This window comes from Secundilactobacillus pentosiphilus (genome assembly GCF_002217985.1).
Taxonomy (GTDB): domain Bacteria; phylum Bacillota; class Bacilli; order Lactobacillales; family Lactobacillaceae; genus Secundilactobacillus; species Secundilactobacillus pentosiphilus.
Genome location: NZ_BCMI01000011.1, coordinates 1 through 57,671 on the forward strand (window position 1 = coordinate 1; position 57,671 = coordinate 57,671).

A 57,671-nucleotide genomic window follows, 5' to 3' on the forward strand; every position below is an offset into this window, starting at 1 on the left:
TCATCAGATGAATTATTGTATTTCATCTGACAACCATAAAGGGATTATCGCACTCCGACAATGTTCGTCGGAACTGGCATCTTTTGCGTTACATGGCTAGAATCTAAATTTTGAGACATTGAACTAAAGTGCAATCCCTTTTTGTGCCCTCATTATTAACGGTTATTGCCCGGCAATCGCCTTGATCGCAGCTGCATAGATTTCCATGGCAGTGACCATTTTTTCGACTGCCCACTGCTCGTCAACCTGGTGCATGTAGTCTGGGACACCTGGCAGCATCGCTCCGAACGCCACGCACTGGTTCATCGTCCGCGCGTAGGTGCCGCCGCCAGAAACCTGCGGCCCGGTATCATCACCGGTAACTTCATGATAGACAGCCATTAATTTTTCCACTAACTCACTGTCTTTCGGTACGTATAGCGGTGCCAAATAATCAAAGTCCTCATAACGATAACCAAACGCCGCCACTTTCTCGGTCATTTTTTGAATCAGCTCGTCATGGTCCACGGTTACCGGGATTCGCATGTCCACCTGCATCCGGGTCTCCTTTTCGCTCACTTCAATGTTTGAAATATTAACGGTGAGCTGACCGGAGGCTTCATCCGATACCTCGCCGACTAAGTTCGTACCGGTCGCGTCTTCCTTAAAACAGCGTCCGATAATCCCAAGCGGGCCGTCCGGAAAGACTTTATCCAGTGCCATCGCCAGCCGCAACACCGCGTTAGTGCCCTGCGGCGCTAACATGGCATGGACGGATTTTCCGGTGACCGTAATGCCGTTCTCATCGGTGTCGTAGTCAAAGCCAAGATCAGCCAGTGCCGCTTTCACTTCCGCTAACTTGGGCCCATTGTACTGTGCTTTAGCCGGTACGGCATTGAACGCGTTTTGCATTGTCAGGGTAAATTCAGTACTGCCCGGCCCCACAAAGTAGGACTGCTGCAAGCCCTTTTCGGCGTACGTCACCGGGAACTCGGAATCTGGGGCGATACCGTGAGTGATCGGTTCTTCTTTTTGCTGATACACGGCAATTCCCCGCCAAAGGGTCTCTTCGTCAGTCCCAAAGATGAACTGAATCCGTTCTTTGAAGGTCACGCCAGCGTCCATCAGCGCCTTAACTGCGTATAATGCGGCCACTGACGGCCCTTTATCATCCTGAACACCCCGACCATACATCACACCGTTTTCCACGGTAAGGTCAAACGGGTCATGGTGCCAATCGGCTACATCACCAGCCGGAACAACGTCGACGTGTCCGAGGATGCCAAAGATTGCTTCGCCTTCGCCAACCTCAGCATAACCGTAATTGCCGTCCGGATCAGTGTAGGTTTTAAACCCCAATTCGGCGCAGATCCGCATCATTTCATCTAGGGCATCTCTGATGGGCTGGCCAAACGGCGCGCCTGGAACTGCTTCAGTGGTACTCGAAGGATGTTTTACCAGCCGTTTTAGCGCGTCAACGGCGGCTTGTTTGTGAGTTGGTTTGATGTAAGTTTGCATGTTTTGGGCCTCCTTTTTTTCTGTGTCGGGGGATAATTTTATATTGCTGAATCGAGCTGCACTAGGCAAAGAGCTGCATCTCACACCTTGCCTAATCGGGCTACAACAAGCAGAGAGCTGCATGTAAGGGACAGCCACCCAAAATCCAAGTTCGGGATTTTCGGCGCCCGCCCCTTACACTCCGCTCTCTAACCGCTTGTTTCCGCACCTTGCCTAATCGGGCTACTCCAGGCAGAGACTTGCACCTAAGCCAATACCGGTATAAATCCAAAACCGGGATTTTTACCGGCATCAGCTTAGGCTCCAGTCTCTAACCGCCTGTATCCGCACCTTGCACCTTACAATATCGCCAACACCCCCAAATACACACAACTAACAATGAACAGATAAATCATCAGTTTAGCAATCCACTTCCACCACACGCTAATGTTGATGTGCGCAATGGCCAAAGCCCCCATCACAACACCTGAGGTTGGGGTAATCAAGTTTACCCAGCCCGACGCTGCTTGGTACGCCGTAATCACAACACTGCCGTCCACGCCCGCAAATTTACCCATTGGGCCGATAATTCCCATCGTTGCCGACGCTAAGCCTGAAGTTGACGGGATCAGGAAGGACATTGGGATGTAGAAAATGTACGTGATGATAATGAAGACACTTTCTGAAAGGCCCTTAAGTCCCAGTTCACCCCAGTGCAGCACCGTGTCGGTAATCAAACCATCGTTCATCACCACTTGAATTCCACGGGCCACCCCAACGATAATTGCTACGCTCAGGAAGTCCGCCATTCCGCTAATAAAGGCGTTGATGAAATCTGCTTCCTTCATCTTGTAAACGAACATCACAACTACTGACATTAATAGGAACAGCATGGTAATTTCTGAGAAGTACCAGTCACCCATCGGTACCATGTCGCTACCTAATAAGTTGCCTAAGAACGGAATACCCGCTAACCACTTCGTTGCACTTTCAAAGAAAGTCCATTTGTCATTGATCGTACTCCAAGGGATCAAGCCGATAATCATCAGTAAGAAAGTCAGCCCGAATAACGTTAGGACACCCTTTTGCCGACCAGTCATCGTACCGGCATCATCCGCATCACTTACGGAGAAGCGGTCAAGGTCTTCTTGACGCTGTTCGAATATGGCAGACTTGCTAGGATCTTTTTCAACCTTTGACGCGTAGCGGTATACGTACCAGATACTCACGATCAGTGTGATCACCAGTAAAATTAACCGCGGGAAAATTCCCTGTCCCATGGAGAGGTCCAGTGTTTGACTGGCCACCCCCGTCGCAAACGGATTCACGGTAGACGCCAAACAGCCGATTTGTGACCCGACTAAAATAATTGCCACCGCGGTCAGTGAATCAAACCCGACACCAATCATGACGGGAATCAGCAGTGGGTAAAACGCAATGGTTTCTTCCGCCATCCCGTAAGTCGTTCCGCCTAACGCAAACAAAATCATTAAAATTGGAATCAAGCGTTTTTCTTTACCTTTATATCTGCGGACGACAGCACCGATACCGTCATCCAAGGCTTTCGTTTTATTAACGACGCCAAGAAAGCCCCCGATTACCAAAATAAATAACGAAATAGAAATTGCGCCTTCAGTATGGTCATTACCGATCATCCCGTAAACGGGTGCCATAAAGACATCCCAAATACCTTGCGGGTTGGCGGTCACGGATTTATACGTATGCGCAATAATATTGCCAGCTTTATCTGTGTTATAAGCCCCAGCTGGAATAATCCAGGTCAAAATGGCTACTAACGCAATGATCATGAACAGAATGGTATACGCTGACGGCATTTTAAACCGTCTTTTTTTGGGTTCCGTTTTCGGTGCTTGCATCGTCCTCATCTCCTTAATACGATTGTTTTTACAATTTTTAGTTTATCGGAGATAAGTAACCAAATTATGACCATTCTTTGAAAATTTCTAATTTTTTTACTGATTATTATCATTAATCTTTACTTATCTACTAACCTCTGTGTCATCTGATTAAAGCTTTCTCTAATTATTGGGCGTTAATCATCATGTCGTCTTGGCGGGCTTAGGGCTAATTTTAAAATTAGCCAATCAATATTGTGATGCTTGCGGGTATCAACTTCCATCGGACCTATGCTATAATCCCCTTGAAAATGTCATCACAGGAGGGATATTAATGATTGAAGATGGCTTCATGAACATTCAAGACGCAGATCCAGACATTATTGTCGACCTTAAGTACGCCACTACCGACAACTTTACCGGCCGCGTGATCTATGACTTTACGACCGCGATTGCTCGCACGGGAACCGCTAAAAAGCTTGGTAAAGCTGCTAAAGCACTGAAACAGCAAGGGTTCCGTATTAAAGTGTGGGATGCCTATCGACCCGTGGAGGCGCAGGAAAAGCTGTTCGAAGTGGTTTCGGACCCTACTTGGGTGGCCGAACCCAACCCGAATTACTCCCATCAAAAAGGGGTAACCTTCGATCTGACCCTCACTGATTTGAACGGTCAGGAAGTGGAAATGCAAACGGGCTTTGATGACTTTACTGGTAAAGCCGTCCGCGATTACCCCCGAACGGCCACTCAAGAAAAAAATTATCAAACCTTACTTGCTGCCATGACAGCTGCCGGCTTTGTCGGTTATGAAAACGAGTGGTGGGATTACCGTGACGCGGAGATGGATCAGTACGGTCCGCTGTCAGCCGATCCCAACGATTACGCTAAGCCCTAAAAATATGAGCCATATGTTAAACATTCGGCCCGAAACTGACTATACTATTACATGGTGATTACCACCTCCAAACGATCAGTTCAAGTACGTGGCTCCGTAGATATACGACCAGGCTTGACTATGGTGATTACCCCCAACCCCATCAGGATTGGACACGAGTTAACTCAAAAAGACACCGCCCTTTATGTGAAGGGCGGTGCTTTTCGTATTGCTGATTTTGTTTTACTGTTCGTTATTATCAGTCACTTGTTTAACAAAAGAGTGATCCGGCACCCGAATCAACGTAAAGCGGTTAGCTAAACGGCCCGCGTGCAGACCGATCCCGTTTAAGAAATTCTTCTTATAGGTCGTCTCAACCACGCCGACCCAAGCTTTTTGGTGCCGCTTTTCCATTTGATTAACCTTGGCCTTGTTCCACTTATACGATGAAGCTACTAGGTTAATGGGGTGTTTCCCTGACGAAACCGTGGCACTGTCACCGGGTACAATGTTTTTTTCACCCTGCGTATAGAACGTATAGTATTGTGCCGGTTTACGGCCATTACCCGTCTTAACGATCACGTAATCCGATTTGTCAGCCATACTGGTATCCAAAACCAACGGCTTATATTGGTAGGAAACCGTCACACGCTGAGGGTTAAGCTGACGTACATCCTGAAACAACGTGGTGTAGCCCATGCCCCATAAGCCAAGCAGAAAAATGACCAGTTCAAGACTTGATTGAGTGATGTTTTGCCACGACCAGGAGCGCTTCTCTTTCACTAAAAGCTTCAGCCGGCGCACCCGCATATCGTGCACCATCCAAATTAAGTAAATTAATAGCAGGAGCCACAGCCCCATGCCGACTAAATTCCATGCTGATTTCATTTTTATTCTCCCATTCTCATCCATGATTTAACGCTTTTATCGCTTTGTTCCATCTAGAGAAACGCTTAACTTCCCTCTAGATTATCGAAAGTGCGCCTTAAAAACAAGTCCTTAGGTAGAATTGTTTCACTAGCCTATAATAGCATTATACAACACAACTAGGGGGCTTTTGAAATGTGTACCAGTCTCACGTTAACAGCGGCAGATGGCACCCACCTGCTGGCTCGAACAATGGACTTTCCCAACGTTGATCCATGGCGGCCCACCGTTCTTAAAGCCGGCACGAAATGGCGGCCGATTTTAGGTGAACAACACCTCACCCAGTACCGCATCGTCGGTTCCGCGCGCCACTTGAACAAACACTACCTTTTTGGCGACGGTTTAAACAGTGCCGGGCTGAGCTGTGCCGAACTGTACTTTCCCAACCGGGTTCACTACTATGATGAACCGCAGGCCGATATGACGAACCTGACCCCTCAGGACCTGATCTTGTGGGTGCTTAGCCAGCACAGTACCGTAGCAGAAGTCGCTGCTGACCTGAAAAACGTGGCCCTGATAGGTAAAGTCTGGTACGCGGAAAATAAGGTCTACCCCTTCCACTGGCTGTTAGCTGACAGCACTGGCGCCGTCGCCGTACTGGAGCCAACTGCACACTCGCTGCGATTAATTGATGATCCCTTACACGTCCTGACCAACACGCCGGAATTAGCCGACCACCAGAAACGTGTTAACCGCTTTTTAACTACTGACTCTGCTCACTTGCCAAGCGCTGCTAGTCAGTGGTTAAGGGATAACAAGCCGTTGCCAGAAGGTCCGATTCCCACCAACCGCTTCATTAGAACAGCCATCAATCTTTGGGGCCAGCCCCAACCGGCAGCGGCAAAAACTGCCGTGTCACGAGCGAAAGCCATTCTTGATCAGGTCGTCATTCCAAAACAAACCGGCAAGCAGCCGACCAACCATAATTTTACCCACTACATTAGTATCATCGATATGTCCCATCTGCGCTATTTGCAATTACCAACTGATGGAACACCGCAATCGGAAATTAACCTGTAATCAACTGAAAAATAGTCCTCAAAACCGTGATTTTAAAACTAATTGCGGTTTTTTTGCTTTATTTTGATGAAAATTTCCCCAATTTTCCAGCGTTTGTTACAATTCTGAAATAAACAGCTAAGGCTTGTAGTACCAGCATTCAGTACGGCTCTAAAAATGGTATTTCAGCCAAAAATTACGTTTCTGTCGTATTCATTAATCTAATAGATAATTCACTGAAACATTACTGTAACCTACAATTGATACACTTAGTCTCGTTGAATTGATTAAGACAAATATGAATTTTAAAAAGTTGCACTACATAAAAAGGGGATATTTAAGAATTATGAAGAAATGGTTTATTAAACTTGCGTTAACAGCAATTGCAGTATTCGGTTTTACAGTTGCTTCCAATATGACTCACAGTACCACAGCAAAAGCCGACACACCTTCTTACTCAAAGATCTATAAAGTTGCTAGCCGTCAACTTGGCAAACCATACGGCTGGGGCTCAACTGGTCCTTCACGTTTTGACTGCTCAGGCTTGACGTCATACGTCTACAGAAAGGGTGCTTCAAAAGTCATCCCGCGTACTGCCCAAGCACAATACAACAATTCTAAGAAAGTTTCATACGCCCACGCTAAGAAGGGTGACTTGGTTTTCTTTGGTGGCAGTAAGCACAGTATCAGCCACGTTGGGATGTACATTGGCCACGGTAAAATGATTGATTCTCAAAACCGCGGTGTGATCATTGAATCCGTTAAGGCCCCTTGGTGGCACCATGTTGGTACCGCTCGAGTAACGCCCTTAGATTAATCATAACAAAAAATACCCCAGAACCTGATTATCAGTTGGATAATCAGGTTTTTTTGTATCATTTATGTTCTTTCTGCTAGTAATCAGCAGTTGGACCGCTTAAAAACGGCAGCTAACGCTCTGTTAGGCGTCGAAACGAAGCATCTACCACATCTGGTAGAAAAATGATAAAGTTATGCTATATCTTGTTGCTTTTTTCAAACAGATGTTCTACGATTAACATATCGAGAAAAAGGAGACTTAAGCCGTGAACAAACAAAAGCCGCAACAATCACACATTCAGATTACGGTTCGCTTTGTGGAAAAGAAAAACGGAAAAAAAGCGCTCTTTGACGCGCGGAAAATCCTTCGTAGCTTAAACCACTTAACGCACGATGACCGTCTGATCCGTCGTATCAACGCCCTTGTTCTTGCCCAAATTGCCGGCTACTCCCAGATTGACACGGCAACGATTCGCCAGTTGATCATTTCGACTCTGAACCTGCTTGAACATCCTGAATTAGCCAAGCGGTATTCGGAGTATCGTCCATCTGCCACTAAACAGGATCAGTTTAAACAACTGTCTTTCTTTAACTTTTAACTTACTATTTTTAATCAGCATCAGCTTGACGGTCAGTTTTTTAACCGTCAAGCTGTTTTTTTACTCTAGACAAAAAAGCAGCATCTCAAATTGAGATGCTGCTGTACGTTAATATTAAATTATGAACTCAGCTGTGATTCTAAGTCGCGTAACTCGGCTACACGAACTTCACGCGGTAAGAACCGGCGAATTTCTTCTTCGTTGTAACCAACTTCCAAACGCTTATCATCAAAGATAATTGGCCGCTTAATTAAATCAGGATACTTAACAACTAAGTTAACTAACTGACTTACCGCTAAATCATCTAAATTGATGTGTAATTTTTTAAAGACGTTTGATCGCGTAGAAATAATGTCCTCACTGCCGTTTTCGGTTAAACGCAGAATCTGCTTAACTTCATCGGCATTAAGTGGATTGGACTTAATGTTACGTTCCTTAAACGGAATGTGATGATCTTCTAACCATGCACGAGCTTTACGGCTTGAAGCACTGCTTGGTGCAACATATAAATTAATCATATCTAAGCACTTCCTTTATTTCGCTTTTCCTAGTAACAAATAAAAAACTAAAACAAAAGCAAAGGTGCATCTTAAATTCATTTATTACTAAGTCCCCAACACCTCATCACGAACAAGTTCATAATACCATCAAAATTAGAAAAATTCAATACTACTTTTATAGTTTTCCCCTTGTGAAAAGATATTTATATTTCCTGGTGAAAATCGTTGAAAATGTTATAACCACGCTTGTTATAACAAAATCATCTTGTGTACGTTTATAAAATTGATTTATCAATTTATGAATCCGTTATAACGTGCTGAAACCCCCGATTTACCTGGGGTTACTTACTCTTTGGAAGTTAAATTTGACACTCAATATTTGAGTTTAATCATTAGTGAATTTGTTATTGCACCGTAAGTGATGAGATTATAGTAATCAATAAAAACATGGGTTACAATTTATTTAACTTATTTGGGGGAGTGGTTTCATTGACTTCGTTCTTTACAATTTTGCTGCTAGTGGTTGCCGCGATTGCCGCCAACATTATCTACGCCATTTATCCGAAAATTCCGCTGGCCTTTTACGAAATTATTGCGGGAATACTGCTGTCGCTAGTACCGCTTTTCAATCATTTCCATTTGGAACCGGAAATCTTTATGCTGGTGATCATCGCGCCACTAATGTTTAATGACGGTCAAAATACCGACATGCACCGTTTACGCAAAAATATCAGCTCCACACTGTCCTTAGCCATTGTGCTGGCATTGGTCACCATCCTCGCCGGCGGTGCGCTCACTCATACTCTCTGGCACACCCTGCCGTTAGCGCTGTGCTTTGCATTAGCTGCGATCGTCACACCGACAGATGCCGTAGCCGTGACCTCAATTACGTCTGGTATTGAAGTCCCCGAACACGTCATGGGGGCGTTAGAAAATGAATCACTCTTCAATGATGCTTCCGGCATCGTGGCCATGGATCTGGCACTGACTGCTTTTAGTACCGGTGAATTTTCGCTGGCCCAAGGAACGGAACACTTTTTGGTCGTCTTCTTAGGCGGAATCGCAGTCGGCGCCGTTCTTGGAATGCTCATCGTCATGATCCGGGTGTTCTTTCAGCGTAAAACGCTGGACACCATCTCTGTCATCCTGCCGTTTAGCTTATTGACGCCGTTTATTGTTTACTTAACCGCCGAACACTTCGGCTTTTCCGGTATTTTAGCCGTGGTGGCTGCCGGCATCGTTCACGGTATCCAGGGTCAGCGGCTGCGGTTAACTTCAACTCAAACTCAAGTGGTCACCAAGACCACCTGGGAAACGGTGACCAACCTGCTTAACGGGTTCGTCTTCGTGTTACTGGGGGCTTCGATCCCAAGCGTTTGGAATGACCTTTCAACTACTGAAATGCGTGACTTACCACTTTTACTCATGACCGCGGTGGGCTTGTATCTGCTGATGACGCTGATGCGTTTCCTCTGGTGCATGTTTAACTTGGTTTCACTGCCGTTTAAGGAGACTCGTATCAAAGATAGTGTCGTGATGGCATTGAGCGGTGTTCATGGTACCATTACCCTGTCAATGGCCTTCTCGTTACCCCTAACTGTGGCTAACCACGTTTTCCCGTTTCGCAGCGCCATTATTTTGATTGCTGGCATCATCATTTTGCTTAGTATGATCGTCCCTACTTTATTGTTGCCGTTTCTCTTGCCAAATAAACAGGCACCCTACTCCGCTGATGAGTTTAGTGAACAACTGGTCAAAATGGTCAACTTCGCGATCGATCAGCTGCGCAGTTTAAACGATCAATCCGGCGCGTTACCCGGCGTCATTGAAATTTTAAACAGTCAAAAAAGCCAGTACCGAAAAAACGCAAATTCTAAACTGGTTCATCAGTTGCTGGAACAGACCGAGGAAGTGGAGCAGTCAACCACATTAGAAATGATCGACAAGGGTGAAGTTGACGCCGCCATTGGCTGGCAGTATATTCGTGCGGTACTCTTTCAATCACAGTTCGCTTTTCTCACACCTTGGGAAACAGCTAAAATGTGGGTCAAAATGCTCGGTTTTCGTTTATTCCCTAAAGCCTCTCGCAACCACTTCAATAAGGCCTTTGTGAAAACGCGTCAAGCGAAGATGAAATCGCTCCAAGGACACGGTCAGACCAAGGAATTTAATGAATTTCAAAAATTCTATCGCGACCATCAAAACGACAAACTCCCTACTACTGATAAACAAAAGAGCAGACAGCAAAAACAGCTGGCACAATCAACTACGCCAAAATTACTGCCTGCCGTCAAGCAAATCGACAATTTACCGCAGGCTCAGCAAACTAACCCTGCCGTGCGGCCAGCTCGCGGACACCGTCATGGGCGCCGACCACAAGGCCACGGCCGAAACGTGAGTCGGGAAGCACGGGCAGCGTTTGGTAAGTTAAGCGAAATCGGCTATAACCGGGTCATTGGCTACCTCGATTCCATTGAAACCGACGATAACCGCCAGGAAATCGACGTCCTTCGTCACTACTACAATCAGCGTCACACGCGGCGAACTAAGAGTGAAGAAACGAGCGAGAAAGAAAACGAACTGTTCTTAATGGCCTTTCAATTTGAATACAGCTACGTGCAGGGCGTCAGTCAGCACGAACATCTCTCAAGCGAATTGGTGGATGAACTTCATAAGAAAATCTCGATGGACCAGATGGTTTATATGCAGAACGGCAATTAAATGAGGGGCTTAACTATCGAAAAATAACCATTTGGTTACCAAACTGTTATGTTATCTTCACACTTTCTTCACATTTCGGCTTTATATTACTAATAACCTAATATTTAAGGATATTAAGTAAGCTTTTTCATTTTACTCCTCCAAAGTAAAATAAATTTCCGTGAACCCCATCACGAAAATGCCTACTCCTATGTTGGATCTACCCTCCCCCGGGTGGATCTTTTTTTGTAGGGTGCGAAGGCAAGCGCCTAGAGACTGGAGCCTAGTGGGGAAAAGGTGGAAATCCCGGTCTTGGATTTATGCCTTTTTCCTACTAGGTGCAAGTCTCTGCTTGCTGGAACCCGACTAAATCCAGGGTGCGAAAGCAAGCGCCTAGAGAGCGGAGTGTAAGGGGCGGACGACAAAAATCCCGGGTTTGGATTTTAGTTGGCTGTCACTTACATGCAGCTCTCTGCTTGCTGGAACCCGACTAAATCCAGGGTGCGAAAGCAAGCGCTTAGAGACTGGAGCCTAGTGGGGAAAAGGTGGAAATCCCGGGCTTGGATTTATGCCTTTTCTTCACTAGGTGCAAGTCTCTGCTTGCTGGAACCCGACTAAATTCAGGGTGCGGAAGCAAGCGCCTAGAGACTGGAGCCTAGTGGGGAAAAGGTGGAAATCCCGGGCTTGGATTTATGCCTTTTTCCTACTAGGTGCAAGTCTCTGCTTGCTGGAACCCGACTAAATCCAGGGTGCGAAAGCAAGCGCTTAGAGACTGGAGCCTAGTGGGGAAAAGGTGGAAATCCCGGTCTTGGATTTATGCCTTTTCTTCACTAGGTGCAAGTCTCTGCTTGCTGTAGCCCGACTAAGCTCAGTCGCCAGAACCCAGCCTGAATTTTAGTCACGCCCTTAATCACCCCAACTCCTCTACATAACACTGGTATTCACCGAGTTGCTATCCCGACAGAAAAAAACTATAATTTTCTATAACATTACTAACCGCATTGGAGGAAACGAAATGGTCACACTCACGATTCTTTCAACCAGCGATACGCACGGCTTTATTTTTCCAACTAATTACGTCAAGCCCAGAGCAAACATGCCGTTTGGACTCATTCGGGCCGCAACTGTGCTTGCTAAGGAACAGCAGTCAGCACCGGGGCCGGTAATCACCATTGATGATGGTGATTTTTTAGCTGGTTCACCTTTAGCCTACTATGTCGCTCAGGTGCAACCGCATTCAGACCCGCTGCCGCTAGCCAGGATCTACAATCAAATCCACTACGATGCCGAAATTTTAGGCAACCATGAGTTTGACTATGGGACTGACTACTTGGAGCGCGCGCTGGCTGCTAGTGACCGCCCAGTTGTCAACGCAAATATTCTGGATAGTGCTGGCCGGCCGCTTTTTGGTCAGCAGTACCGAATCATTGAACGTGCTGGCATCAAAATTGCTATTTTAGGATTAACGACCCGCGCCGTATTACAGTGGAAGAATCATGATAACGTCAACGAAGAAGTCCACTTCCACACTGCTGTTTCGGTTGCTAAGGAATTAGTACCTCGGCTGAAGAAAATCGCCGACGTTGTCATCGTATGTTATCATGGCGGTTTTGAACGTAATTTAAAGACGGGCAAAATCATTGAATCGCTGAGTAACGGCGAAAATGAAGCTTATCAGCTGCTCTCTGAAGTCAAAGGGATCGATGCCTTGATCACTGGGCATCAGCACCGTAAAATAGCGACCAAGGTCTTCAACGTGCCGGTGACGCAGCCTGGTTACCGCGGTGAAGCCGTCGGTAAAATCATTATTAATCTAGAACCGTCAAGGGATGGTGGGTACATCATCACTGACAGAGGCGCTCATTTAATTGAGACAAAAAACGCCGAGTTTGACCGAAACGTTGCCATTTATAGTCATCAGCTTGATAAAAAGGTGGATCACTGGCTAGCTGAGCCGTTGGCACAGATAGATGGTGATCTGACCTTCAAAAGTGCTCAGAAGGCCAGAATGAACGAAACTGCCTACACCGAATTTATTCAGCACGTACAAATGACCACGATGGGTGCTGATATTTCTGCAACCTCACTATTTAATAATGAAGGTCACGGATTTGAAAACCCCATCACCATGCGCAACATCATGACGAACTACGTCTATCCAGATGGTCTGGCCTTAGAACTCGTCACCGGCCAAGAACTAAAGGCGGCCCTTGAAAAAGCTGCGACTTATTTCACGCTTAATTTAAACGATCAAATCGTTGTTAATCCGGCATTTTATTCCCCGAAATTACGCCATTATAATTATGATATGTATGAAGGTATCAACTACCGGATCAACGTTGCTAAACCGGTCGGCCACCGTATTGATAAGCTGCTGTACAAGGGTAAGCCTGTCACCGACGAGCAAACCTTCAAACTTGTCTTGAACCGTTACCGTGCTGGTGGCGGCGGCCACTATGATATGTTCCGCGCAGATAAGATCATTGCGGAAAATAAAACTCCGATGAGTCAACTAATTGCCGATTACCTGAGGGCCCACTCGGTGATTAAAGCAACAGCCGATCACAATTTTGAAGTGGTAAACGAGCCGGAATAATAGGCTAAAAATGATACTACAGAATATTTCAGAAACCGCTATTACTTCTATATTTCATGTGCTATAATTTTCTTAATTTAAAATAATAGTGTCTTTACAAATCCTACTAACTGAGAGCAATTAAACTCGTGGCTATTTTAGTCATAGTATCCTGACAAATCCTACTCAGTTAAAGGGCCGGTCAGCATCTTCCGATGCAGACCGGCCTTTTTTTAAACTTCATTCAATCGAGTCGCGTGTTTGATCAACCGCCTTTCACCAATGTATTGCAGCTGGTAGCGTTGCAGCAGATCTAAGCTCGACAGCGTCACCTCCTGAATCGTGTAACTGCTATCGTGTGCTCTAAACGTCAGACTGTTGGTTGCAATGTTGATCTTGGAAAAATAACAATCTAAACTCGTACAACTGGTTATTTGATCATCAGACCGTTTAAGCCGAATGGGCCGCTTACGTTCAATATGAATGGCATCATTTGGATAAAGTGAGCAAATAAAGCGATCCTGCTTTTGCAGTACTTGCCAGTCACAATAAGCTTTTCGTGGTGTAATCACCCGGCTAGGCAACGCGTCACTGCCTAAATCAGTTGGATAAATTGGTACACCAACGTATCCGCGATTACCACGAAAAATATCTACTCGGACTAGATGCGACTGTCCGCAGACCCCTTTTCCTTGTCTAACTGGGGTTACCAATGTGGCTTTCTTGGCCACTTTAACTTTGGTAATGGTCATTGTACCTTTGCGTGTAGCTATTGTCAGCCGATTATCAGTAAATGCCTGGCGACCGCTGCCACCAGCCAGGATCAACGCTTTTTTAATTGCCTCATAAACAGCTTTGTTGCCCCCGTCTTCGGCTAATTGATAGACGCCTTTGTTCCCCGTAATTTTACTTTGATCCTGAGATAGTTTCAGAGTGTTGATTGGCACTCGCTGCAAAATCAGGCCAGTTTGGGCTAACTGCTTTTTAGAGTATACCGTCTCTTTATGTAACTCCCCCATGATTTTGCGTCGGGTAAGCCGCACAACAAATAAGGGTCGTAACTGCTTAATTTCTTGTGGCTGGTAATGTTGCCAATGCTGCCGCGCCATGACCTTCGCTGGATCAGTCGAAAGCCGGCCATTTAACTCAGCTTTAAACTCTGACCACGGCAGCGGTATTTGATTACTAACCTGTATGTAATTATCTTGCAGATCATTAATTTTATGATCAAATCTTTGAAATACTGACCCGAGTGCACTATGATGACTGATTTCTCGTGCCTCACTGTAGCGGGCAAGCGTCCGCAAATATGGCGGCACCAGGCAACCAGTCATCACCGCAACAGCAGCGTGTTTTAAATCCGTCTCTTGACTCAATTTGGTGATACTAAACCGGCGTAACAGCTGCCTTGTCATCCGCGCATTGATCGACGTTACTGGTACTCGATATTGAGATGTGAATTTAACGTTTTGACAAAAATACTGTTCCAGTAACTGGTTAACGTAGCAACCATCACCGGTATTATGATGATACCATCCTTCCTGATCGCTTAAAGTCGCACCGGCTTTTAATAAGCGTTGCCGTTTATAAAACGAACTGATGATTTGTTCTACTCGCTCGCGATAACCTGACTGCTTTTCAACCGCCAAATACGCTAACGGGAGCTGATTTCCCTTATTCTGATTATTAGCGGTACTTGTCACCACTTTGTTTAAGTAACTATCATCGTAGCTCAGCGAGTAGGGCACGATGTGATCGATCTGGTAATCTGCGTTGCAGAATAGCTGCTCAGCATTAATGGTCTTACCGCTATAAAGATCAATGCCCTGCTGTTCGGTGTACAGCAGCTGCTTTAAAATGTTTTCGCCGTTAACAGGTACCCCGATCTCCGCTAGCTGTTCAGCAAGCTTCGCGTTGCTTTTTTGATGTTTTTGGCGACGCTTTTCATCGTCGATCCGTTCTTGAAACGACCGGGTAAGCTCAGTTGCTGTTTCAAGGCGAATCGCATCTGGCCGCCCGTATTTTTGAACGATCTGCTTCACTACCTTAAGTGCCGTCATCACAGCTCTTTTAATTACCGGACTAGTCAGGTTACGCTGCAAATACTCACGGTCAATTTGCTGATTGGCTAGTGCATACCCCGCCGTTTCAACGGCAACTTCAAAACTGCGTCCCCGCCAAAGATACGGCCAAAGCTGCCGCATCGTTTTAAGTGAATATAGACTATGAGAAGTATAATTCAGCTTCAATAAACGCTCAATTTCAACAGCCGATAACACCGTCAATTCAGCTAAAGCCTGCCGTTTAGATTCACCACTTGAATAATTGGTTAAAATTGTGCCGATTTGATCGATCAGGTCACTGTTATCCGCGTAAAGACTGTCTTGCAAGGCCTTTTTTATATTATTGACTGGTTTAAAGTCGATAATTCGATGGCGTTTTTCGGTTTTTTTAAAGTCTTTATCCGTAGCGTAATTAACCAAATTAAAGCGTTCTTGATCCGTTAAATCGAGCACGCGTCTGGCCTGGGAAAAATCCAAGCGTTGCTTTTGATGGGCGAAAGCAAGCAGTGAATGCCGCTGGACCGCCGTCAATAAAGTACCGTTGCGATCATCCTCACTGATGAGCCGAATTTCATTCACTGTTTTTAATAGTTGAAACTCGCAGTAACTGCGGGTCGCTTTGGCCGCTCGCATTTCATTTGGATCTAAAATATCGTTTCCCACCATTTTTTCAATCAGGTTGCCACCGTATCTACTGGGAGCTCCCGGCCCCTGATCAAAATTGCGTTGACTCGTTAAAATTGCTATGTAGGTTTGCTGAAAAGCAGCCGTTATGTTGGTGTTAAATCGTCTTTGGCTGTTAATAATGAGTCGCGCTTCTGACTCGATCCATTCACGTAGGGGCTGAACCAATGGATCTTCTAAATAATCCTTATTATGTTTAAATGCTTGAAAATGGTCATCATTAACCATCATCTCGCCCAAAGTGCGGTACTGCCCGCTTTGAAAAATTTGCTTGGTTACTTGAATTGAATGTAACAATCGCCCTAATTCAAAATCGTTTTTGGAAGCCGGCCCTGTAAGCTCGGCTTGACTATTAGACTTGAAGCCGCGATGACCGGCTAAATAATATAACACTTCAAATAATTCCAGGTTAGTCAGTTGTTCATCAAGACCACGGACCCGTAACTGCCAAATGTCTTGATGGGCACGTTTTTGACTAAAAAAAGCGGTTAACTCCACTTGTGTTAATAAACCCATCCGCTTAAACAGCCGTGCGACCCGTTTCTTTCTAAATCGTGCTCGGCGGTATCGCCGACGGGCAATTCGGTGCTGACGTGTTTCCAATGCTAATGAGGCACCATCTTTGACCTGCTCCGCTTTTGGAAACATGACACTGTTCAGTGTAAGGATCTTGTTTGGCCGTCCCTGACCATCCGTCTGTAAAACGGCATAGCCAACGGATGAAACACCAATATCCAAGCCAATCAAATAACTCATCTGGTCACCTTCTTCAATGAAATTGACGCTATGAAAAAGATCGCCCCCACCTCAGTCTGAGATAGGGGCGAGAGCTTTACGGCAGTTCCGTAGAACGCCTTATCATAGTATCCTTACAAATCCTACTAAGTAAGAATGCAACTCAAACTCAAGTTGTCTATATATGATGCTATTATAGCGATTTTAAATTAAAATGTCACCCGTTTCCTCTAATTTTTTAATCATTTATTAATCTTAACCATTTTAATACTAGCTTTGGAAAATTAAGTTTATCAGCTAATGTCTTAATGAATCCCCAGTTCCAAGCGCGTCTGTCGCGACATTTTTTTCACCGACCACGCTGGTTCCCAAACCAGCGTGATCTCAACTTGCTCAACTTCAGTCAGGTTCATTAGTTCCGCCTTAATTGCATGGTCCAGATAACCTGTCATTGGGCAACCTGCGATGGTTAATGTCATTGATACATGACAGATACCACTCATTATTAAATCAACATCGTAAATCAAGCCTAAATTAACAATATCCACCCCTAGCTCTGGATCGATCACGTTTCTTAAAGCCGCTAGTGCCTGACTCTTAAACAAACTATTGTTTTGCATTTGAGATCCCCCATCTACTTAACGGTAATTCAGTATCTAAATTTAATTAAATAACACATGAGCAGGTCTGCCCATGCGTTATTTACTAGCTATCATGCAATTAAAAATACTACTGCTCTTCTGCCGTTACAACTGATTCCGCCACTTGATTAGCCTTCTTTTCAGCTTTCCCGCGCCAATATGACGAGAGGATCGACCCGGAAATATTGTGCCAGATACTAAAGATGGTTGATGGAATAGCAGCTGCCGGAGAAAAGTATTTCATCGCTAACGTTGCCCCTAAACTTGAATCTTGCATCCCAACTTCAAACGTAATTGCTTTTCGTTGTGGATCCTTCAAACGAATCAGTTTAGAAAACAGGTACCCTAATCCATAACCTGACAAGTTATGCAACATCACTACCGGAATAACCAAGGCAGTTGCCGCCGTAAACAATTCCGCGTGATTAGCCGAGATAACTGCACCAATGATCAGTAAAATAGCCGTTTGAGATACCAGTGGCAATGCCCGCGTAACGGTCTCAATTTTCTTACCGAAAATGGAGTGAATCACGACCCCTAAAATAATGGGTACGAGGACTATCTGGATAGTGCTCAAAAACAAGGATTGCGTTGGAATAGCAACGAATCGTCCAGCATAAAGCAATAATAATCCAGGTAAGGCAATGGGAGCCAACAACGTTGATAACGTTTCAATTGAAACGTCCAGTGCAACATCCCCACCAGCAAGATAAGCCATCACACTTGAAGATGTACCGCTTGGGCAAGAGCCCACCATAATAACCCCCGCAGCAGTCGCACCGCTCAAGTGAAAAATCAAGCACAAAATCCATGCCACAAAAGGCATAATCATGTAATGTGCGACCGTTCCTAAGATAACTGGTACCGGTTTTTTAACGATGCGAGCAAAGTCTTCACCTTTTAATGTGAGCCCCATTCCAAATAGGATAATTCCTAATAAGTACGATGTATTTGGCACCACCCAGACACTGGTTTGCGGCAACAAATAATTCACAGCTGCCCAAACAACCACCAGGAGTGTGAACCAATGACCCATCCACCTACCAAAATTTTCAATCTTATTCATAAGCAAATCCCCCGTTTATTATGTATTACGAAGCGCGGTTTTCCGCTTCGCTGACAAGTAAATTCAAACTATCAATGATTATTGATGATAACCCAAAGCCACGCGAGCAAACCGACTCATTTTAGCAGGCGACCAAGCCGGTTCCCATACCAAGTCAATGGCAACATCGTCCACTTCTGGTAAGCGTTTAAGCGCGGTTTCAATCATCTGTGTTAACACTTGGGTGATCGGGCAGCCCATGGTGGTTAACGTCATCGTGACCGTTGCGACACCATCCGTTAGACTAAGGCCATATATTAAACCCAAATTAACTAAATCAATTCGCAGTTCTGGGTCGATCACCGTTTCCAATTCCTTGATCATGCGATCTTGCAATTCTGAAACGGTATCAGTTGTTGCTATCACCTTTTCAGTCATGAGCAGCACCACCTTCTTTACTTTTCTGATTCAACTTGTACATCGGCTGATTGAGCCGCCTGTTCCGGCTCCTCTTTACCAAATAATTCGTCAGCACCCAGCATGACACCACCCGTATTAGCGGAAGTGACTAACGCTTGGTAACGAGCCAGATATCCAAAACGAACTTTTGGTTTAAACGGTTTTAAGGATTTTCGCCGTTCTGCAAATTCAGCTTCAGAAACCGCTGCGTTCACTGTTCGATTCGTCAAATCAATGGTGATCTCGTCGCCATCATGAATCAAAGCAATTTCACCACCAGCAGCCGCTTCAGGAGAAATGTGACCCGCACAGATCCCGTGCGTGGCACCAGAGAATCGGCCGTCCGTGATCAAGGCGACGGTTTTACCTAATCCGCGCCCAATAATATCTGAGGTCGGGTTTAGCATTTCCGGCATACCAGGTCCGCCTTTAGGTCCTTCATAGCGAATGACAACCACATCACCAGCTTTAACCGTTCCGTTATCAATGCCCTCAACTGCATCGTCGTGGGAGTCAAAGCAAACCGCTTTGCCAACAAATTTATGAATGTCGGGATCAACACCGGCTACCTTAATAACAGCACCCTGCTTTGCGATATTGCCGTATAGGACTGACAGGCCGCCTTCTTCTGAATAAGGATTATCTAACGGACGAATGATTTCAGGATTTAGCGTATGCGCACCCTTAACATTTTCACGAATCGTTTTACCCGTTACTGTCATCCGATCCGGATGGAAGACACCCTTTTCAATTAATTCGTTCATAATGGCCGGAATCCCACCAGCCGCGTGCACGTCTTCCATATTCCATGAAGATGAAGGCGCAATTTTGGCTAAATGAGGTGTTCGTTTGGCGATGACGTTAATATCTTCCTCGCTGTACTTTATGCCGGCTTCATGAGCTATTGCGAGGCCATGCAAAACGGTATTAGTGGAGCCCCCCATTGCCATATCGAGAGCAAACGCATCATCCAAGGCATCTTTAGTGATAATCTCGCGTGGCCGCAGATCAGCTTTAACGTTGGCCATGACCCGTCGTGCTGCTTGACGCACTAAGTCGCGCCGCTGATCCGAAATAGCTAGCGCTGTTCCGTTATACGGTAAAGCAACTCCCAGCGCTTCCATCAATGAATTCATGGAATTAGCGGTATACATACCCGCACAAGAGCCGCAAGTAGGACAGGCATGACGTTCGAGTTCCATAAAATCTTCCTTGGTCATTTTGCCGTCTTTAAACGCTCCAACCGCTTCAAAGACGGAAGAAAGATTGGCAGCTTTACCGTTTGGATCGACCCCGGCTTTCATTGGGCCGCCGGAAACAAATGCGCAAGGAACGTTGGTCCGCAGCGATGCCATTAACATCCCTGGCGTAATTTTGTCACAATTGGGCATGTAAAGCACACCATCAAACCAGTGGGCATTGATGACCGTTTCTGCTGAATCCGCAATGATTTCCCGACTTGGTAAGGAGTACCGCATTCCGATATGGCCCATGGCGATCCCATCGTCAACACCGATCGTATTAAATTCAAAGGGGATGCCACCCGCTTTGCGGATCTCTTCTTTAGCAACATCCGCTAACTCTCTTAAATGAACGTGTCCTGGAACAATTTCTATGTATGAGTTGCAAATTGCTATAAATGGCTTTTTCATATCTTCTGGGTTTTTAACCATCCCAGTTGCGTATAGTAAGCTACGACCTGGTGCGCGATCAACACCAACTTTGATTTCATCGCTTCGCTTCTGCATGTCGTCACCACTAACGCTAAAATTTAGCGTATTACTCATATATTTGACCTCCGTTAGTTGAATTATTTGATCACAAGAAAAATAATGGATCAAATTATCAAAAAGCTTATCATTAAATTTTAATATGTCAACCTAATTTTCTAATTGTTTCGACGATTTACATTTAAATCTTTTTAAGCGTCATGTAAATTGACCATTGGTTAACACGTTACCTTATTTAAGCTATGAAAGTCTGCTCTATCAACTGTTGATAAATTATTTTCAACTTTTTCTTTTTGTTTCTAAGCATTATTAAATCACGTGATTAGATCAGCACTAACGAGCCTAATGTTTTTTATCACACAGTTTTCTCATTTAAATTTCATTTTATAATCCCCCGTAAAATAGTGAAGTCGTATTTTAAAGGAAATTATCGACGTTTTCTCCTTCATTCATCTTCAATAACGAATCGCTCTCAGACTCATTTTACTTTGGATAGACTGCTAACCGATTTCCCCGTACTGCAACCGTTTTAATGGGACGTTGATAGAAATCAGATAGGTTGTCTTCCGTTAGCATCGCTTGACGTTCACCGGATCGGATCGCTTGACCTTGTCTAAGTAACAAGACGTTTTGAAAGCATGGCAACAGCTCTTCCGTATAGTGAGAGACCATCAGTAACGCTGGATGGTGGGGCATCTCCGCAATCTTAGCAACTCGGTCCAGCAGTTCTTCACGCGCGAATAAATCTAAGCCATTGCACGGCTCATCTAAGATCAGTAATTGGGGATGGGCCATCATCGCCCTTGCAATTAAAACCAGCTGCCGTTCGCCTTGTGACAAAACAGCGTAGGGCTTTCCCAACAGGCTGCTGCCGCCCAAATGATTTAAAATTTGACGGACCTCCGTCAGATCGCTCTGATCAACTGCCTGATAAACACCAATACTCGCAAACTTCCCTGATAAGACGATACTATCAACTGGATCACCGGCATGTAACTGGTCCTGCAACGCCGTGCTGACCCAGCCAATCTTAGTTTTAAGTTCTGGAATACTCATGTGCCCAAACACGCCGCCCAGTACTTCTAACCGACCGGATGTCGGCCACAGGTCACCCTGAATCATTTTGAGCATGGTGGTCTTACCCGCCCCGTTAAGCCCCAAGATTGCCCAGTTTTCACCTTGATTGACCTGCCAATCAATGTGCTTGAGAATCTGTTTATGGCCGCGTGTAACCGAGACATCCTCAAATTTTAGAATTCGTGTCATATTTTACCTGCTTTCTATAGCGTTAAAAGAGCTGAACCGACCTCTCGGGATCGAAATTCAGCTCTTTTACGTACTGTTTAACTTGTTAAATGCTGACTAAATTAAGCTTCTGTTTCTTCTGGTGTACTGTACTTGTCTGCTTCTTTAACGAATGGCATGTGCGCACGTAGTTCTGCCCCCACCTCTGACAGCTGTGAGTGAGCTGAGCGTTCACGCAACCTGTAAAGGTCCTTGAAGCCATTACGGTAATCGGCCATGAACTCTTTAGCAAAACTGCCATCTTGGATCCGTTTTAATGAATCCTTCATTGCCTGCTTAGATTCTTTGCCGACAACCTTAGGACCAACAACGTATGATCCATATTCGGAAGTGTTTGAGCAGTCAACGTACATCTTATTAAAGCCGCCTTCATAGATCAAATCGCAGATCAGCTTCATTTCATGTTCAACTTCAAAGTAGGCTAATTGTGGTGAATAGCCGGCTTCAGTTAAGACTTCAAAACCGGTTTCAATCAAGGAAGTTACCCCGCCCATTAAGACGTTTTGTTCACCGAAGAGATCTTCTTCAGTTTCTTCACGGAAGCTGGTCTTTAGTAAACCGGCACGAGCGGCACCATTACCCTTAGCAAATTCCTTTGAGAGGTCTTCAGCGTGGCCTGAGTAATCTTGTTCTACACCGTAGAGGGCTGGAACACCGAAACCTTCTTTATACGTCCGGCGACAAAGATTACCTGGTCCTTTAGGCGCCATCATGACAACGTCAACGTCTTTAGGCGCTACAATTTCTTTGTAGTAAACGTTGAAACCGTGTGAGAAGCCTAAAACGTTGCCTGCTTCTAGGTTAGGTTCAACTGATTCCTTATAAACATCTGACATCACTTCATCAGGTGTCAGCATTTGAACCCAATCAGCTCGTCGGGCAGCTTCTGCAGGTGAGTATACATCAAAGCCATCCGTTTTGGCGGCATCGAAGGACTTTCCTGGACGTACCCCAACCACGACATCGAAGCCTGAGTCCCGTAAATTATTTGCTTGGGCATGGCCTTGAGAACCATAACCGATAAACGCAATCGTTTTACCTTGAAGATAATTAGTTTGAACATCCTTTTCGTATAACATTTCTACACTCATGTGAATTCCTCCAATATAATATATGTTTTTATTCTGGTTCATTATATGTATGACTCCTTTAAGATCATGATGCCTTTATAAGCCCCACCTCCTTAACTGGCTCAAAGAGAAAATCAAGCTACACGCCAAACATATCATTATTAGCGTGGCCTGGTGCAACCATTGGATAAACCTGTTCATCCGTTGGAATCGTCACTTCAATTAACGTTGTCTGTTGATCGGCAAAAATGGCTTGCAGTTGCTGATCAAGGTCGCCATCGGGTGCTAATTTTTGATAGTTTAACCCGTAAGCACGCATTAAAGTTGAAAAATCCGGCTGATGTTCGAACAGTGATTTATAGCGATGCTGATCATAAAACTGATCTTGCCATTGACGAATCATGCCCAATGCATGGTTGTTCATCAAGAAGATCTTAATATTCAAATTTTCAGCTGCAATGACTTCGAGTTCCTCACTGGTCATCTGAAAGCCGCCATCACCGACAAATAATACAGTTTCACGCTCCGGATGGGCAAACTTCGCCCCAATCGCAGCCGGTAGACCATAACCCATTGTCCCGAGTCCGCCAGACGTCACTAATTGCTTAGAGTGGGTGAACGGATAAGCCTGTGCCACCCACATCTGGTGCTGCCCAACATCTGTTACCACCGTAGCGCGGCCCCTAGTTATTTTCCCAACTGAGCGAATAACCGTTAGCGGATCAAAACCCTGTTTAGTCTGTGTTTTTTTAACGCTTTCGGGTTTAGTCTGCGCCCACATCCGCGTGGTTTGTTTCCAAGCAGCCGTGTCTGGCTTAACCGTAACGACCTTATTCATAGCGGTTAAAGCAACTTTAGCATCCGCATTAATTGCGAATTCAGTCACTAACGTTTTATTCAATTCCTTAGGATCAATATCAATATGTAAAATAGTTTTGTCATCGGTATAATGATCAGGTTTAGGAATCAGCCGATCATCAAACCGTGACCCAATATTGACGATAAAATCAGTGTTGGCTAATGCCATATTGGCAGCATAAGTCCCATGCATACCGCCCATTCCTAGAAATAAGGGATCCTGGTTGCTGACGGTTCCAAGTCCTAATAAAGTGGAGACCACTGGTAGCTGCCAATTATGTATAAACTCGTTGAATTCTTTAGTGGCTAAAGCCGCTGAAACACCGGCACCAACTAGTGCTATCGGTCGTTTAGCCTGGCTAAGCGCCTGCATCGCTGCTTCAAGCACTTTCGTGGGAAAGTTAGCTTGCTTTGGCACTGCTTGTTTAGGGGCCTCGGCTTCAAACGAAGTGGTTTCATCTAGAATGTCCTTCGGTACATCAATTAAAACGGGCCCTTTTCGACCGGCTTGTGCGAGTGCGAACGCCTCTGCAATTGTTGCTTGCAGCCTATTAACGTCTTGAATTTGAAAATTGGCTTTCACGATTGGTTTCGTGACGCCAATAGTATTCAGTTCCTGAAACGCTTCGCTGCCGATTACCCGTCTGCCGACCTGGCCAGTAAAAACGACCATCGGTACCGAATCCATCATGGCATCCGCAATACCAGTTACGGCATTACTTGCGCCAGGGCCACTGGTAACACACAGAACACCCGTTTTACCAGTTACTTTAGCGTATCCTTCAGCAGCATGCGCAGCCCCCTGTTCATGTCTAACTAAAATACAGTTAAACTGTTGATCATACATCGCATCGAATAACGATAGGACCGAACCTCCCGGGTAACCGAACAAGTGAGTGACACCTTGTTGTTTTAAACTACTCACTAAGACGTTACCGCCTGTCATTTCCTGGGTTAGTGTTTTTTCTGCATCCAATTTCACATCACATCCTTTCAAACGGTCATGACACAAACGACTGAAAAATTAAAATTGCTCGTTCGTGATGGTTAATACATTAGCATACGAATTTTAATTGTCAACCAAGAATCTCATAGTTTTTTAATAAAAATGGCTTTAAAAAATGATGCGTACTACTTATTACCCAAGCATTAATATTTTTTATAATTGCTGTCCTTGAGGTATTTATAGCATAAGGTCTGTATATTTAAGTCACCATATCCCCCCTAAAATAGCCACTAGTTTGAAATGATTTTCCAGTTCTTCTCATTTTATTTTAACCTTAAGGTATTTCGCGTTGTTTGGCCTGCGATCAAGTGAAACCGAAAAAGGGCGTGAGGCTCAGCTGATTACTGAGTCTCACGCCCTTTTCTCTCGATTCTCTAGGACAAACCTTTCTTATCCTAGCGACATCATTTATGCTCTTTTTTTCTTCTTTTTACCCGGTTTATCACCAACGTACTCGACGGCTCGTAATTCGCGAATCGTTGTGACCTTGATTTTACCTGGGTAGGTCAGTTCGTCTTCAATCTGATTCTTCACGTTTTCCGTCAATTCAGCACTAGCCTTATCGTCCAGAACCTTTGGCTGAACCACGATTCGAATCTCACGACCAGCTTGAATGGCGTAACTTTCTTGAACACCCTTTTGATCGTTAGCGATCTTTTCCAAACTGTGAAGGCGATTGATATATTCTTCAACCGACTCGCTTCTGGCACCAGGACGCGACCCTGATACGGCATCCGCAATAGCCACCAGTGACGAAATTGGTGAGGTCACTTCAACGTCCCCGTGGTGAGAAGCAATTGCGTTAATCACAACCGGATCTTCACCGTAGGCCTTAGCCAAAGCTACCCCAATCTCCACGTGGGTGCCTTCGATTTCATGGTCAATGGCTTTCCCCACATCGTGCAGCAGGCCAGCTCGTTTCGCTAAACGAACGTCCAGCCCTAATTCGGCAGCCATAACACCCGCCATCTGAGCCACTTCAATGGAATGGTTCAAAACGTTTTGACCATATGACGTTCTAAACTTCAAACGACCGATAATCTTCATGAAGTTTGGATGCATGAAACCAACTTTTAACATGCTGACCGTTCGTTCACCAGTCTGGCGAAGGTCTTTCAGCACATCGTACTGGGCAGTTTGCACTTGTTTTTCAATTGCAGCGGCCGTAATTTTACGGGAAGCCAACAAGCTCTCAATTGCGATACGCGTCGTCTCACGCCGAATCGGGTCATGGGTGCTGATCAATAACAGGTTCGGTTGATCAGGATCAAAGACTAAATCGGTACCCGTGAGTGACTCTAATAAGCGAATATGCTGACCGTCTCGGCCAATCAATTTACTCTTAGTCTCATTAGTCGGTACCAAAACCGTGTGTTCTGCGTGTTCGCGAGGCCAGTCAACCGGCCCGCGCTGAATCGATTCAATAATCAGATTACGCGCATCTTTATCGGCGGATGCCTCAGCACTTTCAGTTAACTCGCGAACCGTGACGTCTTCTTCCTGTTCGAGATTACGAGCGGTTTCCAGCCGGATGTGATCCTTTGCCTGGCTGGTAGTTAACTCAGCACGCTTGGCCACTTCGTCTTGTCGATCAACGAACAGTTGTCGCGCCTGATTCTTAGTCTCATTCAGATGAGTCTGATCATCATTCAGCGCGGCCTGTGTGTCTTCAATGGCCGCTTGACGCTGGTTTAACCGTTCTTCCATCTGCTTCAAAGTTACCTGACGCTGTTCGGTCCGCTTTTGACGGCTTTCAGTCTCCGCCTGCTGATCGACCAGCTCGGCTTCCGTTGAGCGCCGATCTGCTTGAATCTTTGCTTTCGCTTCAGTGAGATATTTTGCTGCTTGCTGTTCCGCGTCTTTACGCGCGGACTCCCGAAGTGCCGCTGCTTGTCGGGTTGCTTCGGCCACTTCGCGCTGGTGCTTCTGCCGTCGGACAATGAATCCCGCCAGCAGTCCAATCACGAGGGTCGCAACCACAATGATCGTATTAATCATGTCGGCACTTCCTCAATTTATAGTTTCGATATACGTTTGTTATTATACGCTATTACGCGTTATTTCTAAAGCGACTGGTCAGGTAAATAACCAGTAAACCAGCTGCGTTGATACCCAGAACTGCCCATAAGACCAAATTCGAGCTGATTTTTATGCAAACCATCGCTGATAGGCCAGCGCCCGCAACAAACATTGCCATGGTTGCAGCCAGCCATAGAAACTTGGAACGATCAGCACGATCATGATCAATTAGCCAGTGATACAGTGCCACCATCATATTCTTAGTGTTCCCCGTCATGATACCATTATTGACCGTGGTATCCTTTACTTCGCGAAAACTGGTCAGTTCATACCCTGCAAGCCAGCCCAAAATAAAAATCATTACCAGTTCACCGAACCATTCCTGTCCCAGTGTAACCACTAACAAAGTGAACACCACGATTCCCATCAGCCGTAGATAGCGCTGCCTTAAATTGGGTTTATGATTTAACCAGCTTAAAGCAGCCTGTGCCACAAAACAGCCCAGTGCAAACCCTATCCAGATCGGCAGACATACCCAGGCCTCACTAAAACCGCCATGGGCAAACTTCACCGCAAAAACGATCAGGTTACCAGTCTGTGCGCTGGCAAAGGTTTCATTATGAGCGATATACGTGTACGCATCAACAGCCCCCATAGAGAAGGTGGCTAGAAATGTAAGCCAGCTAAACGATAGACGATTGGTAGTCATCGTACCATCCCCTTGAAAAGGTTTCTAGCTAGATTATATCATCAACTAATGAAAATACCGATCTAGAAACGCTTTAACGGCATTCCGGTACAGTGCTGGTGCGTGCTCATATGATTGGGCGTGCTTCGCACCGTTGACTAATAGCAGCCGTTTAGGCCCCTTGTCAGCTTTATAGAGCGGATAAACCATCCGGGTCGGCACGAACGTATCATTAGTCCCGTGAATAAACAGCATCGGCTTATGATTTTGGGCAACCTGTTTCAGCGCGCTAGCCTGCTTAAAGGTATAGCCGTTTTTGAAGTAATTGATGCCGCTAACCACAGGTACTAACGGATATTCCGGAATATTATACATCGATTTAGCCTGGTATTTAATTTCATCGTAAACGCTGGTATAGCCGCAGTCTTCAATGTAGGCCTTCACTTGTTTAGGCGTCTTTTCACCGCTGACCATCATGGTAGTCGCACCGCCCATGCTGGTTCCAAACATTACAATTTGCGACTGCGGGCCGTTTCTGTGAATAACCTGCTTGATCCACTTCAGGTAGTCCAACCGGTCAGGCCAGCCGTAGCCGATGTAGTTGCCCTGGCTCTTGCCCGCACCACGATCATCTGGTAACAGTACGTTGTAACCCAACTCATGAAATAACCCTGCGTATTCCCCCATTTTGTCACTGTTACCGCCAAACCCGTGAGCAATCACGATGGTTTTCTTAGTCTGCTTGCTGGCTGGGACGTAACTTGCTACTAGTTTAAGGTGTCTAGTCGCGGAAGTCTCGTGCCAAACTAGTTTTTTGGTCCCCTGATACCAGCTTTTTTCATGAGCTAGCGGATCATTCTTCTTTATCGCGTTGCTATTATTAATAAACGTCTTCTTACCACGAGCCACCGCCATATTATAGAAGTAAAAGCCCGCTGAGCCGATGCCAATACAGATTACACCAACGACGATCAAAAGTCCGATCAGCCAGTGTTTCAAACGTTTATTCACTTTCCTGCACCCCATTCTTCAAAAGTATACGGGGTATATCATACCATAGGAAATGTGACACTTAAATTAACTATCGCCACTCACACGAAATGTGAATCAGCACCCACAAAACGCTCCGTTAGGTATACAATAGTAATTAGAGGTGATGTGCATGTTTTCCGAACGACTCCGGGCGCTGCGCCGTGGTCAGAATTTAACGCTGGGCCAGTTGGCGACCGCTTTAAATCAATTATTTAAACCAGACAAAGAACATCGAAATACTGCGGCTCAAATTGGTAATTGGGAACGCGGTATTCGTGTTCCTTCCTATATGGAAGTTCGCAAGTTAGCGGAATTTTTTGACGTAACAATGGACTATCTCGCCGGTAAATCCGAACGCGATGAATACGATTTGGACCGGTTGTTTTTATCCGGCAAGGAGCTGAAATTTGGCGATAAAGCATTGTCATCTGACGATCGTTATGCCATTTACCAGTTGATGAACGGCTACATCCATGGCCGCTCACGTAGGTTAGATACAGACGACGAAAATACGCCCATTACCCATCAAGAATCACTTGAGCTTGGACTCGATAACGATAAACAAAATTAAAACAAAACGCGCCATTCGGTTTTCTGGTCGAATGACGCGTTTGTGTCTGGAGGTCTCCCTTTGAAACCAAAACAAAAAAAGAAATTGCTCAAACGCGCGCGTAGCCAGCATGCGGCTAAACCGTCGGGCTACATTGCCACTATGGAACGATACAACGGTCTGTTTGCTAAATTTCCAACCATTAAGCTGCTGATTAATAACGTTCTGCAAGCTGACCGGCTGCTTAAGCAAGGCCTTTTACCGCAAACCTTACCGAAACTTTTGCTGCCTGATGATACTCAAGACGTCATTTTCAAACAACTCAACGAGACATTCCCAGTTGGTGATCCTGAAGGCGATAAACTCTGGAACCAATTATCCGACGCTCTGCCTGATCTGGACAAGAAGTTACGCAGTTTCCGCGATTACTTAGAAGACACCTATGGCATGTGGGCCTATATTTCGGCGCCGGTTGCCAAAGATTTGGCTGACTTTGTTAACGGCCGACCGGCACTGGAAGTGATGGCTGGTAACGGCTACGTCTCAAAAGGCCTACGCGATAATGGCCAAACTGTGATCACTACCGATTCCAAGGACTGGACCAAGGAAAACGAAACCGGCAAACACCCCGTAACTGAAGTCGAACAGCTGACCGCCAGTGAAGCTTTTACCAAATACCAGAACCAAGTCGATGTTATCATCATGGTTTGGTCGCCAGATGGGCTGGAAATCGACTGGAAACTGCTGCAGCAGATTCGGGCTGCCGACAAAGATTACGACTTTATCGTCATTGGCGAAAAGGATGGCGCAACTGACTCAAAGGCCTTCTGGCAGAACGCTAAACTGCTAGATACGCCTGAGGTTAAGGCACTGAATAAGCACTTCAATCAGTTTGACTTGATTCATGATCAAATTTATCTAGTGAAATAAAAGAAGCTGAGAGATTAATTCTCAGCTTCTTTATTCGTTCGTATGAGTAAATTCAAATTAAGCTTTCAGTTCAACCTGCTTACCCGCTAAATCAAGGGTAATTGGGTCACCTGACAAGAGCGTTAACTTTGTCCCATTTTGATCGACTCGAACTCGGATTGAACGGCCCCGGAACTGGATCCGGAACTGATAACTGTTCCACTTCTTAGGGAGGAAGGGTGCGAAGTGTAATTGATCATTGCGGACCCGCATACCAGCAAACCCTTGAACGATAGCTAACCAGCCACCGGTCATGGAGGTAATATGCAACCCATCGACCGTGTCGTTATTGTAGTTATCCAGATCCAAACGAGCAGTCCGTTCATACATTTCAACGGCTTTATCTTCATAGTGAAGATCCGAAGCTAAAATAGAATGAATTGCGGCAGACAAACTTGATTCGTGAACCGTTAATGGTTCATAGAAATCAAAGTTAGCCTTCTTTTGTTCCGGCGTAAAGTCATCGATAAAGTCCCAGACACCTTGCAAAACATCGCCTTGCTTGATATAAGGTGAGCGCAGAATCTTATCCCATGACCAGTGCTGGTTAATTGGTAACTGATCAGCTGGAATGGAAGAAACCGGCTTAATGTCTTTGTCCAAAAAGCCATCATGCTGGACGAAGATGCCAAGCTTCTTATCCTCTGGCAGATAGAAGCGGTCAACAATGTCTTGCCAGTGCTTCTTTTCATCATCAGTAACGGCTAACTTTTTAGCAACTTCTGGTGAAACTTCCTGCAAGATTTCCAAGGTATACTTCAGCGTCCACTTAGCCAAGTAGTTCGTGTACCAGTTGTTATCAACGTTGTTTTCGTACTCGTCAGGACCAGTAACACCGTGGATCATGTACTTTTGATTACGTTCGCTAAAGTGAACCCGATCAGCCCAGAACCGAGAAATTTCGGTGAGGACCTTGCTGCCTTCGTTTAAGACATAGCTCTTATCGCCCGTGTAGCGAGTGTAGTTATAAATAGCAAACGCAATATCACCATTCCGGTGAATTTCTTCAAACGTGATTTCCCACTCGTTGTGGCATTCGATCCCGTTGAAGGTCACCATTGGGAATAAGGCACCTTTAAGACCCTGTTCCTTAGCGTTAACATAGGCACCATCTAATTGCTGGTAACGGTACATCAGCAAACTGCGTGTCACTTTTGGATCCGTAATTCCCAGGTAAACGGGAACGGCAAATGCTTCGGTATCCCAGTATGTGGCACCACCGTACTTTTCACCGGTAAAGCCTTTAGGCCCGATATTCAGGCGGCTATCTTCACCGTAGTAAGTGGAGAATAGCTGGAACAGATTGAAGCGAATCCCCTGCTGCGATTCAGTATCGCCATCGATTTCAACGTCCGACTTTTCCCAGCGGGCAGCCCAGATCTTAGCATGGGCAGCAAACAAATCATCGTAAGAAGTGGCCGTTACCTTTGCACTAAGATCATTCATCGCTGCTTCTAGTTGAGCTTGCGTATCGTAGTCGCGAGAAGTCACAACGGTGATACGCTTAATGATCGTGGTACTTTGGTTGGGTTTTAGTTCACCGCTAAATTGGTTAACAACTTCTTTGTCGTTTGGCTGATCAACTTTTTCCGCTGCTAAGCCGGTTTCGTTGGTCATCTTAACACCAACGGTAAACCGCGGCGTGCCAAATGGATTTTCTTTGGTAATGGCAACGATTGCGCCATCGGTTGTATTCTGTTCCGTTTTAAGAACGTCCCAGAACCGTTCGTCATAGTTAGCGTCCTCGTTTTGAACGTCCGCATCCATCGCTGACTTAAAGGTAATCTTGACGGCATCGCTACTCTTGTTGGTAGCAGTGACGCGAATACCAACTAATTCCTTGTTAGCGACGCTAATAAACCGTTCAAAGTTTAACGCAATGGCGTGGCCGTTCTTCGTTACTGTGAAGGAGCGGGTCAGCTTAGACTGCTTCATATCGAGGTTTAATTCGAAGTCCGAAACTTTATCCTTTGCTAAATCGATGGGCTCGCCATCAATCAAAACGTTTAGTTTAATAAAATTGATGGCGTTAATAACTTTACCAAAATACTTAGGGTAGCCGTTCTTCCACCAGCCCACCCGGGTCTTATCTGGGAACCAGACACCGCCAAGGTAGATTCCCTTTAATGTGTCTCCTGAGTAGTCTTCTTCAAAAAAGCCGCGCATTCCCATGTATTCGTTACCTAAACTAGTCATGGATTCTTGAAGACGCTTGTCTTCAGGATCTAATTGATGAGTAACAATATTCCAGGGGGTGACTTCAAATGTTCGTTTCATATTAGTCCTCCTTGATTACTTGCGTATTGAGTGTGATAAAATTTCTTCAAATTAGTCTTCGGCATCTGCTGGTTCTTCTTCAGCATCAGACTTGCGAGCCCAAACTTCCTTCACAATGCCAACGCTTAAAGCACCGAGAATCATGAAGATTCCTGAGAGCAGTAACATCGTTGGCATGTGTGAACCTAACAATGGGAACAGGGCGAAACTAGCAATCGAAGCAACGATTTGCGGCAAGCAAATACTGCTGTTGAACAGGCCCAAGTAAGTCCCCATATTTTCTGAATCTTCGATGGCATTGGTCAAGAAAGTGAATGGGAAGGCGTTCATAGCAGCCCAGGCACATCCAATCAGGATAAATGAAATGACCAACGTATATTTATCATGAATAAAGAACATCGAACCGAAACCAATACCACCCATGATTAAACTCAGTGAGTAGTACAGCTTGTGGTGGTTGTTGCCAACCCGTGAAAGAACCAGTGCCCAGATAACGGCAGCAATCGCTTGAATGGCTGACATCACACCGTACCAGTTACCAGCAGCTTGATAGCCTGCTGAAGCAACATTGGCTGTGTGCCAGACATTGTCGGCAATGGCACCAGTTGAGTAGGTCCAAAGGTATTGGAAGCCCATCCAGCAGAAGAATTGAACCACGGAAACGGTCCAGAAAATCTTTGGCGCGGTCTTTAATGCTTCAAAGATACCCTTCTTTTTGCTGTCATCAGCAATACCATGATACTTAGCATAGGTAACTGGATCGTATTCCTTAACCCGGAAAACCGTCAGCAAGCAGCAAAGTAACAGAATAATGGCACCGGCATAAAATGACCAAACAACTGAGTTAGGAACGGTCCCCTTCTTAGCCACGTTAGCAATCCCCAACGCGGTCAAAGCGTATGGAAAGATACTTGCTAATAAGGCACCGGCGTTTGATGCGAAACTTTGAATCGAGTAACCAAAACCCTTTTGCTTTTCGTTAACCATGTCACCAATCATCATCTTAAATGGCTGCATCGCAACGTTAGATGAAAGGTCCATGAACAGCAACGTAATGGCACCAAACCAAAGTGCGGCCAGCGATCCATAACCGAAGCCAAGACTACCAGCATTTGGCAGCAGGAACATGACGATCATGGCAACAACGGCACCAATCAATAAATAAGGAATCCGACGACCTAGTTTAGGCATCCAAGTCCGGTCTGAGAAATAGCCGACTAACGGCTGAACAATCATCCCAGCCAGCGGTGGCAGAATGAAGAAGAAACCTAAATTATTAGGGTCGGCACCAATGGTTTGGAAGATCCGCCCCATGTTAGTGCTTTGAAGTTGAAACGCCATTTGCACGCCCAGAAACCCGAAGTTGATCAGGAAGATAGTGCTCGTGGGTAATGATGGCAATAAGTCTTTTTTGGGTGCAGCCGCTTTGGCCGTCCCATTTGTGACATCAGATGCTGATTGTGCCATATTGAATTCCTCCTCAAAATAGATTAAATAATTGCAAACGCTTTCTACAAAAACAATTATGCAACCGTTTCCACTTTAATGCAACCGGTTGCATTAAACTTTTAAAGAAAAGCGAAATCAGAAATTCCGCCCTAGCCTATTCTGGTGGGCTTCAATCCAATTTCACTTTTTTTCAAAAAAATTGACGTTTAATGTGCTTTTCACTGCTAACTACACAAACACGCTTAACCCCGCTGCATTAGTTGTTTCAGGCAACTTACCGCTCAATCGTAAAGGGAATTATTTCTGATTTTTTATCTGGATCCATAAGCACACGAACAGCTGCTGCCCCCATACTTTGGGGATAGAGTTCAACAAAGCGAACCGAAGGCCCCATCAGCAAATTATTGGTTCGATTCCGGTTAAAGCAAATCAAGGGAACACTCCGATCAAGATGCCGCCACAGTAGTTGATAAATCATTTGGCCCAACGTATCATCGGTGGTCACGATACCATCGATGGTCTGTCTGGTCATCAAGAATTGTGCCACGGCATCATCCAGCTTCATTTGACCCTTTTCGGATATTTTTAGCACTTCAGAAGGAATATTTGCCGCTGCCATCGCTTGCTGGAAGCCTAATCGCCGCTTACGCTCGAAACCTTGCTCTGGTTCAGATTCTACAAACAGCGTCCGACTGGCGTTAAACTTTTTCAGCATATATTCACCGGCCTTTTGCCCCGCTAATTGATTATTGTTATTAACAAATTTCTCGTCGTCAGCATTGGGATCCCCAATGACTACGTAGGCCACTTTTTGGGCTCTTAATAGCTTAATGATTGGGTCGTTTTTCTTGGAATATAGCAACACGAAGTAACGGATCAGCCCCTGAGTGATCAGTGCTGAAACGTTGGCAGCTAATTCTGCCATCGTATTGGCAATCGCCACTGACAGCACACCGTTTCTCGGCCGTAATTCTCGGTTGATGCCCATTAAGATATCAACGTAGAACGGATTAGCAGCTGAACTCATTTCACCAGGCGGAAACACAACCCCAATCGCGTTAGAGACACCATTGGTTAAATTCTTAGCGTTGTAGTTGGGCAAGTAGCCCATTTCATCAGCAATTGCTTTGATTTTATCCCTGGTCTTCTGACTGATCTTGGGATGGTTATTCAACGCACGGGACGCTGTCGAAACCGACACACCCGCATGTTTGGCAATATCTCGAATTGTAACCATGGCGACCCCTCCCTTCACTTTTCTCCATTGTATCAGAAAACTAACGATTCGTATTGAAAGTACCAGGGATACAAAAAATTCTGAGGCGTTCATTCCCCAGAATTTTTTTAAACTATTTCAAATTTTCACAAAATGTCCTTCACGCTGTAACAACGCCTTCCCAAACATTGTTACCACGCGTTATCGATGACTAATCAGCCACTGATAAATGTAAAAATGATGCAATTTCACTACTTGGAATCGACTTGATCTTAGGTTGTCCGACGGCCGTCAGATAAACTAAATTCAAGTGACCATGCCGGTTTTTCTTATCGTTTTTGACCTTGTCTAATACAAGCGGCGAGGTCAATAACTCATCCGTTACCGGCAAACCAACAGCCGCAAAGCGATCGCGTAATTTCGCGGTGATACCCTTTTCTGCTAAACCAGCGTTTTCAAACACCCGCATAATTGCCACGGTCCCAATGCTGACTGCTTCGCCATGACGCAGGCCACCATCAGCCAACGCTTCAACCGCGTGGCCAATCGTGTGCCCAAAGTTCAATAACTGACGAGTACCGCTTTCCGTTTCGTCAGCCATCACCACCGACGCCTTATAGTGAATCGAACGTGCGCTCAATTCTGGCGAGTGGGTAATCAAATCAGCTGGACTGTTAATGGTCTCAATGAGTTGCCAAAAGTCACCACCTTCCAGTGCGGCCGTTTTCACAATTTCGCCATAGCCTTCAACTAAGTCACGCTGTTTCATGGTGGCTAAAGTATCCGGGTCAACTATCACTAAATCTGGTTCGTAAAAGGCGCCAATAATATTCTTAATGTTATCCAGATCAACAGCGGTTTTACCGCCTACTGAACTGTCTACCTGCGCCAGCAGTGATGTCGGTATTTGGATAAAGGACAGCCCGCGCATGTATGACGCAGCCAATAAGCCCGCTAAATCACCTGTAACGCCACCGCCTAACGCGATAACACTGTCATCACGGTTGAAAGCATCACCAGCCATTTGACGCGCTAAATCCGCCAAAACTATCAGCGACTTTGAGGCTTCGCCTGCCGGAAAAACGTAGCGGTGAACGTCGAAGCCAGCCGCAGTTAATGACTTGGCAACTTGCTCTTGATATAACGGTGCGACGTTGTCATCACTGATCAGCGCAATTTTCCGTGCGGACCACTGCTTACCTACCAATTCGCCGACCTGTTTCAACAGACCGCGCTCAATTAAAACATCGTATTTTGTCTCTGGTAACGTCACAGAAACAGTCGTCATTCTAGCGCCCCGCTTCCGCTTGCTCTTGTGGCATTTCCGTTAGTAATTCACGAATGGCAAATGCTTTGTCGGACAATTCTTTGAATTCGTTTGGCTTCAAAGCTTGCGGTCCATCAGAAAGGGCGTGAGCTGGATCATCGTGAATTTCAACAACCAATCCTGAGGCACCAGCCGCAACACCGGCTAAGGCTAGTGGAGTGACGAATTCAGTGTGGCCTGAAGCATGGCTTGGGTCGATGATTACTGGGTAATGCGTTAACTTCTGAAGTACCGGTACCACACCAACATCCATGGTGTTTCGGGTGTATTTGTTATCGAAGGTCCGGATCCCGCGTTCAGCGATCATGATATTGTGATTGCCACCAGCAGCAATGTATTCTGAAGCGTTTAGAATATCATCAACGGTTGCCGACATCCCGCGCTTCAACATCACTGGAATGTTGGTTTTACCAACCGCTTTCAGCAAGGAGAAGTTTTGCATGTTACGGGCACCGATTTGGAAGATATCCGTGTACTTAGCAACCAGTTTCACGTGCTCGTCATCCATGACTTCAGTCAGCACATCCATGTTGTACTGATCAGCGGCCCGGCGTAAGAATTTCAAACCGTCTTCGCCTAATCCTTGGAATGAGTATGGTGAGGTCCGCGGCTTGTATGCACCGCCACGAAGAATCGTTGAACCATTAGCTTTAGCAACCGCCGCCATCTTCATCACGTGTTCCTCTGACTCAACGGAACATGGACCAGCCATCATAGTGAAGTTATCGCCGCCGATAATACTGTGCTTGGTTTTGATGACAGTGTCTTCTGGGTGAAATTCACGACTGCCCTGAACTGCCTTTGGCACGTTATTGATCAGTTCAGTAGCTGCTGCCCGTTCAGTGTCTGATAAGTCAGCTTCTGTAATGCCTTGAACTGCTACCCGGTTACGATGGACAAAAATTTCATGGGTATTACCGAAATGCTGCTGAAGTTCTGCAATGGTGGTTTGGTCGTTATTCTTTAATACAATAATCATAATTATCATCCTCACTTTTTGGTGTGTTCTAGTTGTTGTGTAATTGCGTCTTTAACTTTATCAACTGGCATTTCCTGATGTGTCCAGCGGTTAAATGAACCCGCTGCCTGCTGCACCAGCATATTAATACCGTTCATCGTTTGGCAGCCTCGCTGTTTAGCCTGGGCAAGAAATGGTGTTTCAAGCGGTGCATAGATTGCATCGGCAACCATCTGCCCTGAATGGAGACCCTGCATGACTAGCGGTGAAACTGGGCTGCGTGTATCATCCGCCATACCGAGGTTCGTGGTGTTGACGACGACATCAGCTTGCTGAAGCACTTCTGCCATTTGACCTTCATCTTCGTATGGTAAAACGCAGATGTGATCTGACCAGCTGGTAAGCCGGTCCTGCAACGCGTTAAACGTGCTGTTCTGCCGTTTAAAGACGGTAACTTCTGCGCCTTGATCAGCTGCTGCTAAGATAATTGCCCTGCCGGCACCGCCAGCCCCTAACACCGCTACTCGCTTACCCTTAACGCTAACTTGCTCATCCTGTAATGCGCGAATGAAGCCTTCACCGTCAGTACTGTCACCAACCAAATGACCTGCTTGGTTAATCACGGTGTTGACCGCCTCCAGTTGTTTAGCCACCGGAGTCAGCTCATCAAGAAATTCAATAATTTGCTGCTTATAGGGCATCGAAACGTTAATACCGCGAATCGGCAGCGCTCGCATCGATTGAACCGCACTTTCAAACTGTGCTGGTTCAACGTCGAATGCGAGATAAACGCTGTTGAGGCCTAGAGCTTGAAAACTCGTGTTATGAATCAGCGGCGACAAACTGTGCCGCGCGGGTTTAGCGATAAAGCCGTATAAACTTGTGTGTGCATCAACCAATTTGTCACCTCCTTAAAATTAATTCAAAATAAAAACGTCCCGCACTGCTTTGCTTTCACAAAACACTGCGAGACGATTAGACGTCGAATTTATAACAACGGAACTTATCCGTGTCACACAGTGTTTTGAAACCTTTCTGTGTGACCGGCAAATGATGCTGAAAAACTATTGGCCGCACAGATTGCAGTGATGCGTGTCTGCAACCTGTACGGTGTAGACACTACATTGACCAATAGTAACTAAATCGATTTAATTGTCGGTTTAATGCTTGCGTATTCAGTATCATCATTTGGAACTCCCTTACTGTTTTGATTTGTTGTATAAGACAATAAACTATTAGAATTAGTCTGTCAAGCATTAATCTATTTTTAATCTATTTTAATTTTTAAGCATCACTCACAAACTGCATATTAACGGTCTTTCTTAATCAATAATTAATTTTAACTATTTTGACTGTTTTATTTTCAAATCTCATCAAGCGTCTGATTGCCTAGAGTATGGCGTTTATAGGAGTCCGGTATTTTATAACGTCAATTGATCCGGTTAAAACGACCATTGAACAAATTTGAATATGCATCAGAGTTTTCAAGCTACATCCAAGTTTTATGATAAAAGTGCTGTTTCTTCATTAATGATTATGAGAATTATATCAACCAATCGTCTTGCGACTTGACAAAATTTAAATTATTGCGTATTGTAAGTGCCAATTAAACACCGTCCATACAAACCAATGACGTGGAGATCAAGATTACCGTGCACGTAAAGAGAGCCGCCGTAGCTGAGAGTGCGACCGAACGCAGGTAGTTAAATGGACCACGGAGGGTTCCCTTGAAAGATCAGAGTGTGGAAGCTGGCGTTTAAAGACCGGCGTATAAGCAACTCAGACAAAAATCCTGGTTTTGGATTTATGGCTGAGTTGCTTATACATAGGTCTTTGCCAGCTGGAACACGTTTCGGCATAGAAGCCGGCAAGTACGGGGAAACGTACAGACATACGTCAGTTGTCGGAAATGTGATCACGCATTTCGCTAAGGGTGATGCGAGGGAGAAGTCCCTGCATCAAATTAAGGTGGCACCGCGGAATTTAAACTCCGTCCTTAACTTAAACGCTAGTAATAGCGTTTAATGTTATGGGCGGAGTTTTTTTGTTGCAGAGCGTGAGAGAAAACGTCTTGAGACCGGAGTGTAAGGGACTTAAAATAAAAATCCCGGTCTTGGATTTATGTTTTAAGTCCCTTACATGCAGGTCTCAGTTTTCTCGAACGCGTTTCAGCAATATAACTGTAAAGGAGTGCTTAATAATGACAAACCTAAACCATCAAAAGCGATGGCAAACTCCAAAATTAAATGTACCCGAACATCGTAAACATTAAAATTTGGAGGAATTTTACCATGACATTAAACGAACTGCTCACCGCCGCCAAGGGTTATCCAGCTGTACCCGTAACATTAGACTTTCAGCTGCAAAACTTTGAGGCCGTCACCTTATTTAACGCTTTAAAAGAAGCCCAGGAACCCGGTTTCCTGTTAACTGGGAAACCCAAAAAGACCGAAGACGGCTACACCTTCATTGGTTTAGCTCCTAAGCAAACCTTCACCTATCGTGATGGCGTGCTGACGACCACGGTTGATGGTGGTGAAGCCACCACCGAAAAAGCGGATTTAAAACCCATTTTGGAAAACATTTTAAAGCAGCATCAGACACCCCTTATCCCTGGCTTACCACCATTTACCGGTGGTTTGATTGGCTACTTCAGTTACGATTATGCCAAATACGCTACTACGGCGCTTAAACAAAAAGTTGCCGACCCAATGGGATTGGACGACGCTGACCTACTCCTAGTTGACCGAGTGATTGCCTACAACCATCGCCAGCAAAAAGTCACCATCAGCCAGATCATTCCGACTGATGAACTCGCTGAACGTTATGATGACGTCATGGCTGATTTAAAACGGCTGCAGCAGTTGATCCTCAAGGCTCAACCAAAACCATTACCGCGGTTTGCGCTGACTCAGCCCTTTCATTTTCAGTTCAGCCTTGAAGAATTTTCTGAGAAAGTGGCGGTTGCCCAAAATCACATCGTGGACGGCGACATCTTCCAACTGATCTTCTCCAATCCGCAACAAGCTGCCATGAGCGGCTCATTACTGGGCGTTGCCCCAACCTTATTTAAGGATAGTCCCAGCCCTTACCAGTTCTACTTCCACCATCGCGACTTTGAAACGCTGGGTGCCTCACCCGAAACGCTGATCACCAAGCGTGGCAACACCCTTTTCACCTACCCGCTGGCTGGTACCCGTCGCCGGGGAAAGACGCAGGCAGAAGACGATAAGTTTGCCCACGAACTACAGACTTCCGAAAAGGAAAAGTCCGAACATAACATGCTGATTGACCTCGGCCGCAACGATTTAGGCGTCGTGAGCCAGTTTGGTTCCGTCAAGGTCACTAAGACCCGCAACCTGCTGAAATTTGCTAACGTGATGCATCTCGGCTCAACCGTAGAAAGCAAAGCTAACCCTAAAGCATCCGCTATGGATATCGTTAACGCGGTGCTGCCCGCGGGAACCCTTTCCGGCGCACCGAAAATCTCAGCCATGCAGATCATTGCTAAGTTAGAAAACCGCAAACGCGGCGTTTACGGCGGCTGCCTGGGTTACCTAGATTTCAGCGGTGACTTGGACCTTTGCATTGGCATTCGGCTCACCTACCGCAAGGGGGATCAAATCGTGGTTCATTCCGGTGCCGGTATCGTGGCTGACAGTATTGCTAAGTATGAATATCAGGAATTTAACAACAAGGCCAGCGCGGTCGTGAACGCAATCAACACCGCAGATCAAGGAGGCGTCGCCCATGCTTTATCTAATTGATAATTACGATAGTTTCACCTATAACTTGTATCAGCTCATTGGCACACTCAGTGAGGAACCCATCACCGTGATTAAAAATGACGAACTCACCGCTGATGACATGATCGCTAAACACCCAACCGGCATCATTGTTTCACCAGGTCCTGGCCGGCCAGAAGATGCTGGTAACATGATGCAGATTCTCCGTGTCTTTATTGGCCGGGTACCGATTCTTGGCGTTTGCCTCGGCCATCAAGCAATCGGTGAAGCTTACGGTGCTCAGGTGGTTCACGCACCGAAACTGATGCACGGCAAGCCGTCACTCATGACACAACAGGGTCACGCTGAGATGTTTGAGGCTTGTCCCGTTCAGTTTGAGGCTGCCAGATACCACTCACTCGTCATTGACCCTTCAACCATGCCGGAAGATTTGACCGTCACAGCAACGGCCGATGACGGCACGATTCAAGCTGTGGCTGATGAAGCTAACCAGGTTTACGGTGTTCAGTTCCATCCTGAATCCATTATGACCGATCCCGAAGTTGGCAAAACAATTATAAAAAATTATTTAGCCCAGATTCGCGTTGCAATGGCTTTAGGAAAGCTTGCATAAAATTAAATTTAAGAAAAAGTGTTGACATTATTTTCATAAAGTTTTAATCTATTGTCAATCAAATAAATTCGCTCATACAAACCAATGATGTGGAGATCAAGATTATCGTGCACGTAAAGAGAGCCGCCGTAGCTGAGAGTGCGACCGAACGCAGGTAGTTAAATGGACCACAGAGGGGCGCCTCGAAAGATGAGAGTGTGGAAGCTGGCGATTAAAGACCGGCGTATAAGCGACTTAGACGAAAATCCTGGTTTTGGATTTATGGCTAAGTTGCTTATACATAGGTCTTTGCCAGCTGGAACACGTTTAGGCTATGATGCCTATCTTGCAAGTACGGGAGCACGTACAGACATACGTCAGTTGTCGGAAATGTGATTACGCATTTCGCTAAGGGTGATGCGAGGGAGAAGTCCCTGCATCAAATTAAGGTGGCACCGCGGAAATAATATCCGTCCTTAATGTAAACGCTAGTAATAGCGTCTATGTTATGGGCGGATTTTTTGTTGCAGAGCGTGAGGAGAAACGCTTTGAGACCGGAGTGTAAGGCGCTTCGGTCAAAAATCCCGAACTTGGATTTTAGACTGAAGCGCCTTACATGCAGGTCTCAGTTTCTCCGAACGCGTTTCAGCAATATAACCGCAAAGGAGATCTTAATCATGACAAATTTAAATCAGAAACGATGGCAAAGCCTTTCAGCTGAATCAACTCAATTGATGAACACGAACTGACAATAAACTGGAGGAATTGACCATGACAATGACTATTGAAAACGCAATTACTAAAGTAGCAAACCGCAACGATTTAACCTTTAACGAAATGAATGACGTGATGAACGAAATTATGGATGGTAAAGCTAACGACATTCAAATTTCAAGCTTACTCACCGCTTTAACGGTCAAGCACGAAACGGTTCAAGAAATTGCTGGTGCTGCCAATTCAATGAGAGATCACGCCCTAACGTTTAAGGCTGGCGAACCGGTCCTTGAAATCGTGGGTACTGGTGGTGATCACGCCAACTCATTCAACATTTCCACCACTTCATCCTTAGTTGCCGCAGCTGCTGGGACACCAGTTGCTAAGCACGGTAACCGGGCCGCTACTTCTAAGAGCGGTGCTGCCGATGTTCTTGAAGCCTTAGGCGTTAACATCAACGTCACGCCAGAAGCTAGCGAAGATATCTTAAATCAAATCGGTATCTGCTTCTTGTTCGCTCAGGAATATCACAAGGCAATGCGCTTCGTGGCTCCCGTTCGAAAGACACTTGGTATTCGGACCCTGTTCAACGTCCTTGGCCCGCTAGCAAACCCAGCCCACGCCGGCATGCAGTTATTCGGCGTTTTCGATGACGCACTGGTAGAACCAATGGCACACGTGCTCCATGAACTAGGCGTTGAAAATGCCTTAGTGATTTATGGTACCGATGGCTTAGATGAAGCCTCCATCTCCGCACCAACCCACGTGGTTGAGGTTCGTGGCGATGACTTCAAATCCTACACCATCACACCAGAACAGTTTGGTTTGAAGCGGGCTAAGAAACAAGATATTGTCGGCGGCACCCCTGCTGATAACGCTCAAATCACCCGCAACATTCTGGCTGGTAAGAAGGGGCCACAACGTGACATCGTTCTCTTGAATGCCGGTTTAGCCCTCTACACCGCTCATCCAGAACTCACCATGGAAGGTGCCGTTAAGAAAGCCGCTGAAGTGATCGACAGCGGTGCTGCACAAGCTAAATTGAACGAATTCATCAATTTAACGAAGGGAGCCCAAGTAGCATGATCCTAGACGACCTTGTGGCAGCTACCAAAAGCCGCCTCCAACGTGAAAAAGAAATTGTTTCAGTTGATGAAATGAAAGCTAAAGCCGCCGCAGCGCCGACTAAGGATCCGCAAGCGGTTTACGACCGCTTCAATGCGCCTGGCATTCATTTGATCGGCGAAGTTAAGAAAGCTTCCCCTTCAAAGGGCCTGATTGCAAAGCAGTTCCCCTACTTAGAAATTGCCAAGGACTATGACCGCCACGGTGTCAGTGCCATTTCCGTACTGACCGAACCCGATTATTTCAAAGGCGACATTCACTACTTGCAAGAAATCGCCGCTAACGTCAGTGTCCCCGTCTTGCGAAAAGACTTCGTCGTTGATCCTTACATGCTTTATCAAGCTAAAGCAGCCGGCGCCAGTATCGTGTTATTAATAGTAGCAATCCTCAGTGATCAGCAGCTGAAAGACTACTTTAAGCTGGCACATGACCTGGGTTTAGCAGCCTTAGTTGAAGCCCATGACGAACAAGAACTTCAGCGGGCACAAAGCGTTGGCGCCAAGTTGATCGGGGTCAACAACCGCGATCTCCGAACCTTCGATGTTTCACTGAATAACAGCATCAAGCTGCGTAAACTGGTTCCGAATAATATTGCCTTCGTTGCCGAAAGCGGAATTCATACCAGAGATGACGTCAAGGTAATGGAAGAAAACCATATGAACGGTATCTTGATTGGTGAAGCCCTCATGACCGCACCGAACAAAGCTGATAAGATTACCCAACTGTTAGGAGTGTGATGACATGACGCAAATCAAAATCTGTGGGTTAATGCGAGAACAAGATACGCAAGTGGTTAATGAAGTGCACCCGGATTTCGCTGGTTTTGTATTTGCGAACAGTCGTCGTCAGATCTCATTAGCCACTGCCTTAAAGTTCCGGCAACTGCTTGATCCGTCAATTCCAACCGCTGGTGTGTTCGTCAACGAACCACTAGAAAAGATGTTAAACATCTACCGCAGCGGTGCGATTCAGATCGTCCAACTGCACGGTAACGAATCTGAAGAGACTGTTAAAGCACTAAAAGAAGCGGGAGCTACCGTTTTTCAAGTCTTTAAACCAAATGCCGAAATTACCCCGACCGCAGCTGATTACGTGATGCTGGATAGCGGCAATGGTTCAGGAATCGCACTGGATTGGTCACGGGTACCCCAAGCACCACACCCCTTTATCCTGGCTGGCGGGTTGACTCCCGATAACGTGACCACCGCGATTGCCGCTGTTCATCCAGACGTGGTCGACGTCTCCAGCGGGGTTGAAACCAACGGTCAAAAAGATGCTGATAAAATTCGTGCAATCGTTGCAACTGCACACGCTAACTAAAGAAAGGAAAATCATTAATGACAGAACTTAATTTGAAACTTAACAAAAACACTTCCGGTCGCTACGGCGAATACGGTGGTCAATATATTCCTGAAACACTGATGAACGAACTGGATCGGATGGCCAAAGCTTACGAGCATTACAAGAATGATCCAGAATTTAAAACCGAACTCCATGATCTGTTAGTGGATTACGCTAACCGCCCGTCATTGTTATACTACGCAGAACGCATGACTAAGGATCTTGGCGGCGCGCAAATTTATTTAAAGCGTGAAGACCTTAACCATACCGGTGCTCATAAAATCAACAACGTGATCGGCCAAGCTCTACTGGCAAAACACATGGGTAAAACCCGTTTGATCGCTGAAACCGGTGCCGGCCAACACGGTGTGGCTACTGCTACCATCGCTGCTTACTTCGGTATGGAATGCGAGATTTTCATGGGTAAAAAGGATACCGACCGGCAAAAGTTGAACGTTTACCGGATGGAATTACTGGGTGCTAAGGTACACCCCGTTACCAGCGGTTCAATGGTCTTGAAAGACGCCATCAACGCGGCGCTGCAAGACTGGACTAAACGGGTCGATGATACCTTCTATCTGATGGGTTCAGCTACTGGTCCACATCCATATCCACTAATGGTTCGCGACTTTCAATCCGTCATCAGTCAAGAATCCAAGCAGCAGCTCAAAGAAAAAACCGGCAAATTACCCGACATGGTCGTGGCTTGTGTCGGCGGCGGTTCAAACGCCATCGGTTCATTTGCTAACTACATCGATGAACCTAGTGTTCAGCTAGTTGGTGCTGAAGCAGCTGGTAAAGGTGTCGAAACCGACTTAACTGCCGCAACGGTTGAACGGGGTTCTGATGGGATTTTCCACGGCATGAAGTCCATGTTCCTGCAAAACAAAACCGGTCAAATTATTCCGGTTTACTCCATTTCAGCTGGGCTTGATTACCCAGGTGTCGGTCCAGAACACGCTTACCTAGCCAAAACCGGTCGGGCCAAATACGTCGGGATCACTGACGACGAAGCTGTTCAGGCCTTCGAATACATTGCAAAAACGGAAGGCATCGTTGCCGCTATTGAAAGTTGCCACGCGGTTGCCTACGTTGAAAAAATTGCACCCAAGATGCGTAAGGATCAAATCATCGTCTGCACCCTTTCAGGTCGGGGCGACAAAGACGTTGCATCAATTGCCAAATACAGAGGAGTGGATATCGATGAGTAAATTAACTGATGCCTTTAAAAATCAAAAAGCCTTCATCCCGTTCGTTGCTGCCAATGACCCGGACTTTGACGGTACCGTCAATAACGTTGTTGCATTAGCTCAGGGCGGCGCAGATATTGTTGAACTAGGAATTCCCTTTTCCGACCCGATTGCTGATGGTCCGGTTATCCAAGCTGCGGATCTGCGGGCGTTAAAGGATGATCCTGATTTACCGATGGATACCATCTTCGATATGGTTAAGGCAGTTCGCAAGCAGACCGATGTCCCGCTAGTCTTTTTGACCTACCTCAACATTGTCTTCCGTTACGGCTACGAAGCCTTTACCGCCCGTTGCGAAGGACTCGGTATTGAAGGCTTAGTCATTCCTGACATGCCGCTGGAAGAACGAAACGAATTGGAACCCATTGCTGAAAAGCATCACGTTGACTTGATCCCGCTGGTCACCCCAATTTCTGGCGACCGCATTGAAAAAATCGCTGCCAGCGCTACTGGTTTCATCTACGTGGTTTCCTCACTGGGTGTTACCGGCGAACGTAGTGAATTTGCTAACGGCTTAACTGACCTCGTTAACCGCATCCGTAAAGTCACCGACGTCCCAACCGCCATTGGCTTTGGCATCCATACCACGGAACAGGCTACTGAAATGGCCCAAATTGCTGACGGTGCCATCGTCGGCAGTGCCTGCGTCAACATTGTGGCCGAATACGGTCGCCAAGCACCCGCAAAATTAACCGATTATACCAAACAAATGAAAGCAGCTGTTAATGCCAATCCAGTGAGATAGGTACAGCACGCAAAAAGTCGCTCTAGCTGTCTGCTCGAGCGACTTTTGTTTAACCTAATTTAACGGGGACTTGCAGGTAGGAAACGTATTCTCCACCCGTGTGAATCACTTGCTGGCCCTTGTTTTGGGCTTGGTATGGCAATGACCATGGCACGATGGCGCCGGATTCGTTCTTTGAACTGATCACTAACCGCAGCTGCTCACCAGGATAAAAGACCATGCCCATTGGCATCATCACGATATCAGCGGGCACGCTTTCGCCGGCCGTTAATTTTTCAACCCGGTCGAAACTGTGCACTGGGATCACGTCGGTGGACTGTTCTTCATCTAAGTGACGTGCCGAAACGCGCAGGCGGCCATCCGGTCCCTTGTATTTCATAACGGTACCGCCATTATCCGTGAAGTCGTGCATCAGCGCGCCGTGGTTGGGTACCACGAATTCAGATAACTGGTTGCCGTTAACGTCCAGCTTCTGCATCACAACGAATAATTCCATATCGTCGGCAGCCTTAGCTTCCACGTTCAAATGAACTTTAGGGTAGCCGATCAAGGTCGTCTTCTGGTCAAACCGCTTGATGAACGACGCCTTGCCTGGACCCATTTCCGGGGCGTAAGTCACTGGAATATCCTTCTGAGTTGGTGCTGATACCAATTCGCGGCTGCCACCATTCAGGTAGAGCTTTTGATATTCAACGTAACTTGGTGGGAAGGCGTCACCCGCAACGTCAGTCTGATTGCCGCCTTCCATATCGAGGACGGAATAACGAACCTTAGGGGTTTGATCCCAGCCGTTTTGGATGCCCTTCAGGTAGAAATCATAGAATCGCTTACGGTCAGCAGTATTCATCATGTCGTAATAATCTGGCCACTCCTGGCTGTCATGGATCCGCAGCCACTTGTTTTCAGAAGCGATGCCGCGCCATGCCCGGAAAGTACCGTTAGTATGCAAGGTATTGCCGTAACTGGCAACGAGGTATGTTGGCACCTTGATTTGATCCAGTTTAGCAATTTTATCTCGCCAAACGGGATGGTTAGCTAACGGGTACTGCTTCATTTCCTCGGTCACATCTTCGCGCTTGTTATCAGCCACGTTAACGTGGTTGGACTGCAGCCGGTTCACGAAGTCCTCATCTGGAATGCCGCCTCTAAAGGCAATGTCACGATAACCGTCACTCAAGCCTTCATTCGGGTTGATGGCAGCTAAATGTGGTGGCTGTTCCGCAGCGATGTACCATTGAGAAAACGACAGGTATGACGTGCCGCTCATTGCAACCTTACCGTTACTCCAGCTTTGGTCAGCCAGCCATTCAATGACGTCGTAGCCGTCACGGCCCTCTTGAGTGCCCATCATGCTGACATCCCCTTCGGAATGGGCAATTCCCCTTTCGTCCGGGTTAGCAATAGCGTATCCTTGAGCACACCAGTAAGCTGGGTCTGGGCCTTCAAACTTTTCAAGGCCAGAAACGATGTTATCTTTTAAGCCGATCAGGCCAAAAATATTTTCGTAACGCGGTGCGGTACCAGCGCTCTTCCCGTATGGGCTCCACGCCATGATTACCGGCACCTTTTCATCGGTTACGGGGCGGAAAATATCCGTGTAGATAGTCACGCCATCCCGCAGTTTAACGGGAACATCCTTTTCAAAAATGATGTCGCAGTCTAACGCCTTAAACTTGGGACTTACCTGATACCCTTTAGGCAAGGTTTGCTTACCTGGTTTAAACGGGCTGAGGATCCCGTGTTCGCGGCCATCGTCAACGTAGTGTAACGTTGGTTTATAGGTTTTTAATTGATTCAAATCGGTCATGATGAAACCTCCTTGGTAGTTTCTGGTTGTGATTACTGAACCATCATAACGAGTTGCGGCGGTTTAAGGTATCATCAGCTTCCGTCAGGATGATTGCTTATTACCGATAATTAGGTGTATTGTCTATTCATACGACATTATGTCTTAAATTGTCTAAGAAAGGCGGTCATCATTTTGCCCCGAAATGCACAAAACGCGCGTACAGAACGCGATATTCAAAATGCGTTTATTACTTTAGTTAACCAGAAAGGGTTTCGTAACGTTACCATTAACGACATTGCTCAATTAGCCATGATTAATCGACAGACCTTCTACTACCACTATCAAGATAAGTATCAGCTAACTGAGACAATGATCGATGACTTGGTAGAAGCTTACGATGAACTCTATAAAAAGTACGTTGCTGTGAAGCTCAGGCAGGTCACGTTAACAAGCCGGATTCCAATGTTATTTCCAGAAACCATTTCGCTTTGGGCAACGAACCGTCAAAAAGTTGCCGCTTTGTTCTCCATTGAGTACAACAACTACACGTTAGAAGGTGAATTAAAAAAGCGCTTCCGGAGCTACTTACCCACACTGCTGGGACGAGAACCATTACCGTTAGAAAAAAACGTCTTTCCAGGAATTATTTTGTCCGTCATTGAAACGGTTGTCGAAACCGGACAAGTACCGACTCAAGATGAGATTATCAGAACCTTTAGTAACATCAGCGACGTTTTTAAATAAGCAACGACACTTTAACTGCTGACATTGGTAGATACATTTTTAAAAACCTGTTTACTTAGATGTAACAATTTTGTAATGTCATAATCAGTAATCGCTAAATATCAGCCAAAGCTTGGGCTTCTTAACCATTGTAACGTCAATAGATTGACATTTATTTGTCAAAATCAAGTCTTTATGGTTGTGAATGCAAGCATATACTGGTATCCTACAGTCGAATTACATTATGAGGAGGGGGCAACCTTGAACAATAAAACAACCGCAAGTTTAATTCACCGTATTGCAAGCTTTGAGACCCAGTATTTGAACCAACAGCTTCGTTCACTCGATTTGAATTCGGATCAGGCACGCGCTATCAACTTTATCTCCAGTCACCCTAATAGTATGCAACGAGATATTGCACACTACCTCAACCGACAAGAAGCCAGCGTCACCAATTTGTTAAAGGGATTAGTTCGCCGTAACCTTATCGTCCGCACGATCCCGCTAGAAAATGAGCGCACCAAACTACTCTCCTTGACACAAGCGGGTGCTGATTTGGTTGAAAGCATTCAAAAATCCTTTACTCAAATGAACATCCTGCTAGAAGATCCTTTGTCCGATGCTGAAGCCACGAAGCTGACGCAGTTATTAAATACCGTCCAAAAGGAAATTGATGCTAACCAGGACTGAATTTAAATTTGTATAGCTTGGGTAAAGCTAAGCTTAATTCTGACACTTTAACGCAAATATCCCCTGAAGCCAAAATATTTTGACCTCAGGGGATATTTTCAATTATAAAGCGTCTTGAAGTTAGCTGTCATGCAGGAAAGTCGGGTAGAATATAAGTAATCTCATTTGTTAAACTGAAAGGAGGAATTCTCGATTTCAATCGATATCAATTGGCTCTACCAGACTTTGTTAAATCACATGGGCCCTTCTGGCTGGTGGCCAGCCGAAGACAAGCGTGACATTATCGTAGGTGCCATTCTGGTTCAAAATACCGCTTGGCAAAACGCCGATGTTGGTCTGAATCATTTAAAACAGCGTACCAGGTTAGCCCCCGAAGCAGTGCTATCGTTATCACAAACGGAATTAATTGACTTAATCCGGGCCAGCGGCTTCTACCGTAATAAAGCCAAAGCGATCCATAACGTTTTCCAGTGGTTCGACGATCACGACTGGGACTACGCCGGCATAGCTGCCAAAGCCACCCAAGCTGAGCTTCGTCAACAACTGCTAGCACTGCCTGGCGTCGGCCAGGAGACTGCTGACGTTTATCTGGTCTATCTTTTTGACTTGCCAACCTTTATTGCTGACTCATACACTCGCCGTCTATTCACGCACTTGGGTTATCAGCACACTGATAGCTATCAGCATCTCAAACAGCAGATTACGCTCCCCAGCAATTTTACTGCCGAAATGGCACAGGATTTCCACGGTCAGCTAGATGAATTCGGCAAACACTACCTTCAACGTGAAGATACGTTTGCTGACAGCTTTTTGGCCCGCGCCCTACTTAAAAAACAGCAGGCTCAAAAAGGCTAGCAACCCGGGAATCCCCTGCGTCCACATAATCTGCCGGTTAACCGTCAAGCTACCAAAAACACCGGCAATAAACACAAACCCGGTAAACAGCAAACAGCCGGCTATCGTTGCATTTCCAGGCAATCCGAAACGCATGAACAGTAGTCCCGCACCTATGAACCCGTTATATAAACCAATGTTGGCCATCGTCGTTTTCGTTTCCGGACGATGCTGATACTCTGCCGAAAACCCAAAAGCTTTCTGCGCTGCCTCTGACTGAGAACCAAACATTTCTAAACCTAATATCAGCAGTGCTTCCACTGCGACAATGATGACTAAAACCGTACTAATCAATGACATCCTTATTCCCCCTAAAATAGCTTTGAGTCCCCTGTTGGCACTAGATAGATGCCAAATGAACCGTAACCGCTTGGCCACGTGTGATAGGCGGACGTTGACCCGTGGGGTGTGGCATAAATACCGATTTGATAACCCTTATACTTTGCCCGCTTTGAAGCAGTGTATCCCTGTGCGTTCAGAACCGCTGCAGCTAACTTAGTATAATTAGTCTTACTGGAAGTACTGGTCCAGTTGTACGGCGTAAAAATGCCGATCGCGGTGGAATTTTTATTGAGCTTCGAATACTTGGCCGTTTTGCTGGCTCCTGCATTCAAATCGTTGCGGGCATCGTTTGAGTAGCTGTTGTTAAGAATGGTCCCTGGAAATAGCGCCAGAATATCAGCCTGTAATTTGGCTGATTCGCGAACGGATTTAATACCCGCTAAGCCGCCACCGTAGGATTTCACCACGGCGCTATGGGCAAAAGCATCATCAGGATTGTCCCCCTTGGTGAGGTACGACCGGTAAACTAGGCCCTTAATTTTATCCTTGTTATCGGTCAATTCATAATAATAACCTGACTTTTTCCCGTGCTGAAGCTTTACCCGTTTGTAAACGTACCAGGTCGTCCGTGGATAGTGCTTTAGATTGTGAATCTTTTTAGTGTGCTTTAAATCCCACATATATTCATTCTTCGTTGTTTTCACGTAATAGGCAATGTGATGGTAACTTTTTGTGCTGACCGTTTTCCATGACGTCGCAGCCTGACCCGCTGCTGAAAAGCCGGTACTTCCTATCCCCTCAAGCATTAGCCCCGCAGTTAATGCCACGATTAATTTTTTCATCTGAAATTCCCCCATCCAGATATCTTGTTTGCTTCAAATGTAGCAGAGGGAAACGCTGGTTGCAAGGGGATTAGGTTACAAAATAGCCCGTTGATCCGTGATCGATCAACGGGCTATTTTAATTCATTTCCAACAAAAAAGACGCTCCATTTCTGGAACGTCCATACAGCCACTTAGTCGAAACTAAATGGGTTCTCAAAAATCCACATTTCCTTTGAACCAAGGCAGCCGCAAATCCGGCGGTGTTACATTGCCTGCTGTGCAAAAAAATCACCTAGTTGCTTGCGCAAACTGCTATTGCTAACAGTGTGATATTCTCGACTCATCGCATGTGAACTATCATAGCACGGATTGAAGCCAGACGCAAATCAACACGGTTACTTGTCACTATCATCCGTCTCTTGACTGTCGTCTGCATCCTTTTTTGCCTGATTTTCTTTGATTTGATCCAACTGCTTATCCAGCCACGTTGCGATTGCCGCTGCCATGTCGCCCTTATGGCTCACAAAATCATCCGCAGACGCCACCTTATCAATCCGCAAAGAAGACGGGTTAATATCTGGTGACTCTACGATACTGTAAACACTGACAGGCATCGTATCATCATCTGCCAGCATCTTCTTCATCGCATTTAAATAGCGTAACGGCAAGTTAACTACGCTGGTTTCCAAAGCAACTTGAATATCAGCGTCCGTCAATGTCAACGTGGCCTGCGCCAATTGATTTTCACCAACCGCTTTAACGATCATCTCAACCATTGGTTCAAGGGACTTAGCCACCCCATTCTTTTTGATTTCAGCTAAACTGCTGCCAAAATTTTGTGTCTCATATTTTTCAGCTTCAACTTCTTCTACGAAGTCCTTTACTAAACTCTCCATAGTTACCTCGATTGTTTATTTTGTTTGCGTTTTTCCTGCAATTTTTTAATTTCTGCCAGTTTTTCATTATCACGCTTATTATCAAGCCAGTGGCGATAACGGAGTGCCAGCACCATCCAGTAGCCGTTAAAAACGATCACTAGAAAATTAGCAAACGTCACCCCGGCTTTGATGCCAATAACTGCTGTACTACTAGTTAACACCGTTACAATACCATTAAACAGGCCAAATGAATAGATGACAATCACCATGGCTAACAGGTAGTATCCCGAATTATGGCCCAGAGCGCCCCAAATCATTGGCAGCGCGTAGAGTACCAGCGAGATAATAATTGAACGTATCACCGCTGTCATTTCAAAGTGATGTCCTAGTGCAACTAGCTTAGAGGACAACAATAGATTCATGGCGGAGAAAAGCACCCATGATACGATGCCGTATGTGATTAATTTTTGCTTGAGCATGTGGTTCTCCTTAATCGTTATTAATAGTTCAAATTGTAGCATAGTTCTATGTAGAAAATACAGGTTTACCCCTAGCAATGTGTGCTGGGGAAGCCTGTATTTTGGATTTTTGAGTTTATATTGGTTGAAGAACTGCTCAACTCTTATATAGCCGAATCGGGCTACTCCAGGCAGAGGCTTGCACCTAAGTCACTTCGGACACAAATCCAAACCCGGGATTTATATCCGAAGCACCTTAGGCTCCAGCCTCTAAACGCCTGGTTCCGCACCTTGTTTTAATCGGGCTACAACAGGCAGAGGCTTGCACCTAAGGTACTCCGAACACAAATCCAAGACCGGGATTTATGCCCGGAGTACCTTAGACTCCAGTCTCTAAACGCCTGTTTCCGCACCTAAGCTAACAAATCCACCAACTCATCCTTCGTAATACCCATGAAGTACTGACTGATATCCACATCATCCAAAACCTTTTCCAGGTTTTCACGATCATAGCGGATACCCTTCATTTTATCAGCTAGTTCGCTAACATCCTTTGGGCCGAAGAAGTCGCCGAAAAACTTGATTGTTGAGATTTTACCCTGTTCTACCAAGATCCGTGCATCAATGGTACCTGAATCAAAGTGTTGACGCTTCTTGACCGTAAATTCTGGTGACGTACCGTAAACCCAGTCCCAGTTGTTGTAGTACTGTTCGTAGATCTTGTCGATTTCCTTTTGTTCATCAGGGGTAACCACGTATTCCTTATCCTTGATTTCGTCCAAGCTGTCAACATGGAACAATTCCTTCAAGAGTTTGTCACGAAATTCTGGTACCGTAATATTTTGATATTCGGGTGCCAAATATGGCTTCAAGTTAGTTACACGAGAACGGACTGATTTAATACCCTTTGAAGCAATCTTATCTTCTGGGACATTTAAAGCATCCGCAATCACGTTTTGATCCACGTCCAGCATCAAAGTACCATGAGAGAAGGTCTTACCGTTCTTGGTGTACATCGCGTTACCAGAGAATTTCTTGCCATCGACTAAGATGTCGTTACGGCCAGAAACTTCAACTGACTTTGCACCCATATCATGTAAGGCATCAACAATTGGTTGAACGAAGGACTTGAAGTCCCCGAACTGTTCGGAATTACTGTCCAGCACAAAGCTAAAGCACAGGTTACCAAGATCTTGATAAACCGCGCCACCGCCAGATAAACGGCGGGTAACCGTAATGTTGTGTTCTTCAACGTATTTTTGATTGATTTCCTCTAATGTGTTTTGGTTTCGGCCAACGATGATACATGGCTTTTCATAGTAGAAAAGTACCAGTGGTTCGCCAAAATCCTTATTATTCATTAAATATTGTTCAGTAGCTAAGTTACGGCCAATATCGTGGGCCGTCATTGAAACATACCGCATGTCCAAACTTCCCTTCCAAATATTAATAACCAATCTTGTAACCGCTTTTCATTTTAACATAATCATGTAAGGGGTTACAGTTTGGACACCTGAATTGTGCACTAAAAGTGCATTGCCTTCGCTTCTAACCTAAGAACTGCACAAACTCGTCCAGTGTAATACCGTCAAAATAGTCGCCAACATTAACTTGGGCCAGTGCCTTTCGCAGCGAGGGCTGATCATAGCGAACTCCCTTAAGCATCTTAGCTAAATCAACCGCATACTTCTCACCGAAGAAATCACCAAAGAAAGTGACCTGTTCAATGCGTCCCTTTTCAACTAATACCCTAGCATCGATCGTTCCTGAATTAAAATGCTGGCGCCGCTTAACGGTAAACTCTGGGGACGTTCCGTAGACCCAATCCCAGTTATTGTAGTAATTATCATACAGCTTTTGGATTTGTTTCTTATCTTCGTCAGTCAAATGGTAGGCTTTGTCGGCAACTTCAGCCAGATCGTTGACCCCGTAGACTTTCCGCAAAATCGTATCGCGAAACTCCGCAATAGTGAGGTTTTGGTATTCCGGTTTCAAATGCGGCTTCAAGTTCGTCACCCGTGAGCGAACCGACTTGATGCCTTTTGAGGCCATTTTATCCTTGGGAACGTTTAGCGCACGAGCAATCACGGTTTGGTCAACGTCGTACATCAGCGTACCATGTGAAAACATCTTGTTATCCTTCACGTACATCGCGTTACCAGAAAACTTTTTGCCGTTCACTAAAATATCGTTTCGGCCAGAGACCTCAATGGAAGTTGCCCCCATCTCTTTTAATGCATCAACGATTGGTTTAGTAAAGGCTTTGAAATCCCCGAAGCGGTCATCATCACGATCGACCACAAAACTGAATGACACGTTTCCCAAGTCATCGTAAACCGCGCCGCCGCCAGATAGCCGCCGCGTGACCTGGATATTATGCTTAGCAACGTAATCCTGGTTGATTTCCTCCAAAGTATTTTGATTCCGACCAACGATGATGCAGGGTTTTTGATAGTAAAAAAGCAAGATAGGTTCGTCAAAGTCCTTATTATTCATCAAATACTGCTCGGTTGCCAGATTATAGCCGATGTCTTCGGTTTCCATATTGTAATAGTACATCTGTGTCCTGCTCCTTCAGTTGTTTTACTCTCAGTTTACCGCATTATAAGTAAAATGAAACCGCTGTAATCAGCTCAAAGCCAATTACAGCGGTCTCTTAATGACGGCCTTGGTCGCCAATCATTTCTATACCTATATTATGTCGCCATCATTGGGAAATGGCAACCATTTTGCTTCATAATCAACCCCCAAAATTACCTGATTAGATTAACCGGTTCTTTTTGTTGTAAATAACTCAATACCATCCCGTATCATGATGGTAAATACAGGTAAAATTTAAGCGCGTTTACAAACCTTTCATGGACTATGAAAATTCAGCTATTACCCAACTTTCACCGATTATCCGCGAATAAGAAAAGATTCAAAGTGTCACTGCAATAACAAGTTTTCATTTTCTTAAAATTAATGGCTAAATTATGGTAAAATGAAGTGTGAAGTACTAGTGGTTCGTTTTGTTGGGCAAAACCATGGCGTGCTTACGAAAAAGTTTATCATGTACTTATTTATTTTGTGAGGGAGTGGCGTATATGGACCAGCAATACAATAACATTCTCGCACCGGTTGATGGATCAAAAGCCACTGATCCGGTGTTAGATAAAGCAATCGAAGTCGCAAAGTTAAACGATACCCACTTGGATATCCTAAACGTTTTGGAAGTCAATCAATTCAGCGACACTTATGGTGGTGCCGTTAGCGGCGACGTCATTTACAAGCTTTCAGAAGACGTACAGGCACGTTTAAATGAGTTAAAGCAAAAAGCACTTGATGCCGGCGTTAAGTCGGTTGATATTCACGTTCGGTTTGGTAATCCTAAACCGGTTATTGCGCGCGAATTTCCAGCTGATCACGACACCCAGTTGATCATCATTGGTTCAACTGGCTTAACTGCCGTTGAACGCTTGATGATTGGTTCTGTAACCAACTATGTCAGCCGTTCTGCGGTTTGCGACGTACTCATCGTTAAACCCGCTGAATTAGCTAAGTTGGGTAAATCCGGTAAATCAAAATCAAGTAAGAAATAATTTTTAAAAACGTCAGCACCCTTGCCCGTAACGGGTAAGGGTGCTTTTTTGGAGGCATCATAAATGGCTCAACCAACCCAGTGGCAGTTTACAGTACGTCTGCCACGTAATTTTCAATCTAAAGCATTGCGCCAACTGCTGATGGCAGACTGGTATCTGCCGAAACACTTAGTTTTTAGTTTAAAACGCGGTGAACGGGTATTGGTAAATGGCCAATACCTGCCCGTTAACTTCGACGTGCATCCGGGCGACCAGATCACGCTCACGTTTTTGGCCAGCGATTTCGAACATCCGTACCCAAACGTTATCCCGGACAGCGCTGCCACCGTTAGCGTGCTGTACGAAGATACCAACTTGCTGGTAGTCAACAAAACTCAGGGCAGCAAAACCCACCCTAATCAGCCAGGTGAAGTCGGTACAACGTTGAATCATGTAGCGGCCTATCTGGCACCCAAGAACCAGCAACCCTACGTGATCAACCGGTTGGATCAGGAAACCAGCGGGGCACTGCTGATTGCCAAGAACCCGGCAGTGGTCCCCGTCCTAGTCCGCTTAATTAAGGAAAAGCTGATTCAGCGGACTTATCTGGCCTGGATCCACGGCCAGCTTAACCAGCCTCAGGGGATTATTGCCATGCCAATTGGCCGTAACCTAGCT

Annotated in this window: 48 protein-coding genes (1 of these 48 running past the window's edge); 20 read left to right on the top strand and 28 right to left on the bottom strand. The window is 45.6% G+C overall.

The window, feature by feature from the left end; translation table 11 throughout:
• Positions 1–162 precede the first annotated feature (162 nt).
• Positions 163–1,497, bottom strand: coding sequence for a M20 family metallopeptidase (locus tag CES81_RS06685; protein ID WP_089121164.1), 1,335 nt, complete (start codon positions 1,495–1,497; stop codon positions 163–165).
• A 338-nt stretch (positions 1,498–1,835) separates the two neighbouring features.
• Positions 1,836–3,353, bottom strand: a complete 1,518-nt coding sequence (locus CES81_RS06690; RefSeq protein WP_089121165.1) for a YfcC family protein — start codon at positions 3,351–3,353, stop codon at positions 1,836–1,838.
• Between the two features lie 313 nt (positions 3,354–3,666).
• On the opposite strand from CES81_RS06690, the gene CES81_RS06695 reads away from it, so the two are divergent.
• Positions 3,667–4,224 carry a M15 family metallopeptidase gene (locus tag CES81_RS06695; RefSeq protein WP_089088430.1) on the top strand — a complete coding sequence of 186 codons (558 nt, stop codon included), beginning with the start codon at positions 3,667–3,669 and terminating at the stop codon, positions 4,222–4,224.
• A 222-nt stretch (positions 4,225–4,446) separates the two neighbouring features.
• Here the strand turns inward: CES81_RS06695 and CES81_RS06700 are convergent, their stop codons facing one another.
• Positions 4,447–5,091, bottom strand: a complete 645-nt coding sequence (locus tag CES81_RS06700; RefSeq protein ID WP_089121166.1) for an LVIS_2131 family protein — start codon at positions 5,089–5,091, stop codon at positions 4,447–4,449.
• A gap of 174 nt (positions 5,092–5,265) precedes the next feature.
• Here CES81_RS06700 and CES81_RS06705 point away from each other — a divergent pair, with 174 nt between their 5' ends.
• The 3 genes from CES81_RS06705 to CES81_RS06715 all read left to right on the top strand — a co-directional run bounded on the left by CES81_RS06705 (position 5,266) and on the right by CES81_RS06715 (position 7,526).
• Positions 5,266–6,150, top strand: a complete 885-nt coding sequence (locus CES81_RS06705) for a linear amide C-N hydrolase (RefSeq protein WP_089121167.1) — start codon at positions 5,266–5,268, stop codon at positions 6,148–6,150.
• A gap of 325 nt (positions 6,151–6,475) precedes the next feature.
• On the top strand, positions 6,476–6,946 hold the full coding sequence (locus tag CES81_RS06710) for a C40 family peptidase (protein ID WP_089121168.1): 471 nt from the start codon (positions 6,476–6,478) through the stop codon (positions 6,944–6,946).
• Between the two features lie 247 nt (positions 6,947–7,193).
• Positions 7,194–7,526: an ATP cone domain-containing protein gene (locus CES81_RS06715; protein WP_089088434.1), complete on the top strand. Its 333-nt coding sequence runs from the start codon at positions 7,194–7,196 to the stop codon at positions 7,524–7,526.
• A gap of 119 nt (positions 7,527–7,645) precedes the next feature.
• On the opposite strand, the gene spx is transcribed toward CES81_RS06715, so the two are convergent.
• A complete protein-coding gene (spx, locus tag CES81_RS06720; protein WP_089088435.1) occupies positions 7,646–8,044 on the bottom strand; it encodes a transcriptional regulator Spx in 399 nt (132 codons plus the stop codon).
• A 471-nt stretch (positions 8,045–8,515) separates the two neighbouring features.
• Between spx and CES81_RS06725 the strand changes: the two genes are divergently transcribed.
• Positions 8,516–10,747: a cation:proton antiporter gene (locus CES81_RS06725; protein WP_180949749.1), complete on the top strand. Its 2,232-nt coding sequence runs from the start codon at positions 8,516–8,518 to the stop codon at positions 10,745–10,747.
• 994 nt (positions 10,748–11,741) lie between these two features.
• Positions 11,742–13,322, top strand: coding sequence for a bifunctional metallophosphatase/5'-nucleotidase (locus CES81_RS06730; protein WP_089121170.1), 1,581 nt, complete (start codon positions 11,742–11,744; stop codon positions 13,320–13,322).
• A 212-nt stretch (positions 13,323–13,534) separates the two neighbouring features.
• Here CES81_RS06730 and cas9 read toward each other — a convergent pair whose 3' ends face one another.
• From cas9 to CES81_RS06785, 11 genes are all read right to left on the bottom strand, one after another.
• Positions 13,535–16,804 carry a type II CRISPR RNA-guided endonuclease Cas9 gene (gene cas9 / locus CES81_RS06735; protein WP_089121171.1) on the bottom strand — a complete coding sequence of 1,090 codons (3,270 nt, stop codon included), beginning with the start codon at positions 16,802–16,804 and terminating at the stop codon, positions 13,535–13,537.
• Positions 16,805–17,088: 284 nt separating this feature from the next.
• A complete protein-coding gene (locus CES81_RS06740) occupies positions 17,089–17,403 on the bottom strand; it encodes a metal-sulfur cluster assembly factor (protein ID WP_089121172.1) in 315 nt (104 codons plus the stop codon).
• 109 nt (positions 17,404–17,512) lie between these two features.
• Positions 17,513–18,490 carry a bile acid:sodium symporter family protein gene (locus CES81_RS06745; protein WP_089121173.1) on the bottom strand — a complete coding sequence of 326 codons (978 nt, stop codon included), beginning with the start codon at positions 18,488–18,490 and terminating at the stop codon, positions 17,513–17,515.
• A gap of 78 nt (positions 18,491–18,568) precedes the next feature.
• A complete protein-coding gene (locus CES81_RS06750; protein ID WP_089121174.1) occupies positions 18,569–18,907 on the bottom strand; it encodes a metal-sulfur cluster assembly factor in 339 nt (112 codons plus the stop codon).
• A 17-nt stretch (positions 18,908–18,924) separates the two neighbouring features.
• Positions 18,925–20,715, bottom strand: a complete 1,791-nt coding sequence (gene ilvD, locus CES81_RS06755) for a dihydroxy-acid dehydratase (protein ID WP_089121175.1) — start codon at positions 20,713–20,715, stop codon at positions 18,925–18,927.
• 426 nt (positions 20,716–21,141) lie between these two features.
• A complete protein-coding gene (locus CES81_RS06760; protein WP_089121176.1) occupies positions 21,142–21,924 on the bottom strand; it encodes an ABC transporter ATP-binding protein in 783 nt (260 codons plus the stop codon).
• Positions 21,925–22,025: 101 nt separating this feature from the next.
• On the bottom strand, positions 22,026–23,054 hold the full coding sequence (ilvC, locus tag CES81_RS06765) for a ketol-acid reductoisomerase (protein WP_089121177.1): 1,029 nt from the start codon (positions 23,052–23,054) through the stop codon (positions 22,026–22,028).
• Positions 23,055–23,172: 118 nt separating this feature from the next.
• Complete coding sequence (ilvB, locus tag CES81_RS06770) at positions 23,173–24,837, bottom strand: biosynthetic-type acetolactate synthase large subunit (RefSeq protein ID WP_089121224.1); 1,665 nt, start codon at positions 24,835–24,837, stop codon at positions 23,173–23,175.
• Positions 24,838–25,305: 468 nt separating this feature from the next.
• Entirely contained in the window at positions 25,306–26,895 is a 1,590-nt protein-coding gene (rny, locus tag CES81_RS06775; RefSeq protein WP_089121178.1) for a ribonuclease Y, read from the bottom strand.
• A 52-nt stretch (positions 26,896–26,947) separates the two neighbouring features.
• Entirely contained in the window at positions 26,948–27,625 is a 678-nt protein-coding gene (locus CES81_RS06780; protein ID WP_089121179.1) for a YoaK family protein, read from the bottom strand.
• A 45-nt stretch (positions 27,626–27,670) separates the two neighbouring features.
• A complete protein-coding gene (locus CES81_RS06785) occupies positions 27,671–28,630 on the bottom strand; it encodes an alpha/beta hydrolase (RefSeq protein ID WP_089121180.1) in 960 nt (319 codons plus the stop codon).
• A 136-nt stretch (positions 28,631–28,766) separates the two neighbouring features.
• Here CES81_RS06785 and CES81_RS06790 point away from each other — a divergent pair, with 136 nt between their 5' ends.
• Together CES81_RS06790 and CES81_RS06795 are read left to right on the top strand one after the other, a co-directional pair.
• On the top strand, positions 28,767–29,207 hold the full coding sequence (locus tag CES81_RS06790; protein ID WP_089121181.1) for a helix-turn-helix domain-containing protein: 441 nt from the start codon (positions 28,767–28,769) through the stop codon (positions 29,205–29,207).
• A gap of 60 nt (positions 29,208–29,267) precedes the next feature.
• On the top strand, positions 29,268–30,116 hold the full coding sequence (locus CES81_RS06795; protein WP_089121182.1) for an SAM-dependent methyltransferase: 849 nt from the start codon (positions 29,268–29,270) through the stop codon (positions 30,114–30,116).
• Between the two features lie 57 nt (positions 30,117–30,173).
• On the opposite strand, the gene CES81_RS06800 is transcribed toward CES81_RS06795, so the two are convergent.
• The 6 genes from CES81_RS06800 to CES81_RS06825 all read right to left on the bottom strand — a co-directional run bounded on the left by CES81_RS06800 (position 30,174) and on the right by CES81_RS06825 (position 38,281).
• A complete protein-coding gene (locus CES81_RS06800; RefSeq protein WP_089121183.1) occupies positions 30,174–32,432 on the bottom strand; it encodes a glycoside hydrolase family 65 protein in 2,259 nt (752 codons plus the stop codon).
• A 51-nt stretch (positions 32,433–32,483) separates the two neighbouring features.
• Complete coding sequence (locus CES81_RS06805) at positions 32,484–33,899, bottom strand: SLC45 family MFS transporter (protein WP_089121184.1); 1,416 nt, start codon at positions 33,897–33,899, stop codon at positions 32,484–32,486.
• 256 nt (positions 33,900–34,155) lie between these two features.
• Positions 34,156–35,118: a LacI family DNA-binding transcriptional regulator gene (locus CES81_RS06810; RefSeq protein ID WP_180949750.1), complete on the bottom strand. Its 963-nt coding sequence runs from the start codon at positions 35,116–35,118 to the stop codon at positions 34,156–34,158.
• A 190-nt stretch (positions 35,119–35,308) separates the two neighbouring features.
• Positions 35,309–36,385: a 3-dehydroquinate synthase gene (gene aroB / locus CES81_RS06815; RefSeq protein ID WP_089121186.1), complete on the bottom strand. Its 1,077-nt coding sequence runs from the start codon at positions 36,383–36,385 to the stop codon at positions 35,309–35,311.
• A gap of 1 nt (position 36,386) precedes the next feature.
• Positions 36,387–37,403, bottom strand: a complete 1,017-nt coding sequence (aroF, locus tag CES81_RS06820; protein ID WP_089121187.1) for a 3-deoxy-7-phosphoheptulonate synthase — start codon at positions 37,401–37,403, stop codon at positions 36,387–36,389.
• Positions 37,404–37,414: 11 nt separating this feature from the next.
• Positions 37,415–38,281: a shikimate dehydrogenase gene (locus tag CES81_RS06825; RefSeq protein ID WP_089121188.1), complete on the bottom strand. Its 867-nt coding sequence runs from the start codon at positions 38,279–38,281 to the stop codon at positions 37,415–37,417.
• A gap of 1,392 nt (positions 38,282–39,673) precedes the next feature.
• Here CES81_RS06825 and CES81_RS06835 point away from each other — a divergent pair.
• From CES81_RS06835 to trpA, 7 genes are all read left to right on the top strand, one after another.
• The gene (locus CES81_RS06835; RefSeq protein ID WP_089121190.1) at positions 39,674–41,149 is read left to right on the top strand and encodes an anthranilate synthase component I family protein; all 1,476 of its coding nucleotides are present in this window, start codon (positions 39,674–39,676) and stop codon (positions 41,147–41,149) included.
• The gene (locus CES81_RS06840; protein WP_089121191.1) at positions 41,133–41,741 is read left to right on the top strand and encodes an anthranilate synthase component II; all 609 of its coding nucleotides are present in this window, start codon (positions 41,133–41,135) and stop codon (positions 41,739–41,741) included. Before CES81_RS06835 ends, CES81_RS06840 begins: the two co-directional genes overlap by 17 nt.
• Before the next feature lie 756 nt (positions 41,742–42,497).
• Positions 42,498–43,520, top strand: a complete 1,023-nt coding sequence (gene trpD / locus CES81_RS06850; protein WP_089121225.1) for an anthranilate phosphoribosyltransferase — start codon at positions 42,498–42,500, stop codon at positions 43,518–43,520.
• On the top strand, positions 43,517–44,296 hold the full coding sequence (gene trpC, locus CES81_RS06855) for an indole-3-glycerol phosphate synthase TrpC (protein WP_089088447.1): 780 nt from the start codon (positions 43,517–43,519) through the stop codon (positions 44,294–44,296). The genes trpD and trpC overlap by 4 nt, the downstream gene beginning before the upstream one ends.
• A 4-nt stretch (positions 44,297–44,300) precedes the next feature.
• Positions 44,301–44,879 (top strand): phosphoribosylanthranilate isomerase, encoded by a 579-nt coding sequence (locus tag CES81_RS06860; protein WP_089121193.1) that lies wholly within the window; start codon positions 44,301–44,303, stop codon positions 44,877–44,879.
• 17 nt (positions 44,880–44,896) lie between these two features.
• The gene (gene trpB / locus CES81_RS06865) at positions 44,897–46,111 is read left to right on the top strand and encodes a tryptophan synthase subunit beta (protein WP_089121194.1); all 1,215 of its coding nucleotides are present in this window, start codon (positions 44,897–44,899) and stop codon (positions 46,109–46,111) included.
• Positions 46,104–46,895 (top strand): tryptophan synthase subunit alpha, encoded by a 792-nt coding sequence (gene trpA, locus CES81_RS06870; protein WP_089121195.1) that lies wholly within the window; start codon positions 46,104–46,106, stop codon positions 46,893–46,895. Before trpB ends, trpA begins: the two co-directional genes overlap by 8 nt.
• Positions 46,896–46,944: 49 nt before the next feature.
• Here trpA and CES81_RS06875 read toward each other — a convergent pair whose 3' ends face one another.
• Positions 46,945–48,702, bottom strand: coding sequence for a CocE/NonD family hydrolase (locus tag CES81_RS06875; protein ID WP_089121196.1), 1,758 nt, complete (start codon positions 48,700–48,702; stop codon positions 46,945–46,947).
• Positions 48,703–48,876: 174 nt separating this feature from the next.
• On the opposite strand from CES81_RS06875, the gene CES81_RS06880 reads away from it, so the two are divergent.
• From CES81_RS06880 to CES81_RS06890, 3 genes are all read left to right on the top strand, one after another.
• The gene (locus tag CES81_RS06880; protein WP_180949751.1) at positions 48,877–49,428 is read left to right on the top strand and encodes a TetR/AcrR family transcriptional regulator; all 552 of its coding nucleotides are present in this window, start codon (positions 48,877–48,879) and stop codon (positions 49,426–49,428) included.
• Positions 49,429–49,668: 240 nt separating this feature from the next.
• A complete protein-coding gene (locus CES81_RS06885) occupies positions 49,669–50,097 on the top strand; it encodes a MarR family winged helix-turn-helix transcriptional regulator (RefSeq protein ID WP_089121198.1) in 429 nt (142 codons plus the stop codon).
• A gap of 225 nt (positions 50,098–50,322) precedes the next feature.
• A complete protein-coding gene (locus tag CES81_RS06890; RefSeq protein WP_225356361.1) occupies positions 50,323–50,952 on the top strand; it encodes an endonuclease III domain-containing protein in 630 nt (209 codons plus the stop codon).
• Here CES81_RS06890 and CES81_RS06895 read toward each other — a convergent pair.
• The 6 genes from CES81_RS06895 to lplA (CES81_RS06920) form a co-directional block, all read right to left on the bottom strand.
• Entirely contained in the window at positions 50,920–51,291 is a 372-nt protein-coding gene (locus tag CES81_RS06895; RefSeq protein ID WP_089121200.1) for a DUF1304 domain-containing protein, read from the bottom strand. The two genes, CES81_RS06890 and CES81_RS06895, sit on opposite strands and share 33 nt — an antisense overlap.
• Before the next feature lie 11 nt (positions 51,292–51,302).
• Complete coding sequence (locus CES81_RS06900; protein ID WP_089121201.1) at positions 51,303–52,115, bottom strand: hypothetical protein; 813 nt, start codon at positions 52,113–52,115, stop codon at positions 51,303–51,305.
• 377 nt (positions 52,116–52,492) lie between these two features.
• Entirely contained in the window at positions 52,493–52,993 is a 501-nt protein-coding gene (locus CES81_RS06905; RefSeq protein ID WP_089121202.1) for a hypothetical protein, read from the bottom strand.
• Between the two features lie 2 nt (positions 52,994–52,995).
• Positions 52,996–53,454, bottom strand: a complete 459-nt coding sequence (locus CES81_RS06910; protein WP_089088457.1) for a hypothetical protein — start codon at positions 53,452–53,454, stop codon at positions 52,996–52,998.
• A 392-nt stretch (positions 53,455–53,846) separates the two neighbouring features.
• A complete protein-coding gene (lplA, locus tag CES81_RS06915; RefSeq protein WP_089088458.1) occupies positions 53,847–54,857 on the bottom strand; it encodes a lipoate--protein ligase in 1,011 nt (336 codons plus the stop codon).
• A 124-nt stretch (positions 54,858–54,981) separates the two neighbouring features.
• Positions 54,982–55,992, bottom strand: a complete 1,011-nt coding sequence (gene lplA, locus CES81_RS06920) for a lipoate--protein ligase (protein ID WP_089088459.1) — start codon at positions 55,990–55,992, stop codon at positions 54,982–54,984.
• 527 nt (positions 55,993–56,519) lie between these two features.
• Between lplA (CES81_RS06920) and CES81_RS06925 the strand changes: the two genes are divergently transcribed.
• Positions 56,520–57,014, top strand: a complete 495-nt coding sequence (locus tag CES81_RS06925) for a universal stress protein (RefSeq protein WP_089121203.1) — start codon at positions 56,520–56,522, stop codon at positions 57,012–57,014.
• 63 nt (positions 57,015–57,077) lie between these two features.
• Positions 57,078–57,671 carry the 5' portion of an RluA family pseudouridine synthase gene (locus CES81_RS06930; RefSeq protein WP_089121204.1) on the top strand. Its footprint extends 321 nt past the window's final position, so 594 of the gene's 915 nt are visible here — the first part of the coding sequence; it begins with the start codon at positions 57,078–57,080; the stop codon falls past the right edge of the window.

What these genes read in the sequence shown, in the direction of transcription:
- CES81_RS06925 (WP_089121203.1), top strand. Translation starts at nt 56,520, where the DNA reads ATGGACCAGCAATACAATAACATTCTCGCACCGGTTGATGGATCAAAA.
- rny (WP_089121178.1), bottom strand. Translation starts at nt 26,895, where the DNA reads ATGATTAATACGATCATTGTGGTTGCGACCCTCGTGATTGGACTGCTG.
- trpC (WP_089088447.1), top strand. Translation starts at nt 43,517, where the DNA reads ATGATCCTAGACGACCTTGTGGCAGCTACCAAAAGCCGCCTCCAACGT.
- ilvC (WP_089121177.1), bottom strand. Translation starts at nt 23,054, where the DNA reads ATGAGTGTAGAAATGTTATACGAAAAGGATGTTCAAACTAATTATCTT.
- CES81_RS06810 (WP_180949750.1), bottom strand. Translation starts at nt 35,118, where the DNA reads ATGGTTACAATTCGAGATATTGCCAAACATGCGGGTGTGTCGGTTTCG.
- aroF (WP_089121187.1), bottom strand. Translation starts at nt 37,403, where the DNA reads ATGATTATTGTATTAAAGAATAACGACCAAACCACCATTGCAGAACTT.
- trpB (WP_089121194.1), top strand. Translation starts at nt 44,897, where the DNA reads ATGACAGAACTTAATTTGAAACTTAACAAAAACACTTCCGGTCGCTAC.
- CES81_RS06835 (WP_089121190.1), top strand. Translation starts at nt 39,674, where the DNA reads ATGACATTAAACGAACTGCTCACCGCCGCCAAGGGTTATCCAGCTGTA.
- CES81_RS06745 (WP_089121173.1), bottom strand. Translation starts at nt 18,490, where the DNA reads ATGAATAAGATTGAAAATTTTGGTAGGTGGATGGGTCATTGGTTCACA.
- lplA (WP_089088458.1), bottom strand. Translation starts at nt 54,857, where the DNA reads ATGCGGTATGTTTCAATGACGGCCCACGATATTGGCCGTAACTTAGCT.
- CES81_RS06790 (WP_089121181.1), top strand. Translation starts at nt 28,767, where the DNA reads ATGTTTTCCGAACGACTCCGGGCGCTGCGCCGTGGTCAGAATTTAACG.
- CES81_RS06860 (WP_089121193.1), top strand. Translation starts at nt 44,301, where the DNA reads ATGACGCAAATCAAAATCTGTGGGTTAATGCGAGAACAAGATACGCAA.
- CES81_RS06730 (WP_089121170.1), top strand. Translation starts at nt 11,742, where the DNA reads ATGGTCACACTCACGATTCTTTCAACCAGCGATACGCACGGCTTTATT.
- CES81_RS06900 (WP_089121201.1), bottom strand. Translation starts at nt 52,115, where the DNA reads ATGAAAAAATTAATCGTGGCATTAACTGCGGGGCTAATGCTTGAGGGG.
- lplA (WP_089088459.1), bottom strand. Translation starts at nt 55,992, where the DNA reads ATGTACTATTACAATATGGAAACCGAAGACATCGGCTATAATCTGGCA.
- CES81_RS06750 (WP_089121174.1), bottom strand. Translation starts at nt 18,907, where the DNA reads ATGACTGAAAAGGTGATAGCAACAACTGATACCGTTTCAGAATTGCAA.
- cas9 (WP_089121171.1), bottom strand. Translation starts at nt 16,804, where the DNA reads ATGAGTTATTTGATTGGCTTGGATATTGGTGTTTCATCCGTTGGCTAT.
- CES81_RS06695 (WP_089088430.1), top strand. Translation starts at nt 3,667, where the DNA reads ATGATTGAAGATGGCTTCATGAACATTCAAGACGCAGATCCAGACATT.
- CES81_RS06910 (WP_089088457.1), bottom strand. Translation starts at nt 53,454, where the DNA reads ATGCTCAAGCAAAAATTAATCACATACGGCATCGTATCATGGGTGCTT.
- trpA (WP_089121195.1), top strand. Translation starts at nt 46,104, where the DNA reads ATGAGTAAATTAACTGATGCCTTTAAAAATCAAAAAGCCTTCATCCCG.
- CES81_RS06840 (WP_089121191.1), top strand. Translation starts at nt 41,133, where the DNA reads ATGCTTTATCTAATTGATAATTACGATAGTTTCACCTATAACTTGTAT.
- CES81_RS06700 (WP_089121166.1), bottom strand. Translation starts at nt 5,091, where the DNA reads ATGAAATCAGCATGGAATTTAGTCGGCATGGGGCTGTGGCTCCTGCTA.
- aroB (WP_089121186.1), bottom strand. Translation starts at nt 36,385, where the DNA reads ATGACGACTGTTTCTGTGACGTTACCAGAGACAAAATACGATGTTTTA.
- CES81_RS06875 (WP_089121196.1), bottom strand. Translation starts at nt 48,702, where the DNA reads ATGACCGATTTGAATCAATTAAAAACCTATAAACCAACGTTACACTAC.
- CES81_RS06785 (WP_089121180.1), bottom strand. Translation starts at nt 28,630, where the DNA reads ATGGGGTGCAGGAAAGTGAATAAACGTTTGAAACACTGGCTGATCGGA.
- CES81_RS06740 (WP_089121172.1), bottom strand. Translation starts at nt 17,403, where the DNA reads ATGCAAAACAATAGTTTGTTTAAGAGTCAGGCACTAGCGGCTTTAAGA.
- CES81_RS06895 (WP_089121200.1), bottom strand. Translation starts at nt 51,291, where the DNA reads ATGTCATTGATTAGTACGGTTTTAGTCATCATTGTCGCAGTGGAAGCA.
- CES81_RS06905 (WP_089121202.1), bottom strand. Translation starts at nt 52,993, where the DNA reads ATGGAGAGTTTAGTAAAGGACTTCGTAGAAGAAGTTGAAGCTGAAAAA.
- CES81_RS06690 (WP_089121165.1), bottom strand. Translation starts at nt 3,353, where the DNA reads ATGCAAGCACCGAAAACGGAACCCAAAAAAAGACGGTTTAAAATGCCG.
- CES81_RS06685 (WP_089121164.1), bottom strand. Translation starts at nt 1,497, where the DNA reads ATGCAAACTTACATCAAACCAACTCACAAACAAGCCGCCGTTGACGCG.
- CES81_RS06705 (WP_089121167.1), top strand. Translation starts at nt 5,266, where the DNA reads ATGTGTACCAGTCTCACGTTAACAGCGGCAGATGGCACCCACCTGCTG.
- CES81_RS06805 (WP_089121184.1), bottom strand. Translation starts at nt 33,899, where the DNA reads ATGGCACAATCAGCATCTGATGTCACAAATGGGACGGCCAAAGCGGCT.
- trpD (WP_089121225.1), top strand. Translation starts at nt 42,498, where the DNA reads ATGACTATTGAAAACGCAATTACTAAAGTAGCAAACCGCAACGATTTA.
- ilvB (WP_089121224.1), bottom strand. Translation starts at nt 24,837, where the DNA reads ATGACAGGCGGTAACGTCTTAGTGAGTAGTTTAAAACAACAAGGTGTC.
- CES81_RS06780 (WP_089121179.1), bottom strand. Translation starts at nt 27,625, where the DNA reads ATGACTACCAATCGTCTATCGTTTAGCTGGCTTACATTTCTAGCCACC.
- CES81_RS06800 (WP_089121183.1), bottom strand. Translation starts at nt 32,432, where the DNA reads ATGAAACGAACATTTGAAGTCACCCCCTGGAATATTGTTACTCATCAA.
- ilvD (WP_089121175.1), bottom strand. Translation starts at nt 20,715, where the DNA reads ATGAGTAATACGCTAAATTTTAGCGTTAGTGGTGACGACATGCAGAAG.
- CES81_RS06710 (WP_089121168.1), top strand. Translation starts at nt 6,476, where the DNA reads ATGAAGAAATGGTTTATTAAACTTGCGTTAACAGCAATTGCAGTATTC.
- spx (WP_089088435.1), bottom strand. Translation starts at nt 8,044, where the DNA reads ATGATTAATTTATATGTTGCACCAAGCAGTGCTTCAAGCCGTAAAGCT.
- CES81_RS06760 (WP_089121176.1), bottom strand. Translation starts at nt 21,924, where the DNA reads ATGACACGAATTCTAAAATTTGAGGATGTCTCGGTTACACGCGGCCAT.